This window comes from Streptomyces sp. A2-16, from assembly GCF_018128905.1.
In the GTDB taxonomy this organism is placed as follows: domain Bacteria; phylum Actinomycetota; class Actinomycetes; order Streptomycetales; family Streptomycetaceae; genus Streptomyces.
The window spans coordinates 6,832,545-6,890,215 of sequence record NZ_CP063808.1 but is presented as its reverse complement, the minus strand read 5'-3'; the positions used below and the strand labels follow the sequence as shown (position 1 = coordinate 6,890,215).

Below are 57,671 nucleotides of genomic sequence, written 5' to 3'. Positions count from 1 at the left end.
GGCTCCGTACGGAGGTGGCCGACCTCAGGCACCGGTTCATGACCGGCGCCCAGGCCCTCCTGCACGGCGACCTCCACACCGGCAGCATCATGGTCGGCGAGCGCGAAGGCGCCCACGTGGTGCGGGTGTTCGACCCCGAGTTCTCCTTCGTCGGGCCCATCGGCTTCGACCTGGGCCTCTACTGGGCCAACGCCCTGGTCTCGGAGGAACGGGCCCGCGCACTGGGCACGTCGAGCGACCACGGGGACCAACTCGGGCTGTCCTGGGAGTCGTTCGAGACGGAGTTCCGCCGCCTGTGGCCGACCCGCGTGGACACCTTCTTCGACGACGCCTACCTGGACCGCTTCCTGCGCGGGGTCTGGACCGAGTCCCTGGGCTACGCGGGCACGGAGATCATCCGCAGGATCATCGGCTTCGCCCACCTGACCGACCTGACGACCCTGCCGGACCCGGTCCCGGCGTCCCGGCGGGCCCTGCTGCTCGGCCGTGAACTCATCGTCCGGCGCGCGGAGCTGACCTCCCCGGACGCTGTACGGGACCTCGTGGACTCGGCTCTCTGAGCGGCGCACCTCGACACGGGAGCCGTAGGCCGGGACGGCGCGGGCGGTCCCGCCGTCCGTGCCGCGGCCCGCGAGACGGGCCTGGAGCCTGAGATGCGGGAACTCCAAGTACGCCCGGACCGGCGCAGCACCCCGCGCCGGTGGGCGTCCTCGACCAACTCCAGGCGCCGCCGGACCCGCATATGCCTGCTCCCCATGACCGAGCGTCGAAGCCTCCCGTCGGGAGCTCGGTGTGCGGTGCATGGCGAAGGGGACGCCCCCCAGCCCGGGAGGCGTCCCCTTCGCGTCGTCCGTCGTCCCGCGCGGACTACTTCTTGTCGAGCAGGTCCTGCACCTTCGCGCGGACCTCGTCCGTCGCCAGACCCCGGATGGTCAGGGTCGTGCGGCGGCGCAGCACGTCGTCCGGCGTCTCGGCCCACTCGTTGTCCCGGGCGTAGACGACCTGCGCCCAGATCTCCGGGGCGTCCGGGTGGACGCGCTCGCCCAGCTCCGGGTTCTCGTTCGCCAGCCGGGCGATGTCGAAGGCCAGCGAACCGTAGTGCGTGGCCAGGTGCCTGGCCGTGTCGGCGGCCATGCGCGGTCCCGGCGCCGGGTTGTCCACCAGCAGGCGGTGCGCGACCGCGCGCGGGTTGGCGACCCCGGGCAGCGGAAGCTTCTTCGGCAGGGCGGAGACGGGCTCGAAGTCGTCGCCCAGCGGAGCGCCCGGCAGCGCCTCCAGTTTCTGCATGACCGTCCGGCCGATGTGGCGGAAGGTCGTCCACTTGCCGCCGGCGACGGACAGCATGCCGCCCCGGCCCTCCGTCACCACGGTCTCGCGCTTGGCCTTCGCGGTGTCACCGGGACCGCCCGGCAGCACCCGGAGTCCCGCGAACGAGTAGGTGATCAGGTCACGGGAGAGCTGCTGGTCGCGGACGGAGAACGCGGCCTCGTCGAGTATCTGGGCCGTGTCCTTCTCCGTGACCGCGACGTCCGCCGGGTCGCCCTCGAACTCCTCGTCCGTGGTGCCGAGCAGCAGCATGTCCTCCCACGGCAGGGCGAAGGTGATGCGGTACTTGTCGATCGGGGTGGCCAGCGCGGCCTTCCACGGCGAGGTCCGCTTCAGGACCAGGTGCGCGCCCTTGGAGAGACGGATCGAGGGGGCCGCGTTCGGGTCCTCCATCCGGCGCAGGTGGTCCACCCACGGGCCGGTCGCGTTCAGCACGAGCCGGGCGTTGACGCCGAACTCGTCGCCGGACTGCCGGTCGCGCAGGTCCGCGCCGGTCACCCGGCCCTGGGTGAACCGCAGCCCGGTCACCTCGGCGTGGTTCAGCACGACCGCGCCCGCCTCGACGGCCGCACGGACCGTCATCAGCGCCATGCGCGCGTCGTTCATCTGGTCGTCGCCGTACACGGCCACGGCCTTGAGGTTCTCGGTGCGCAGCTCGGGCACGTCCTGCGCCGCCTTCGCGGGGGACAGGAGGTGACCGACGCCGTCACCGAACGCCGAGAGCGCGGAGTAGGCGAAGACGCCCGCCCCGAGCTTCGCGGCGCCGTGCGGCCCGCCCTTGTACACGGGGAGGTAGAAGGTGAGCGGGTTCGCCAGGTGGGGGGCCACCTGGCGGGAGACCGCACGGCGCTCGAAGTGGTTCTCCGCCACCAGCTTCACCGCGCCGGTCTGCAGATAGCGCAGACCGCCGTGGAGCAGCTTGGAGGAGGCGGAGGAGGTGGCGCCGGCGAAGTCGCCGGCGTCGACCAGGGCCACCCTGAGGCCGGACTGCGCGGCGTGCCAGGCGGTGGAGATGCCCAGGATGCCGCCGCCGATCACGAGAAGGTCGTACGACGCCTTGGAGAGCTGCTCCCGGGTCTCGGCGCGGCTCGGGTGGGAGCCGGAGGCCGGGCGCGTACCGAGGGCAGGCACGGACTGCAGGGTGGACTGACTGGTCATGTGGGGTTCTTACTCCTCATCAGAGCTGTTGAGGGGGTGTCTCAGCTCTCGTCCTCGAGCCAGCCCATGGTCCGCTCGACGGCCTTGAGCCAGCTCTTGTACTCACGGTCGCGGGTCTCCGCGTCCATGCGGGGGGTCCACTCGGCGGCCCGGCGCCAGTTGGCGCGCAGGTCGTCGGTGCTGGTCCAGAAGCCGACGGCGAGACCGGCGGCGTAGGCGGCACCGAGGCAGGTCGTCTCGGCGACCATCGGACGGACCACGGGGGCGTCCAGGAAGTCCGAGAGGGTCTGCATCAGCAGGTTGTTGGAGGTCATGCCGCCGTCGACCTTGAGGGCCGCGAGCTCGACGCCCGAGTCCTTGGTCATGGCGTCCGTGATCTCACGGGTCTGCCAGGCGGTGGCCTCCAGGACGGCACGCGCCAGGTGCGCCTTGGTGACGTACCGGGTCAGACCGGCGATCACACCGCGGGCGTCGGAGCGCCAGTACGGGGCGAACAGGCCGGAGAAGGCCGGCACGAAGTACGCGCCGCCGTTGTCCTCGACGGAGAGCGCGAGCGTCTCGATCTCGGCGGCGGTGGAGATCAGGCCCATCTGGTCGCGCATCCACTGCACCAGCGAACCGGTGACGGCGATGGAGCCCTCGAGGGCGTAGACCGGCTTCTGGTCACCGATGCGGTAGCCGACGGTGGTCAGCAGGCCGGAGTACGAGTTGATGATCTTCTCGCCGGTGTTCAGCAGCATGAAGGTGCCGGTGCCGTACGTCGACTTGGCCTCGCCCTCGGCGAAACACGTCTGGCCGAACAGGGCCGCCTGCTGGTCACCGAGCGCCGAGGCGACCGGGATGCCGCCGAGCAGGTCGCCCAGCTTGCCGCCGGCGACCTCGCCGTAGACCTCGGCCGAGGAGCGGATCTCGGGGAGCATCGCCAGCGGCACGCCGATGGATTCGGCGATCTTCTCGTCCCACTCCAGCGTGTGGAGGTTCATCAGCATGGTGCGGGAGGCGTTGGTGACGTCGGTGTAGTGCTTGCCGCCGTCGACACCACCGGTCAGGTTCCAGATGACCCAGGTGTCCATGGTGCCGAAGAGGATGTCGCCGCGCTCGGCGCGCTCACGCAGACCCTCGACGTTGTCGAGCAGCCAGCGGGCCTTCGGGCCGGCGAAGTAGGAGGCCAGCGGCAGGCCGGTCTCGCGGCGGAAGCGGTCCTGGCCGACGTTGCGGCCGAGCTCCCTGCAGAGGGCGTCGGTGCGGGTGTCCTGCCAGACGATGGCGTTGTGGACGGGCTCACCGGTGTTCTTGTCCCAGAGGAGAGTGGTCTCGCGCTGGTTGGTGATGCCGATGGCCTTGATGTCGTCGCGGGTGATGCCGGCCTTCTGGATGGCTCCGGCGACGACCTCCTGGACGTTGGTCCAGATCTCGTTGGCGTTGTGCTCGACCCAGCCCGGCTTCGGGAAGATCTGCTCGTGCTCCTTCTGGTCGACCGAGACGATACGGCCGTCCTTGTCGAAGACGATGCAGCGGCTGGAGGTGGTGCCCTGGTCGATGGCGGCGATGAAGGGGCCGGCGGTGTGGGCGTCGGTCACTGTGTGCTCCTGGGTTCCGTGAGTGAGGACGGTCTACGACTGCTGCGCTCTGCGCGTGCTGCGCTGTGACTGCTTCAGATGTTCTAAGCGAAAGCGATGTTGTAGATGCCCGCGGCGATCGCGCCGCCGATCAGGGGACCGGCGATCGGGACCCAGGCGTAGCTCCAGTCGGAGCCGCCCTTGTTGGGCAGGGGCAGGAGGGCGTGCACGATGCGCGGACCGAGGTCACGGGCCGGGTTGATCGCGTAGCCGGTCGGGCCACCGAGGGACAGACCGATGGAGACGACCACGAGGGCGGTGATCAGGGCGCCCAGGGTGCCCAGGCCCTTGCCGTCGCCGTTGAGACCCTGCGTGAGCACGGCCAGGACCAGCACGATGGTGCCGATGACCTCGGTGGCGACGTTCTGCCAGGCCACGCGGACCTCGGGGCCGGTGGAGAAGATGCCCAGCACCGGGCCGGCGCCCTTCTCCTGCGCCTCGACGGCCTTGGCGGTCGTGGCCTGCGCACCCGGCGCGCCGACGATCTCCTTGTCGGTGAGGTGCGCGTGGAACTGGCCGTAGTAGGCCACCCAGACCAGTGCCGCACCGATCATGGCGCCGAGCAGCTGACCGCCCCAGTAGACCGGGACGTCACTCCACGGGATGCCGTCCTTCTTGAGCGCGAGCGCGAGCGTGACGGCCGGGTTGAGGTGGGCGCCGGAGAGCGGCGCCGAGGTGTAGACGGCCGTCAGAACGGCGAAACCCCACCCGAAGGTGATGGCGAGCCAGCCGGCGTTGCGGGCCTTGGAGGCCTTCAGCGTGACGGCGGCGCACACGCCTCCGCCGAGCAGGATGAGTATGGCGGTACCGATGGTCTCGCCGATGAAGATGTCGGAGCTGGACACCCGCGACTCCTTTGTCCTTCGTCCAGGGGACCGAACCCCGGGTCCCTCCGGAGGTTCGAGCTGCTCTCGGGGTGAGAGCGATGCCGGCCCTTGGCGTTGTCACACTCTAGCGCGTATTGCCGGTAGGTGTTCGACAATGCCGACCGATGGACGGGAGTCTTGCTCCGGGGTTACGCGCACGTCAAGGGTTCTGTACTCGAAAACACGATCGTTATTGATGACTGTGAGTCAAGGATCTTGTTTTGGTGATTTGTACGGTTGTGTCAGAGTACGACCGAGGGCCGGTACGTCACCGACGTACCGGCCCTTTCTCACGCTTCTCAGAACCGCCCGGCGCCCAGGTCCCGCGAGACCGCGCGGGCGCAGTCCCGCACCGCCGCGATCAGCTCGGGGCGCAGCGCCCCGTCCTCGTCGGGCCGGCACAGCCGCTCCACCGCGCCCGTGATGCCGACCGCGCCGACCGGCATCCGCCGCCGGTCGTGGATGGGCGCGGCGATGGACGCCACGCCTTCCCAGGTCTCCTCGACGTCCGCCGCGTACCCGCGCGCGCGCGTGATGTCGAGGATTCCCTCGAAGTCCGCCAGATCGCACACGGTCCGCTCGGTGAAGGCCTTGCGGTCGGCCTCCAGGGCCTCGCTGTGCGCCACCGGGTCGTACGCCGACAGCACCTTGCCCAGGGCCGTGGAGTGCAGGGGCTGCATGGCCCCGATCTCCAGCACCTGTCGGCTGTCGTCGGGCCGGAAGACGTGGTGCACGATCAGCACGCCCTGCTGGTGCAGCACCCCCAGATGGACGCTCTCGCCGCTGGAGCGGGCCAGGTCGTCGGTCCACACGAGCGCACGCGCGCGCAGCTCGTGCACGTCCAGATAGGTGGTGCCCAGGCGCAGCAGCTCGGCGCCCAGCTGGTACCGCCCCGAGGCATCGTCCTGCTCCACGAACCCCTCCTGCTGGAGGGTGCGCAGAATGCCGTGCGCGGTGCCCTTGGCGAGGCCCAGGGACGAGGCGATGTCCGACAGGCCGAGTCTCCGCTCGCCGCCCGCGAGGAGCCGCAGCATCGCGGCCGCCCGTTCGAGCGACTGGATGTTCCGTGCCATCGCCGTCCTGCCTCCGTCCCCATCGACAGCCGAGTGTTACGGCGTCGCTGCCACTGTTCGGCAATGCCGAACACTACCGGTCGATGCCGACCTCCCGCTAATGGTCGGTCGGCATCTGTTGTGTCACTCGTATCCCGCGGGTGACCTGGCCGCCATCCTCGTCCGTCCCGTGGACGTGCCGACCATCCTCGCGGGGACCCGGCTACCCTGGCGTGGTGCGCCCGGCGTGGGACGACTCACGGGCGCCATGAAGCCGACAGCCGTCGCAACTGAGGGAGCCCTTTCATGGCCTCGTCGCCACTGACCCCTTCCGCCGACAGCCGGACCCGTGTGTCCGCGCTCCGCGAGGCGCTCGCCACCAGAGTGGTGGTCGCCGACGGAGCGATGGGCACCATGCTGCAGGCCCAGGACCCCACCCTGGAGGACTTCGAGAACCTCGAGGGTTGCAACGAGATCCTCAACGTGACCCGCCCGGACATCGTCCGCTCCGTCCACGACGCGTACTTCGAGGTGGGCGTCGACTGCGTCGAGACCAACACCTTCGGGTCCAATCACACGGCCGCGTCGGAGTACGACATCGCCGACCGCGTGCACGAACTGTCCGAGGCGGGTGCCCGGATCGCCCGTGAGGCGGCCGACGAGCACACCGCCCGCGACGGCCGCCAGCGCTGGGTCCTGGGCTCCGTCGGCCCCGGCACCAAGCTGCCCACCCTCGGCCACATCGACTACGCCACGATCCGCGACGGCTACCAGGCCAACGTCGAGGGCCTGCTCGCGGGCGGCGCCGACGCCCTGATCGTCGAGACCACCCAGGACCTGCTCCAGACGAAGGCCTCGGTGCTCGGGGCGCGTCGCGCGCTCGAGGCGACCGGCGCCGACGTGCCGCTGGTGGTCTCGATGGCGTTCGAGACCACCGGCACGATGCTGCTCGGCTCCGAGATCGGCGCAGCGCTGACCGCGCTGGAGCCGCTCGGCATCGACATGATCGGCCTGAACTGCTCGACCGGCCCGGCCGAGATGAGCGAGCACCTGCGCTATCTCGCCCGGCACTCCCGCATCCCGCTGCTGTGCATGCCGAACGCGGGCCTGCCGATCCTCACGAAGGACGGCGCGCACTTCCCGCTCGACCCGGAGGGCCTGGCCGACGCCCAGGAGAACTTCGTCCGCGACTACGGCCTCTCCCTGATCGGCGGCTGCTGCGGCACCACCCCCGAGCACCTGCGCCAGGTCGTCGAGCGCGTCCGCGAGCTCACGCCCTCCGAGCGCAACCCGCAGCCCGAGCCCGGCGCCGCGTCCCTCTACCAGACGGTCCCGTTCCGCCAGGACACCTCCTACCTGGCCATCGGCGAGCGCACCAACGCCAACGGCTCCAAGAAGTTCCGCGAGGCCATGCTGGAGGCCCGCTGGGACGACTGTGTGGAGATGGCCCGCGAGCAGATCCGCGAGGGCGCCCACATGCTGGACCTCTGCGTGGACTACGTCGGCCGCGACGGAGTGGCGGACATGAAGGAGCTGGCCGGCCGCTTCGCCACCGCCTCCACCCTGCCGATCGTCCTCGACTCCACCGAGGTCCCCGTCATCCAGGCCGGTCTGGAGAAGCTCGGCGGCCGCGCGGTCATCAACTCCGTCAACTACGAGGACGGCGACGGCCCCGAGTCCCGCTTCGCGAAGGTCACCAAGCTCGCCCAGGAGCACGGCGCCGCGCTGATCGCGCTGACCATCGACGAGGAGGGCCAGGCCCGCACCCCCGAGAAGAAGGTCGAGATCGCCGAGCGGCTCATCGACGACCTGACCGGCAACTGGGGCATCCACGAGTCGGACATCCTCATCGACACCCTGACCTTCACCATCTGCACCGGTCAGGAGGAGTCCCGCAAGGACGGCATCGCCACCATCGAGGCGATCCGCGAACTCAAGCGCCGCCACCCGGACGTCCAGACCACGCTGGGCCTGTCCAACATCTCCTTCGGCCTCAACCCGGCCGCCCGTGTCCTGCTCAACTCGGTCTTCCTCGACGAGTGCGTGAAGGCGGGCCTGGACTCGGCGATCGTGCACGCGTCGAAGATCCTGCCCATCGCCCGCTTCACCGAGGAGGAGGTCCAGACCGCCCTGGACCTCATCCACGACCGCCGCGCCGAGGGCTACGACCCGCTGCAGAAGCTGATGGCCCTCTTCGAGGGCGCCACCACCAAGTCCCTGAAGGCGGGCCGGGCCGAGGAACTGGCCGCCCTGCCGCTGGAGGAGCGCCTCAAGCGACGCATCATCGACGGCGAGAAGAACGGCCTGGAGGCCGACCTCGACGAGGCCCTCCAGACGCGCCCCGCCCTCGACATCGTCAACGACACCCTCCTGGACGGCATGAAGGTCGTCGGCGAGCTCTTCGGCTCCGGCCAGATGCAGCTGCCCTTCGTCCTCCAGTCCGCCGAGGTCATGAAGACCGCGGTGGCCTACCTCGAACCGCACATGGAGAAGGTCGAGGGCGACGAGGCCGGCAAGGGCACCATCGTGCTCGCCACCGTCCGTGGCGACGTCCACGACATCGGCAAGAACCTCGTCGACATCATCCTGTCCAACAACGGCTACAACGTGGTCAACCTCGGCATCAAGCAGCCGGTCTCCGCGATCCTGGACGCCGCCGCCGAACACCGCGCCGACGTCATCGGCATGTCGGGACTCCTGGTCAAGTCCACGGTGATCATGAAGGAGAACCTGGAGGAGCTCAACCAGCGCGGCCTGGCCGCCGACTTCCCGGTCATCCTCGGCGGAGCCGCGCTGACGAGGGCGTACGTCGAACAGGACCTGCACGAGATCTACGAGGGCGAAGTCCGCTACGCCCGCGACGCGTTCGAGGGGCTGCGCCTCATGGACGCCCTCATCGGCGTCAAGCGGGGCGTGCCCGGTGCCAAACTGCCCGAGCTCAAGCAGCGCCGGGTGCGCGCCGGTGCCGTGAGCGTCGAGGAGGAGCGGCCCGAAGAGGGGCATGTGCGCTCCGACGTGGCCGTCGACAACCCGGTGCCCACCCCGCCGTTCTGGGACACCCGGGTCATCAAGGGCATCCAGCTCAAGGAGTACGCCTCCTGGCTGGACGAGGGCGCCCTCTTCAAGGGCCAGTGGGGACTCAAGCAGGCCCGTACCGGCGAGGGGCCGACGTACGAGGAGCTCGTCGAGACCGAGGGCCGGCCCCGGCTGCGCGGCCTGCTGGACCGGCTCCAGACCGAGAACCTCCTCGAAGCGGCCGTCGTCTACGGCTACTTCCCCTGTGTGTCCAAGGACGACGACCTGATCATCCTGGACGAGCAGGGCAACGAGCGCACCCGCTTCACCTTCCCGCGCCAGCGCCGCGGCCGTCGGCTCTGCCTCGCCGACTTCTTCCGCCCCGAGGAGTCGGGGGAGACCGACGTGGTCGGCCTACAGGTCGTCACCGTCGGCTCGCGGATCGGTGAGCAGACCGCCAAGCTGTTCGAGGCCAACGCCTACCGCGACTACCTCGAACTGCACGGCCTGTCCGTCCAGTTGGCCGAGGCGCTCGCCGAGTACTGGCACGCGCGCGTGCGTTCCGAGCTCGGCTTCGCCGGTGAGGACCCCAGCGATGTCGAGGACATGTTCGCCCTGAAGTACCGGGGTGCCCGCTTCTCCCTCGGCTACGGCGCCTGCCCGAACCTGGAGGACCGCGCCAAGATCGCCGACCTGCTCCAGCCGGAGCGGATCGGTGTCCAGCTGAGCGAGGAGTTCCAGCTGCACCCCGAGCAGTCCACCGACGCGATCGTCATCCACCACCCGGAGGCGAAGTACTTCAACGCCCGCTGAGCCCTGCGCGGCGCCCGCCGAGCCCTGCGCCGCGACCCGCCGAGCCCGCCGGGTCGCGGCTCACCGAGCACACTGATCGGATAAGTCGTACACTGGTCGGTCCACCGCAGGCCGGTTCCCCTCGTGGGAACCGGCCTGCTCGTCCCTCAAGGAGGTACGTGGATGACCAGCACGGTCCCCGCACCCATCACCCGTACGGCAGACGGCTCAGCCCTCCAGGCCGTCCTCCTCGACATGGACGGCACCCTGGTGGACACCGAGGGCTTCTGGTGGGACGTCGAGGTCGAGATCTTCGCCCGCCTCGGCCACACCCTCGACGACTCCTGGCGCCATGTCGTGGTCGGCGGTCCCATGACCCGCAGCGCGGGCTTCCTGATCGAGGCCACCGGCGCCGACATCACCCTCCCCGAGCTCACCGTCCTGCTCAACCAGGGCTTCGAGGACCGCATCGGCCGCTCCCTGCCCCTGATGCCCGGCGCCACCCGGCTGCTCACCGAGCTGTCCGCGCACCGCATCCCCACGGCCCTGGTCTCCGCCTCCCACCGGCGCATCATCGACCGGGTCCTCGACTCCCTCGGCCACCGGCACTTCGCCCTCACGGTCGCCGGTGACGAGGTGCCGCGCACCAAGCCGCACCCGGACCCGTACCTGTTCGCCGCCACCGGACTCGGCGCCGAACCGGCCAGATGCGCGGTGGTCGAGGACACCGCCACCGGAGTCGCCGCGGCCGAGGCCGCAGGCTGCCAGGTCGTGGCCGTGCCCTCCGTCGCCCCCATCGCCCCGGCCCCCGGACGCACCGTCGTCGGCTCGCTCGAAGAGGTCGACCTGCCATTCCTGCGCGGCCTGATCAGCCTTCGATGACGGAAATGCCCCGGGTGTTCACCCAGCGTGCAACACGGATAGCGCGGTAATTCCCCAGGTCCCTGTCGCATTAATTCGAAAGCGCGCCGGATGGCCGAATTCCGGTCCGCTGCCGCCCCGTTACGGGTGTGAGGTTCCCCACTCGACGGGGTCTCGACAGGCGGCCGACGGTGTGCCGGACGCCCCGCTTCGAGGGGTTCGGGCGCGCCCATGTGTCCTGATTGATGGAAACCTGCACCAATCCTTCCCCTGTCGGCTTTTCGGTGCGTCCACGACCGGTTCCGCTGTGTGATGGAAGCCCAACTCCGGTGGCCGCCAACCCTCCTGCAGGTGCGGACTAATCTCCTTGAGAGAACATCGCCCTACCCCCGTGATCCGCAGCGCCACCCCTGCATGCCGGGTACACGGACTCGACAGCTCTGGAGAAACTCGAGCATGAACCGCAAGACTTTGGTGCTGCCGGCCGTCATCGGTCTGCTCGCGCCGGTGCTCGCCGCCTGCGGCGGAACCGACAGCGGCAGCAGCTCGAGCGACGCGATCGGCGTCGGCACCACGGACCGGTTCACCGCGACGAAGGAAGCTCCCGCGCCGCTCGACCCCGCCTACGCCTACGACGTCGGCACCTGGAACGTCCTGCGCCAGACCGTGCAGACCCTGATGATCCAGCCCAAGGGCGAGGGCGACCCCGTGCCCGAGGCCGCCCAGTCCTGCGGCTTCAGCGACAGCGGCAACGAGCGTTACGTCTGCACCCTGCGCGAGGGCCTGAAGTTCTCCAACGGCGAGGCCATCACCGCGGCCGACGTGAAGTACTCCATCGACCGCGCCCTCGCCCTCAAGGCCGACTCCGGCGTCTTCGCCCTGCTGTCCACCATCGACACCGTCGAGACCAAGGGCGACCGCGAGGTCATCTTCCACCTCAAGACCGCGGACGCCACCTTCCCGTACAAGCTGTCGACCCCGGTCGCCGGCATCGTCAACCCCGACGACTACGCGAAGAACAAGCTCCGCGACGGCTTCGACGTCGACGGCTCCGGCCCCTACACCATGAAGGCCGACGTCAAGAACGACGAGCTCGTGAACGCCGTGTTCACCAAGAACCCCAACTACAAGGGGTCGTTGACGGTGAACAACGACAAGGTCGAACTGCGCTCCTACCCGGACGCCGACGCCATGGGCACCGCCCTCGAGAAGGGCGACATCGACCTCATCACCCGCACCATGTCGCCCGCGCAGATCAACAAGCTCTCCAACGCGTCCGGCGGCGACGTGGACCTCGTCGAGATGGCCGGTCTGGAGATCCGCTACCTCGCCTTCAACACCAACGCCCCGACCGTGAAGTCCCGTGCCGTGCGCCAGGCGATGGCCCAGCTCATCAACCGCAGCGAGCTCGTCTCCAAGGTCTACGGCACCCAGGCCGAGCCGCTCTTCTCGCTGGTCCCGGCCAGCATCACCGGCCACTCCAACGCCTTCTTCAACAAGTACGGCGACCCGAGCGTCACCAAGGCCAAGTCCCTGCTGACGCAGGCCAATGTCTCCACGCCGGTGAAGCTGACCCTCCACTACACGACGGACCACTACGGCCCGGCCACCAAGGAGGAGTTCGAGGACCTGCAGAAGCAGCTCAACGGTAGCGGCCTCTTCCAGGTCCGCATCGAGGGCGCTCCCTGGTCGACCTTCCGGCCGGCCGAGCAGAAGGGCAAGTACGACGTCTACGGCATGGGCTGGTTCCCGGACTTCCCCGACGCCGACAACTACCTCGCCCCGTTCCTCGACAAGGACAACTTCCTCGGCTCGCCCTACGACAACAGCGAGATCCGCAACACCCTGATCCCGGACTCCCGCCGCGAGGCCGACCGCATCGCCGCGTCCGGAAGCCTGACCGAGATCCAGGACATCGTCGCCGACGACGTCCCCGTGCTGCCGCTGTGGCAGGGCAACCAGTACGTCGCCGCACGCGACGACGTCACGGGCACCGCCTACGCGCTCAACTCCTCCTCGACGCTGCAGCTGTGGGAACTCGGCAAGGGCGTGAGCGGCTGACCGGCCGACGCCTCCATCGCCCCGGGCCTCGGCGGACGGGTCCCGGGATTCCACAAGAATCGACGACAAGGCACTCGCACGTGAACAAGCGCATACAGTGGCAGGTCCTGCCGGTCGTGGCGGGGCTCGCCTCCGGTCTGCTGGCCGGCTGCGGCACGGAGTCGGGGGACTCCGGTTCCGGCGGCTCCTCCGTGGTCATGGGGATGTCCGACGACGTCCTCGCCACCGACCCCGCCTCCGGCTACGACCCCGGCTCCTGGCTGTTGTTCAACAACGTCTTCCAGTCGCTGCTCAGCTTCCCCAAGGGCGGCACGGAACCGGAGCCGGACGCGGCCCAGAGCTGCGAGTTCACGGACACCAGGACGCAGGTCTACGAGTGCACGCTCAAGGACGGCCTCAAGTTCAGCAACGGCGACGCGCTCACCTCCGAGGACGTCAAGTTCTCCTTCGACCGCACGCTGAAGATCAATGACGACGCCGGTCCGGCGATCATGTTCCCGATGCTCGACGAGGTCGAGACCCCGGACGAGAAGACGGTCGTCTTCAAACTGAACACCCCCGACGCCACTTTCCCGAGCAAGATCGCCTCCGGCGCCGGCTCGATCGTCGACCACCGGCAGTACGACGCCGGCGAACTCCGCGAGGACGGCAAGGCGGTCGGCTCCGGCCCCTACCAGCTCGACTCCTTCGACGACGACCAGGCCGTGTTCTCCGTCAACGAGAACTACAAGGGCACCGCCGAGCCCCAGAACTCCGGCGTCACGCTGAAGTTCTTCCACGGTGACCAGGCGGCCCTGAAGACCGCGCTGACCGACAAGAAGGTCGACCTCGCCTACCGCGGTCTGACCGCGGGCGACATCGCCGACATCGAGAAGGCCTCGCCCGACTCCGGTGTCGAGGTCGTCGAGGGCACCAGCGCCGAGGTCCAGCACCTCGTCTTCAACATGAACGACCCGGTCGCGGGCAAGATCGGCGTCCGCAAGGCGATCGCCTACCTGCTCGACCGCGAAGCCCTCATCCACGACGTCTACCAGGGCACCGCGACCCCGCTGTACTCGATCATCCCGGCCGGTATCGCGGGCCACAACACGGCCTTCTTCGACACCTACGGCGCCCAGCCGTCCAGGCCCAAGGCCGCCGCCGCGCTCGCCGACGACGGCATCACCGGCAAGGTGAAGCTGACCCTGTGGTCCACGCCGTCCCGCTACGGCCCGGCCACCGACCAGGAACTCAAGACGATCGCCCGGCAGCTCAACGCGAGCGGGCTGTTCGACGCCGACGTGAAGTCCGTGGCCTTCGACCAGTACGAGAAGGACATCGCCGCGGGCAAGTACGGCGTGTACGTCAAGGGCTGGGTGCCCGACTACCCGGACGCCGACAACTTCACGGCCCCCTTCTTCGGCAAGGGCAACGTGCTGTCCAACAACTACAGCAACAACAAGATCACCGGTTCGCTCATCCCGCGGACCGCCGCCCAGCCGGACCGCTCCGCCACGGACGACCCCTTCGGTACCCTCCAGGACCTCGTCGCGCAGGACGTCCCCGTCCTGCCGGTCTGGCAGGCCAAGCAGTACGCCGTCGTCCGCGACGACGTCTACGGCCTGGAGTACTGCCTCGACGCCTCGACGGTCTTCCGTTTCTGGGAGCTCAGCAAGGGCTGAGCGGGCCACCGCACACGAAGAGGGCGTCCCCTGTCAGGAAGGGGACGCCCTCTCCGCCTCGGCACTGCCGTCCGGCAGCACTGCCGGACCGCCGTTCTACTGTGCGCCTGGACGCACCAGACCGCTCTCGTACGCGTACACCGCGGCCTGCACCCGGTCCCGCAGACCCAGCTTGGTCAGCACATGGCCCACATGGGTCTTCACGGTGGTCTCGCTGACGAACAGATCCGCGGCGATCTCCGCGTTGGACAACCCCCGCGCCACCAGCTTCAGCACCTCGACCTCGCGGTCGGTGAGCGTGTGCAGCGTGTCCGGCACCGGCTCGTCACCGGACGGCAGATGCGTGGCGTACTTGTCGAGCAGGCGGCGGGTGATGCTCGGCGCGAGCATCGCCTCACCCGCGGCCACCACCCGGATCGCCTGTACGAGTTCATTGGCCGGCGCGTCCTTGAGCAGGAACCCGCTGGCTCCCGCCCGCAGCGCCTCCACCACGTACTCGTCGAGGTCGAAGGTGGTCAGCACCAGCACCTTGGCCGGGCCGTCCCGCCCGGGACCGGTGATCTGCCGGGTCGCCTCCACACCGTCCATCCGCGGCATACGGATGTCCATCAGGACCACGTCGGGCTGCAGCGCCCGCACCTGGTCGATGGCCTGAAGGCCGTCTCCGGCCTCGCCCACGACCGCGATGTCCTGCTCGGCCTCCAGAATCATCCGGAACCCGGTACGCAGCAGCGGCTGGTCGTCGACCAGTAGGACGCGGATGGCCATAAGTCTCCTTCGCTAGCCCGGCCCCATTCTGCCCTGCTCGCCGGTCGCCGACGTCACCGGCAGCGGGTAGGGCGGGGGAGTGCCGCCGAACTCCGGGCAGTGCTCCTGGTGATCGCACCAGCCGCACAGCTTCGTCGGGCGCGGTCGCCAGTCGCCCGACTCCGTGGCCTGCCGGATCGCCTCCCACAGCGCCAGCAGCTTGCGCTCGACCCGCTCCAGGTCGGCGAGGACGGGGTCGTACGTCAACACGTCACCGCTGCCCAGGTAGACGAGCTGGAGGCGGCGCGGGATCACGTTCTTCAGCCGCCACACCACCAGCGCGTAGAACTTCATCTGGAACAGCGCACCCTCGGCGTACTCGGGCCGGGGTGCCTTGCCGGTCTTGTAGTCGACGATCCGCACCTCGCCGGTCGGTGCCACGTCGACCCGGTCGATGATCCCGCGCAGCCGCAGCCCCGAGTCCAGCTCCGCCTCGACGAACAGCTCCCGCTCCGCGGGCTCCAGACGCGTCGGGTCCTCCAGCGTGAACCACCGCTCGACGAGCCGCTCCGCCTCGGCGAGCCATCCCGCCAGCCGCTCGCCGTCCGGATCGTCGGCGAACAGCTCCAGCACCTCCGGCCTGCTCTCCCGGAGCCGGTCCCACTGGCCGGGGATCAGCGACTTGGCGGCGGGCGCGGTCCGCTCACCGGCCGGGGCGTCGAAGAGCCGCTCCAGCACCGAGTGCACCAGCGTCCCCCGGGTCGCCGCCGCGCTCGGTTTCTCCGGCAGCCGGTCGATCACCCGGAACCGGTACAGCAAGGGGCACTGCATGAAGTCATTGGCACGGGACGGGGACAGTGAGGAAGGGGATGCAGGGGCGGCGGGCGCGGTGGGCGTTATGACGGCGGGCCCGGACTGCGTGCCGGTGTCCTCTTCCGCTCCTGCCGCGGGGGTCGCCGTCGGCTCGGCCGACGCGTCCCCACCGGGCTCACCGGCCGCGACCTGCGTCGGCGCGCTCCCGTGGCCGTCCGGCTCCCCGGCCCGTGCCGCGGCCGACTCCTCCGCCGCCTCCGGGGCCTCGACCGCGGTCTCGGCCCCGCCCTCCGTGCTCGTCTCCATGACCACAGACCATACGGCCCGCCACTGACAGTGACCCACTCGCGGCCGTGACCGCCGGGGCCCTGGGGAAACACGGGGGGTGCCGGGGCGGAACGCGCAGCGACCGCCGCATACCATCGACCCGAGACCCTTCCGCACGGCAGGCGCGGAAGACGCTTCGAACGAGGGGACATCGTGGACGAGAGCGGCGGGAGCGGGCAGCCGCGGTCCGGCACGGACCGGCCGGCCGAGCCCCACGCAGGGCCCAGGGCCCAGACCACCGACCCCACTTCCCCCGACCCGCACGACAACGGCAGCCGGCCCGCCGAGCCCCAGCCCGCGGACCCACGGCCGACCCCGGCCGACAACGCTGCCCAGGACACCACCGACCCAGCCGGCGCCGAGGCCCCGGGCCCCGCGACCGTTCCGGCGGACGCCGACCACTCGCCCACCGCCGGTGCCTCGAACCCCGACGGCGCACAGCGGCCGCCCGCGGCTGACGAGGCCGTCCCGGACGCCCCGGCGTCCCAGGGCGCCGAGGCCCCGGGCCCCGCCGACGCCGCGCAGCGGCCGCCCGCGGCTGACGAGGCCGTCCAGGACGCCCCGGCGTCCCAGGGCGCCGAGGCCCCGGGCCCCGCCGACGCCGCGCAGCGGCCGCCCGCGGCTGACAACGCCGTCCCGGACGCCCCGGCGTCCCACGCCGCCGGCACCACCGGGGACGACACCGTGGCCCAGGACGCCCCCGCGTCCCACCGCACCGGTACGCCCGAGCCCGGCGACGCCCAGGCCGCCCGCGGCGAGACCGACTCACAGGACCGTGCGCATCCCACCGCCCCCGGTGTACCGCACGCCGACGGCCCGGCCGACGGGGCCGCCCCCGGCGCCGATCTGCGCAAGCCCGAAGCGGCCCACGACCCCCACGGCACCGAGGACCACCGCACCCTCGCCCACTCCGGCACCCCCAGGAACCCCTCGCCGCCCCAGTCCCCCCAGCCGCGCGGTGGGCTCCTGATGGGCCGGCCCTTCGGCGTGCCCGTCTACGTCGCCCCCAGCTGGTTCCTCGTCGCCGCCCTCATCACCTGGGTCTTCGGCGGCCAACTGGAACGTGTGCTGCCGGAGCTCGGCGCCGCCCGCTACCTGGTCTCCCTCTTCTTCGCGGTCGCCTTCTACGCCTCCGTCCTCGTCCACGAACTGGCCCACACCGTCGCGGCACTGCGCTTCAAGCTCCCCGTCCGCCGCATCCAGCTCCAATTCTTCGGCGGCGTCTCCGAGATCGAGAAAGAGGCCGAGACCCCCGGCCGGGAGTTCGTGCTCGCCTTCGTCGGCCCACTGCTCTCCCTGGTCCTGGCCGGCCTCTTCTACCTCGCCATGCAGCCCGTCGAACCCGGCACCGTCCCCGGCGTCCTGCTCGCCGGCCTGATGGTCTCCAACCTCATCGTGGCCGCCTTCAACCTGCTGCCCGGCCTGCCCCTCGACGGCGGCCGCATGCTCCGCGCCGTCGTCTGGAAGATCACCGGCAAGCCCATGAGCGGCACCATCGCCGCCGCCTGGGTCGGCCGCGCCCTCGCCGTCTGCGTCCTCATCGGCCTCCCGCTGCTCACCCAGTCCGGCGCCCTCGGCTCCTCCGCCGAGGACAACGTCGGCATGGACACCGTGATGGACGCCCTGCTCGCCGCGATCCTCGCCGCGATCATCTGGACCGGCGCCGGCAACAGCCTGCGCATGGCCCGACTGCGCGAACACCTCCCCGAACTGCGCGCCCGCACCCTCACCCGCCGCGCGGTCCCGGTCGAGACCGACACCCCCCTGTCCGAGGCCCTGCGCCGCGCCAACGACGCCGGCGCCCGCGCCCTGGTCGTCGTCGACGCCGAGGGCGCCCCGCTCTCCCTCGTCCGCGAGGCCGCCATCGTCGGCGTACCGGAACACCGCCGCCCCTGGGTCGCCGTCAGCGGCCTCGCCCAGGACCTCACCGACGGCATGCGCGTCTCCGCCGAACTCGCGGGCGAGGACCTCCTGGACGCCCTGCGGGCCACTCCCGCCACCGAGTACCTCGTCGTCGAGGAGACCGGCGAGATCTACGGCGTCCTGTCCGCGGCCGACGTGGAGCGCGCCTTCGTGAAGGCCATGGCCAGACCGTCCTAGTGGTCGGCGGCCCCTCCGGGGACCGGTAGGCTGTTCACATGTCCGAACCGACCGGTGCCGCCCGCAGGCGCGGGCCCTTCAAGGTCGGGGACCAGGTTCAGCTGACCGACCCCAAGGGCCGCCACTACACGTTCACGCTCGAAGAGGGAAAGAACTTCCACACCCACAAGGGTTCCTTCCCGCACGACGAGCTGATCGGCGCACCCGAGGGCAGCGTTGTCCGCACCACCGGTAACGTCGCCTACCTCGCGCTGCGCCCCCTGCTCCCCGACTACGTCCTGTCCATGCCCCGCGGCGCCGCCGTGGTCTACCCCAAGGACGCGGGGCACATCCTCGCCTTCGCCGACATCTTCCCCGGCGCCCGTGTCGTCGAGGCCGGCGTCGGCTCCGGCTCGCTCAGCAGCTTCCTGCTGCGCGCCATCGGCGACCAGGGCATGCTGCACAGCTACGAGCGCCGCGAGGACTTCGCCGAGATCGCCCAGCAGAACGTGGAGCGCTACTTCGGCGGCCCGCACCCCGCCTGGCAGCTCACCGTCGGCGACCTCCAGGACAACCTGTCCGACACCGACGTCGACCGTGTCATCCTCGACATGCTCGCCCCGTGGGAGTGCCTGGAGGCCGTCTCCAAGGCGCTCGTGCCCGGCGGCATCCTGTGCTGCTACGTCGCCACCACCACCCAGCTCGCCCGGACCGTCGAGTCCATCCGCGAGATCGGTTCCTTCAACGAGCCGACCTCCTGGGAGACGATGATCCGCAACTGGCACGTGGAAGGCCTGGCCGTCCGCCCGGACCACCGCATGATCGGCCACACCGGCTTCCTGCTCACCGCCCGTCGCCTCGCCGACGGCGTCGAGCCCCCCATGCGCCGCCGCCGCCCCGCCAAGGGCGCCTACGGCGAGGACTACACCGGCCCCAACGCCGACGGGGGCTCCGGCCGCTAGGGCGGCCCCGTGCCGCAGTCAACGTACAGGCGTCGGGGTGGAGTTCCCGCAGACCGGGGGAACTCCACCCCGACGCCTTCGTGTTGGGGGAGCGGCGACCGGCACGAGGACAATCAGCGCGAGTACCCCACCCCGCCGTTCCCTCGACCTGTGACGTGTGGCACCATGCTGGCCACCCACCCCACCGGCACAGCCCCCACAGGAGACGCTCCTAGTGCAGCAATCCGCCGTCCCGGAACTGGCACACACGCACACCCGACCGATCCACTGGGTCGCCACCGCCACCGCCGTGGCGGGAGTCGTGGCCTTCTCCTCGGTCCTGCAGCCCAACCCCGCGACGGCGGCCCAGGCGGCCGGTCCGGAGGCCAGAACCGCCCCGGTGGTCGCGACGGCACCCGACCCCACGGGAGTCCGCTTCCCGATCGACTGCGGACCGGTCAAGGCGAAGGTGCAGAAGCGGGCCGAGGGGGACCTCGACGGCGACGGACGGCCGGAAACAGTCGTCGTGGTGCACTGCGACGCCCCCATGGGCACCCCGCCCGACGCCGTCTACGTCATCACACGCGCGAAGGGCACCGGTGAACCCCGGGTCGTCGCCACCCTGCTGAGCCCGAAGACCCGCAACACCGTCACCGACTTCACGGTGAGCGACGGCGCCGTCCTCGCGACCCTGCTCGGCTACTCCACGTCCGACGTACCCAGTTGCTGCCCGGACGTCACGGACAAGGCGAAATGGCAGTGGAAGGACGGCGCGTTCGTCCGCTCGACCCCCGCGGGCACGCACACCGTCTGACCGAAGCGATCACATCTGTGAGAAATCAGACAGTGGTCACGCAGGGTGCCTTTCCGGTCACTCTGCGTCCGGTCCGTAGATCTCGACCCTGTCCGAAACTCGACGTACATGAATGCACTCGCCCGGACACTCCTTCGCCGAGTCGACCACATCGGTGAGAAGCGGCAGCGGTACGGGCGTTGTGGCGCCCTTGTCCTGGAGGAGCTCGTCGTCCGAGCCCTTCACGTACGCCAGGCCGTCGATGTCCAGCTCGAACACCTCGGGCGCGTACTGGACGCAGATACCGTCACCCGTACACAGGTCCTGATCGATCCAGACCTCCAGGGTGTCGCCGTCGGGCCCGGCCTCCTGCTGCACTCTCATCTCTCCTGCCGTTTATGCGTCGAGCTGAACGGGAATCCGGCCAGCTCTGGCGGGTGTTGAACACTTCGACCCTACCTTCGGCAGCTTTCCAATCTTGTTCGGTGGGTATTCCCCTGGCGTGAGGGAGAGCGCAAGGGTGAAGATCGGACACACCTCGACAGTCTTTGTGATCTAGGGGTTTCAATCGACACCCACCCAGGTAGGGTCTGGAAGCGTCCAGCTCCCCTTGGAGGAGGTGAGGACCGTGGCAGCCCACGACGACGACATGAACCGCGGCATCCGCCCGGGACGAGGGTCCGACGACCCGTCCGGGCAGATTGCCTACCTTGAGCAGGAGATCGCCGTCCTGCGACGCAAGCTCGCCGACTCTCCGCGACACACGAGGATTCTCGAAGAGCGGATCGTCGAGCTGCAGACCAACCTGGCCGGCGTGTCCGCCCAGAACGAGCGACTCGCCAACACTCTCCGTGAGGCCCGCGACCAGATCGTGGCCCTCAAGGAGGAGGTCGACCGGCTCGCGCAGCCCCCGGCGGGCTTCGGCGTCTTTCTCGAAGCGAACGAGGACGGCACCGCCGACATCTTCACCGGCGGCCGCAAACTGCGGGTGAACGTCAGCCCCAGCGTCGAACTCGAAGAGCTCCGGCGCGGCCAGGAAGTGATGCTCAACGAAGCTCTCAACGTGGTCGAGGCCATGGAGTACGAGAGCGTCGGCGACATCGTCACCCTCAAGGAGATCCTCGAGGACGGCGAGCGCGCCCTGGTGCAGGGACACACCGACGAGGAACGGGTGGTGCGGCTCGCCGAGCCGCTGCTGGACGTCACCATCCGCCCCGGCGACGCCCTGCTCCTCGAACCGCGCTCCGGCTACGTCTACGAGGTCGTGCCCAAGAGCGAGGTCGAGGAACTCGTCCTCGAAGAGGTCCCCGACATCGGTTACGAGCAGATCGGCGGACTCGGCGGCCAGATCGAGGCCATCCGGGACGCCGTAGAGCTGCCGTACCTCTACCCGGACCTGTTCAAGGAGCACGAACTGCGCCCGCCCAAGGGCGTCCTGCTCTACGGGCCCCCCGGATGCGGCAAGACGCTCATCGCCAAGGCCGTCGCCAACTCGCTGGCCAAGAAGGTCGCCGAGGTCACCGGTCAGGCCACCGGCAAGAGCTTCTTCCTCAACATCAAGGGCCCCGAGCTCCTCAACAAGTACGTCGGCGAGACCGAGCGGCAGATCCGCCTCGTCTTCCAGCGTGCTCGTGAGAAGGCCAGCGAGGGCACACCCGTCATCGTCTTCTTCGACGAGATGGAGTCCCTCTTCCGCACCCGCGGCTCCGGTGTCAGCTCGGACGTGGAGAACACCATCGTCCCGCAGCTCCTCGCCGAGATCGACGGTGTCGAAGGCCTGCAGAACGTGGTCGTCATCGGTGCCTCCAACCGCGAGGACATGATCGACCCCGCCATCCTGCGCCCCGGCCGCCTCGACGTGAAGATCAAGATCGAGCGTCCCGACGCCGAGGCCGCCAAGGACATCTTCGGCAAGTACCTCACCGAGCGCCTCCCCCTGCACTCCGACGACCTCGGCGAGCACGGCGGCAGCAAGACCACCACCGTCCAGAGCATGATCCAGACGGCCGTGGAACACATGTACGCCGAATCCGAGGAAAACCGCTTCCTGGAAGTCACCTACGCCAATGGCGACAAGGAAGTCCTCTACTTCAAGGACTTCAACTCCGGCGCCATGATCGAGAACATCGTGGGCCGCGCCAAGAAGATGGCGATCAAGGACTTCCTCGACCACAACCAGAAGGGCCTTCGGGTCTCCCACCTCCTCCAGGCCTGCGTGGACGAGTTCAAGGAGAACGAGGACCTGCCCAACACCACCAACCCGGACGACTGGGCCCGTATCTCCGGAAAGAAGGGCGAACGGATCGTCTACATCCGTACCCTCATCACCGGAAAGCAGGGCGCCGACACCGGACGCTCCATCGACACGGTGGCGAACACCGGTCAGTACCTGTAAAGACAGGGCGGCTGCGGGTGCCCTCGCCGGGGTACCCGCAGCCGACTGTTTTTCAGGCAACTAACCGGAACAGAGGCGAGCAAGGCAATGACGCAAATGATCTCCCCACCAGCGCGGAGCCGTTCTAGGCTCTTCTGTACCGCCGAGTCGCGCAGTGCGGGGACGGGCACCGCACACGCACCGGAGCGCCAGCGGTACTTGAGCGCCGCCCCCGACCGAGGGCGCCGCCGGGCAAGGAGGGCCGCATGACCGTACGGCGAGTAATGGGCATCGAGACGGAGTACGGGATCTCCGTCCCCGGCCACCCCAACGCCAATGCCATGCTCACCTCATCCCAGATCGTCAACGCCTACGCGGCGGCGATGCACCGGGCCCGCCGGGCCCGATGGGACTTCGAGGAGGAGAATCCGCTGCGGGACGCGCGGGGCTTCGACCTCGCCCGCGAAGCCGCCGACTCCAGCCAGCTCACCGACGAGGACATCGGCCTCGCCAACGTCATCCTCACCAATGGCGCACGGCTCTACGTCGACCACGCACACCCCGAGTACAGCGCCCCCGAGGTCACCAACCCGCGCGACGCCGTCCTGTGGGACAAGGCCGGCGAGCGCATCATGGCCGAGGCCGCCGAACGCGCCGCGGCGCTCCCCGGCGCCCAGCCCATCCACCTCTACAAGAACAACACCGACAACAAGGGCGCCTCCTACGGCACGCACGAGAACTACCTGATGAAGCGGGAGACCCCCTTCTCGGACATCGTGCGCCACCTCACGCCCTTCTTCGTCTCCCGCCAGGTCTTCGCGGGAGCCGGCCGCGTCGGCATCGGCCAGGACGGCCACGAACACGGCTTCCAGCTGAGCCAGCGCGCCGACTACTTCGAGGTCGAGGTCGGCCTCGAGACCACCCTCAAGCGCCCGATCATCAACACCCGTGACGAGCCCCACGCCGACGCCGAGAAGTACCGCCGCCTCCACGTGATCATCGGCGACGCGAACCTCTCCGAGATCTCGACCTACCTGAAGCTCGGCACCACGGCGCTGGTGCTGTCGATGATCGAGGACGGCTTCATCGCCGTCGACCTGGCCGTCGACCAGCCCGTACGGACCTTGCACCAGGTCTCCCACGACCCGACGCTCCAGCGACTGGTCACGCTCCGCAGCGGCCGCACACTCACCGCCGTCCAGCTCCAGATGGAGTACTACGAGCTGGCCCGCAAGTACGTCGAGGAGCGGTTCGGCGCGGACGCCGACGACCAGACCAAGGACGTCCTGGCCCGCTGGGAGGACACCCTCAACCGTCTGGAGAACGACCCCATGAGCCTCGCCGGCGAGCTCGACTGGGTCGCCAAGCGGGAGCTCATGGAGGGCTACCGGCGCCGTGACGGCCTCGACTGGGACGCGGCCAAGCTGCACCTCCTGGACCTCCAGTACGCCGACGTACGGGCCGAGAAGGGCCTCTACAACCGTCTCGCGGCCCGCGGCCGCATCAAGCGCCTCCTCGACGAGCAGGACGTCGAGCGGGCCCGCACCAAGCCCCCGGAGGACACCCGCGCGTACTTCCGCGGCCGCTGCCTGGAGCAGTACGCCGACGACGTCGCCGCGGCCTCCTGGGACTCGGTGATCTTCGACCTCCCGGGCCGGGACTCGCTCCAGCGGGTCCCAACCCTCGAACCGCTTCGCGGAACGCGAAATCACGTCAAGGAGCTCCTGGACCGCTGTCGCACGGCAGAAGACCTGGTCAGGGTGTTGTCGGGCGGCTGAGCGGGCACTCGGGCCGGGCGCTCCGACAGGGTGGAAAACCCGGCCAGAGGGAATCATCGAGATGGCCCCCGTACGTTGTAGGAACTGCGGGGCCGATGTCAGACCCTGCTTGTAGGGTCTGATCAAGAACGTCGAACCGAGCGGGGTGAGGGGTTATGGCGACCAAGGACACCGGCGGCGGACAGCAGAAGGCCACGCGCAACACCGAGGAGGTCGAGGAGCAGAGCGCGGAAGCGCAAGGTTCCGAGGACCTCAAGGAGCGCCACGAGAAGCTGAGCGACGACGTGGACTCCGTCCTGGACGAGATCGACGACGTACTCGAGGAAAATGCCGAGGATTTCGTGCGCTCCTTCGTGCAAAAGGGTGGAGAGTAGAGGCTGTTAGGTCACTTGGCCTTCGAAGTGAAGGTTGCGGGGGAATCAAGTGGCTGAAGAGCTCGACGCCAAAGAATGCAGGAAGTGTGGGCGGGATCTAGCTCTTGCGGCCTTTGCGCGTGGCAAGAATCGGCGTGACGGCCTCCAGGTGCACTGCCGGGAGTGCGTGGCGGAGTACAGCGCCGCGCACTACCGGCGGCGCCGGGAGGCCATGGGTAAGCCGGTCCGGGAGCATGTTGACGTCCCGGAGGGGCACAAGCTCTGCCGCACGTGCGGAGAGATCAAGCCGTGGAGCGAATGGCATCGCAACGCGACGGCCTCGGACGGATTGTCGACGCGCTGCAAGGCGTGCCGCGCGGCTCAGGGTCGGCGAGACCATTTGAAGCGTCGGTACGGCCTCACCGAAGCCGAGCGTGACAAGTTGATCGCCTCTCAAGGGGGCGTCTGCTGCATATGTTTGGCGGTCGTGCCCGAGCATGTGGATCACTGCCACAAGACGGGTAGGGTCCGAGGCGTACTGTGCTTCAGCTGCAATGCCGCACTGGGGCAGTTCAAGGATCGGCCCGATGCCATAAGGCGGGCTGCTGCTTACCTGGAAGGAATCGCGTGGAAGCCAACACTCGTAGCACCGGGCGTCTACCAGCTGCCTTCCTGACGCCTGGGTCGTCGTCCTTCATGGACTTCCTGTCCGAGCACCAGCCGGAGATGCTGCCGGGGAACCGGCAACTGCCGCCCACGCAGGGTGTGATCGAGGCGCCGCACGGGACGACCATCGTCGCCGTCACGTTCCCCGGGGGCGTCGTGCTCGCCGGTGACCGGCGGGCGACCATGGGGAACGTCATCGCCCAGCGGGACATCGAGAAGGTGTTCCCGGCCGACGAGTACTCGGCCGTCGGGATCGCCGGCACCGCCGGTCTCGCCGTGGAGATGGTGAAGCTGTTCCAGCTGGAGCTGGAGCACTTCGAGAAGGTCGAGGGTGCGCAGCTGTCCCTGGAGGGCAAGGCGAACCGGCTGTCGACCATGATCCGTTCCAACCTCGGCATGGCGATGCAGGGGCTGGCCGTCGTACCGCTGTTCGCGGGGTACGACGTCGACCGGGACAAGGGTCGGATCTTCTCCTACGACGTCACCGGCGGCCGTTCCGAGGAGCACCACTTCGCCGCCACGGGTTCCGGCTCGATCTTCGCGCGCGGGGCCATGAAGAAGCTCTTCCGCAACGACCTCACCGAGGAAGAGGCCACCACCCTCGTGGTGCAGGCCCTGTACGACGCGGCCGACGACGACTCGGCGACCGGTGGTCCCGATGTCGCCCGCCGGATCTACCCGATCGTCACCGTGATCACCGAGGACGGCTTCCGTCGGCTCACCGACGAGGAGTCCTCCGAGGTCGCCCGTTCGATTCTCGAGCGGCGGCTGGAGCAGCCCGACGGCCCGCGGGCCGCGCTGCTGTAGGCGTCCCTCGTCTTGTCCAAGGTGATCGCAGTGACTTCCACAGAAAGGGACGGATAACCGGTGTCGACGCCGTTCTACGTTTCTCCCCAGCAGGCGATGGCCGACCGGGCGGAGTACGCCCGCAAGGGCATCGCCCGTGGTCGCAGCCTGGTCGTGCTGCAGTATGCCGACGGCATCGTGTTCGTCGGCGAGAATCCGTCCCGCGCGCTGCACAAGTTCAGCGAGATCTACGACCGGATCGGCTTCGCGGCCGCCGGCAAGTACAACGAGTACGAGAACCTGCGTATCGGCGGCGTGCGCTACGCCGACCTGCGTGGTTACACCTACGACCGTGACGACGTGACCGCCCGCGGTCTGGCCAACGTCTACGCCCAGACGCTGGGCACGATCTTCTCCTCGGCCGGTGAGAAGCCGTACGAGGTGGAGCTGGTCGTGGCCGAGGTCGGTGAGACGCCGGACGGCGACCAGATCTACCGGCTGCCGCACGACGGTTCCATCGTGGACGAGCACGGCTCGGTCGCGGTGGGCGGCAACGCCGAGACGATCAGCAGCTATCTGGACCAGCGTCACCAGGACGGGATGAGCCTGGCGGAGGCGCTGAAGCTGGCCGTGCAGGCGTTGTCCCGTGACACGAACGGCAGCGAGCGGGAGATCCCCGCGGAGCGGCTGGAGGTCGCGGTGCTGGACCGTACCCGTCCGCAGAAGCGCAAGTTCAAGCGCATCGTGGGGCGTCAGCTGGGTCGCTTGCTGGAGGCCGGCGGTGCGACCACCGAGGCGGAGAGCGCTGATGAGGCGGAGGGTTCCGAGGACGAGTAGTCCCGGGGTGTCCCGCCCCGACCGTCACCCTTTCTGTGCCCCGGCCGATCACCAGGCCGGGGCACAGGGCGTTCAGGGGGTCCTGGGCGGGGCCGTGGAGCCTCGTACGACCAGCTCGACCGGAATGTCCCCTGCCTGCGGTGCACGGCCCTCCAGGACGGCCAGGAGGGCTTGCATGCCGCGTTCGCCGAACAGTTCGGCGTCCAGTCGTACGGTCGTCAGCTCGGGGTCGAGGGCGGTGGCGAGGGCGAGGTCGTCCAGGCCGGTGACGGAGATGTCGTCGGGCACGCGCAGGCCGAGCCGTCGTACGGCCTTGTAGGCGCCGGCGGCGAGTTTGTCGTCGTCGCAGACCAGGGCGGTGGGTCGGGGGCCCGGCGTGGCGAGGGCGGCCGCGGCGGCGGTCAGGGCGCCGTCGATCGAGATGGGCGCGTGGACGGTGCGGAGGGTGGTGCCGGGCACGGTGTCGAGCCGTGCGGCCAGTTCACGCGCGCGTACCTCGAAGGTCCAGGACGGGATGTCGGCCGCGAGGTGCAGGAAACGGCGGTGGCCGAGGCCCAGGAGGTGGGCGGCGACCTGGCGGACGCCGTCGGCGATGTCGAGGTTGACGGTGGCGGCGCCGAGGCTGCCGGAGGGGTCGCTGTCGAGCATGACGAGGGGGAGCTGGTCGCCGCGGATGGCGGTGAGGGCGTCGGCGGCCATGGAGGAGGCGATGACGCCGTCCAGGGCGGCCTGGGCGGAGGCGAAGGGATCGCGGGCGGGGCCGATGCCTTCGGGGGAGGGGTAGAGGACGACGCCGAAGCCGTGGTCGGCGGCCACGCGCGCGGCGCCGGTGTAGACGCCGGCGAAGAACTCTGTCGTCAGCGCCGGGACGACGAGCAGGACCGTGCGGGTGTGGCCGAGGCGGAGGTTGCGGGCGGCCAGGTTGGGCCGGTAGCCGAGGTCGCGGGCGGCCTCCCGGACCCGTTCGGCGGTGGCCTCGGAGACCCGGCCGCGCCATTTGTCGCCCAGGACGAGGGAGACGGCCGCCTGGGAGACCCCGGCCGCCTGCGCGACGTCCCGGCTGGTCGGGCGCGTGCTGCTGCGTGCCACGGTGGGTCCGCTCCTTCGTCTGGACGTCCGAACAGCGCACATGGTACGTATGGGAGTCGGGGTTATACGTATGACTTGGAGGCGGGACATGGCCGCGGGATACCTGGAGATCCTCAGGGCGAGGCATGCGGCACGCCTGCTGACGGGGACGCTGGTGGGCCGGCTGCCCAATGCCACCGCGGCGATCGCGATCGTGCTGTTCGTCCGGGCGGAGGGGGGCACGTACAGCCTCGCCGGCGGGCTCGCGGCCGCCTACGGGGTCGCCAACGCGGTGGGACAGCCGCTGCTCGGACGGCTCGTGGACCTGCACGGCCAGCCGCGGGTGCAGCTTCCCTCCGCCGTGCTGTCGGCCCTCGCGATGGCTCTCTTCGCCTTCACCGGAACCGACCCGCTCCCGCTCGCCTACGCGGCCGTCGCGGCCGCGGGGCTCTTCACCCCGCCGCTGGAGGGCGGTCTGCGTGCGCTGTGGCCGAGCGTGCTGCGGCACGAGGGCCAGGTGCACACGGCGTACGCCATGGACGCGGTGGCACAGGAAGTCATGTTCGCCGTGGGACCGCTGCTGGTGACGCTGTGCGTGTCGCTGTGGTCGGCTCAGGCGGCGCTGCTGGTGCTGAACGTCGTCGGGGTCCTCGGGGCGCTCTCGGTCGTCCTGTCGCCGCCCTCGCGCGCGTGGCGCTCCGCCCCGCGTGAGGCGCACTGGCTCGGCGCGCTGCGCTCGCCCGGACTGCTGGCGATGCTGGGCGCGTTCCTGTTCGTGGGCATCGCGCTGGGGTCCATCACGGTCGCCTCCGTGCCGTACGCCGACGAGCACGGCGGGGACGCGGTGTACGGCTGGCTGATGGCCGGGATCGGCCTGGGCGCCCTCGTGGGCGGCCTGGCGTACGGCGCCCGGCAGTGGGCCGGTGAGCCCGCGCGGCGACTCCAGGTCCTGGTGGGCTTCCTGGCGGTGTGTTACCTGCCGCTGACGCTGATGCCGGGCGCGGTCGCCATGACGCTGCTGACGGTGCTCGCCGGGGTGTTCCTGGCGCCCGTCATCGCGTGCGCCTTCGTCCTGGTCGACCGGCACGCCCCGGCCGGGACGGTCACCGAGGCATTCTCCTGGCTCGTGACGACGTTCACCGTGGGAGCGTCGGTCGGAACGGGCCTCGCGGGCCCGGTGGTCGAGCGGGGCGGGGCCCTGTGGGGCTATGCCGTGCCGGGTGTCGCGGGGGGTGTGTCGCTGCTCGTTCTGCTGGTCACGGGAGGCGTCCTCACAGCTCCCGCGGGGCGCGCGGTGGTTGCGTCTTCATCGGAAAATGATCCAAACCGTGCGGCCGAACCCCGTTTCAGCTCGGGGGATCGGGCGTAATGTTCAGTCATGGACCGCCGCATTTTCGGGCTGGAGAACGAGTACGGCGTCACGTGTACGTTCAGGGGACAGCGCCGCCTGTCTCCCGACGAGGTGGCGCGGTACCTCTTCCGCCGTGTCGTGTCATGGGGCCGCAGCAGCAATGTCTTTCTTCGAAACGGCGCCCGCCTCTATCTCGACGTCGGGTCACATCCGGAATACGCGACACCCGAATGTGACAACGTGACCGAACTGGTCACGCACGACAAAGCAGGCGAGCGCATTCTCGAAGGACTCCTGGTGGACGCCGAACGACGCCTGCACGAGGAAGGAATCGCGGGCGACGTCTACCTCTTCAAGAACAACACGGACTCGGCCGGAAACTCCTACGGCTGCCACGAGAACTATCTCGTCGCACGCCACGGGGAGTTCTCCCGGCTCGCGGACATCCTCATTCCCTTCCTTGTCACCCGTCAGCTGCTGTGCGGCGCGGGCAAGGTTCTGCAGACCCCGCGGGGCGCCGTGTACTGCGTCAGCCAGCGGGCCGAGCACATCTGGGAGGGCGTCTCCTCGGCGACGACCCGTTCCCGGCCGATCATCAACACCCGCGACGAACCGCACGCCGACGCCGAGCGCTACCGCCGCCTGCACGTGATCGTGGGCGACTCGAACATGTCCGAGACGACCATGCTGCTCAAGGTCGGCGCGACCGACCTGGTGCTGCGCATGATCGAGGCGGGCACCGTGATGCGCGACCTGACCCTGGAGAACCCGATCCGGGCGATCCGCGAGGTCAGCCACGACATCACCGGCCGGCGCAAGGTGCGTCTGGCCAGCGGCCGGGAGGCCTCCGCGCTGGAGGTGCAGCGCGAGTACTACGAGAAGGCCGTGGACTTCGTCGAGCGGCGCGGGATCCGCACCGGCACCGTCGACCAGGTCCTGGAGCTGTGGGGCCGCACGCTGGACGCGATCGAGGCGGAGGACCTCGACCGGATCGGCACCGAGATCGACTGGGTCATGAAGTACAAGCTCATCGAGCGGTACCGCGCCAAGCACAACATGACCATGTCCCACCCGAGGGTCGCGCAGATAGACCTCGCGTATCACGACATCCACCGCCGTCGTGGGCTCTACTACCTTCTGGAGAGGAAGGGCCAAGCCGCCCGTATCTGCAACGACTTGAAGATCTTCGAGGGCAAGTCCGTTCCGCCGCAGACCACTCGGGCCCGGCTGCGCGGCGACTTCATCCGCAGGGCCCAGGAACAGCGCCGGGACTTCACGGTCGACTGGGTCCACCTCAAGCTCAACGACCAGGCCCAGCGCACGGTGTTGTGCAAGGACCCGTTCCGATCGGTGGACGACCGGGTCGAGAAACTGATCGCCGGAATGTGAGCCAAGCGTTCCGAATCACCGTCGGAACGCAACACGGGCGCCGTACGTTTCCCGTACGGCGCCCTTCGCACGCCGTAGAGTTGCGCGCACGCCATCAACAAGATCGACCGATTACGAGGCCCCCACCGTGCGCCGACGCTCCCTTCTCATCGCCGTTCCCGCAGGACTGGCCACACTCGCCGCTTGCGGTGACGACAAGTCCGACTCGAGCAAGGCGAGCGACAGCGCGTCGCCCTCGGCGTCGGCGTCCGGCTCCCAGGCGCCACCGCCGAAGATCGTCGACGGTCCGCTGCCGGCGATCACGGCGGGCACCAAGTTCGGTGAGAAGCCCACGGTCGCCAAGGGCACCGGCGACCCGTCGAAGGACCTCGCGGTCAAGACGGTCATCGCGGGCGGCGGCACCACCATCGCCGAGGGCGACTACGTCCAGGCCCACTACCTCGGCCAGATCTGGAACACGGCCAAGGTCTTCGACAACTCCTACGACCGCAAGACGGCGCTGGTCATCCAGCTCGCGCAGAACAGCATCATCGACGGCTGGCGGTACGCCCTGACGGGCAAGAAGGCCGGCAGCCGCGTCCAGTTCTCCGTCCCGCCCACCTGGGGCTACGGCAAGGAGGGCAACGCGCAGGCGGGCATCAAGGGCACTGACACCCTGGTGTTCGTCGTCGACGTGCAGAACACGTTCAACGCCAAGAGCTCCGCCAAGGGCAAGAACGTCCCGCAGAGCGACGCCGCGCTGCCCAAGGTCGGCACCAACACCGACGGCAAGGCCCCCTCCATCGAGATCCCCAAGGCGGACGCGCCGACCAAGCTGGTGGCGGAGTACGTCATCGAGGGCGACGGCGACAAGGTCGCGGCCGACAGCACCCTGCTCGTGCAGTACAAGGGCGTGGTGTGGGATTCCGGCAAGGAGTTCGACTCGACGTACGGCAGGAAGCAGCTGGCGTCGTTCTCGCTCCAGCAGGTCGTCAAGGGCTGGGCGCAGGGCCTGACCGGCAAGAAGGTCGGCAGCCGGGTGCTCATCTCCATTCCGCCGAAGCTGGGATACGGCGACAACCCGCCGGCCGGCAGCGGGATCGAGAAGGACTCCACGCTGGTCTTCACCGTGGACATCCTCGCCAAGATGTGACGCACGGGGGACACGCGCGCAGGTCCCGGCCGCAGGGATGCAAGACTGGTCCCTGTTGCCTTTCCGTGAACAAGCAGGAGCGAGTGACGTGAGCATCGACAAGCCCGAGATCGACTTCCCGGGCGGCGAGCCCCCGGCGGACCTGGAGATCAAGGACATCTGGGAGGGCGACGGCGAGGTTGCGCAGGCCGGCCAGACCGTCACCGTCCACTACGTGGGTGTGGCCTTCAGCACCGGCGAGGAGTTCGACGCCAGCTGGAACCGCGGTCAGCCGTTCCGCTTCCCGCTGGGCGGCGGCCGGGTCATCAAGGGCTGGGACCAGGGCGTGCAGGGCATGAAGGTCGGCGGCCGTCGCCAGCTGACCATTCCGGCCCACCTCGCCTACGGCAACCAGAGCCCGACGCCGGCGATCAAGCCCGGTGAGACGCTGATCTTCGTGGTCGACCTCCTCGGCGTCTGATCGTCGTACCGGAGTCGCCTGAGGGGTCACAAAAGATCGAGTCGTGGTCGGATCGTCGTACGGCATCCGACCGGAGCTGATCGACCAGGGTCCATGCCTGTCCGGGCATGGGCCCTCGGCTTTTGCCTGGCTCCTCCGGGGCGGTACGGTCATCGTCCGTAAGCACCATAGGGAGGCGAAGGGCGTCGATGGCCATTGCCAAGGCCGAGCGGCTGATGAATCTGGCGCTGTGTCTGCTCGGGACGCGACGGCCGCTGAGCAAGCGCGAGCTCAGGGAGTCCATCGAGGCCTACCTGGAAGCCAATTCCGACGACTCCTTCAACCGGATGTTCGAGCGCGACAAGGACGATCTGCGCGAACTCGGGCTCGTGATCGAGACCGTTGAGAATCTCGACGGTGAAGTCGGCTATCTCGCCCGCCGCGACAGCAACCGGTTGCCCCCCATCACGCTCGACGCCGAGGAGGCCGCCGCCCTGGGCCTGGCCGCCAAGGTGTGGCAGCAGGCCCGGCTCGCGGGCGCGGCCAGCGGCGCGCTGCAGAAGCTGCGCGCGGCCGGGCTGCCCGAGGACGTCGACCCGTACGAGTCGCACGGCGCCCTCGAGCCGCGCATCCCGGTGCACGAGGCCTCCTTCGAGCCGCTGATGCTCGCCTGCCGTGACCGCCGTCCGGTTCTGTTCGACTACCGCAAGGCCACCGCCGCCCGCCCCGAGCCCCGCCATGTCGAGCCGTGGGCGCTGGAGTGCTGGCGCGGACACTGGTACCTGGCCGGATTCGACCGGGACCGCGGTGCCGAGCGGGTGTTCCGGCTCTCCCGGATCACCGGCAAGGTGCGCTCGCGCGGCACCCGGTTCACGGCCCCGGTTCCCGACGTCGTCACCGTCCGCGAGACCGTGGCGAGCTGGGCAGGGGAGACCGCCGACCGCAGCGCCCTGATCCGGCTGCGCACGGACGCCGGGTACCCCTTGCGGGCGAAGGCCACCGCCGTGCGGGAACTCGGCGACGGCTGGGACGAGTTGGAGATTCCGTACGGCCACGGCCTGGACGCCTGGCTGGTGGAGTTCGGTCCCGACGTGGTGGTCCTGGAGCCCGCCGAGTTGCGGGCCGACGTGGTGGACCGGCTGCGTGCCGTGGCCAAGGGCTGAGGGGGAGCGGAAGAGATCATGGCAGGCAAACCGGTCAGGCCGGCGAACGCCATCGACCAGACCCGGCGGATGCTCTCCCTGGTGACCTATCTGAAGGAGCGCCCCGGCGCCCGGGTCGAGGACGTGGCCCGCGCCTTCGGGATCACCGAGGACGAGCTGGTCTCCGACCTGGACGTGCTGCCCATGTGCGGCACCAGCTTCCGCGGCGGCGACCTCCTCGACATCGACACCGACGGCGAGCGGATCTGGTGGCACAACCCCGCTGCCCTCGGCGAGGAGACGGCCGAGCCGCTCAGGCTCGCCGCGGACGAGGCGACCGCGCTGCTGGTGGCCGCCCGCGCGGTGTCCACGCTGCCGGGCCTCAGGGAGAGCGACCGGCAGGCACTGCTGCGGGCCACCGCCAAGGTGGAGACCGCCGCCGGTGAGACCGCAGGGGCCAGCGCGCGGCTGTCGGTCACCTTCGAGTCCGAGGGCGGTGTCTTCGCGGACGTCGACCGGGCCATCTCCGAGCGCCGGCGGCTGTGGATCCGCTACTACTCGCCCGCCCGGGACGAGCTCACCGAACGCGAGATCGACCCGATCCGTCTGGTCAGCGTCGGTCACACCTATGTGGAGGCCTGGTGCCGCCGCTCCGAGGCGCGGCGCACCTTCCGGCTCGACCGCGTCGCCGAGATCAAGATCCTCGACGAGCCGTCCGCGCCGCCCGAGGTCGAGCTCAGGGACCTGTCCGAGGGGCTCGTGCAGCCCGCGGCCGAGGACCCCGAGGTGGTCGTCGAGGTCGGCCCCGGCGGCCGCTGGGTCGCCGAGTACTACCCGCACGACAGTGCGGATGAGCTTTCCGACGGCGGACTGCGTATTACCCTCCGCACTCCCGACCCGGCATCGCTCAGGCGGTTGGCGCTCCGGCTCGGCCGTGACGGCCGTATCGTCTCGCCGCGCGACCTCGCCGACAGCGCCCGCGAGGCGGCCCGCGAGGCCCTGGCGGCCTACGACGGGGTCGATGCCCAGGGCGCGCGCGGGGCGGATGCGGGGGGCGACGGGCAGGACGACGGTCAGTACGACAGGCAGGAGCAGGGGCTTTGAGCGAGTCGGCGACGTCTGGGCCGGGCATCACGGTGGCTGCCGCCTTCGCGGGGATGAGAAGCGTGGCCCCGGTGACGTTCAAGGCGGGCTGCCCGGACTGCCGGGAGCGGTTCGAGCTGGCCGCGAGCGCCTTTCGCCTCGCCATCGGCGCGAGCAGCCGCACCACCTTCTACTCGTTCACCTGCCCCGAGTGCGGCGCGGCCGTCCGCAAGCCCGCGGGGGAGCGGATCGTGGAGCTGCTGACCGGCGGCGGGGTCCGGACGCTGCGACTCCACTCCACCGTCTAGCCCCTCCGGACCCTTCACTCCCTCTGGACCCTCTAGGCTCGGTGTCATGTTCTGGCCGATGTTCGCGGTAGCTGTGGGTTTCGTTGGTCTTGCCGTGCTGGGCGTGCTCGCCGTCCGGGTCTTCGTGGAGGCGCAGCGCCTCGGCCGTCAGGTCACGGACTCCGCGCGGCGCATCAACCGGGCCGCGGAGGATCTGGAGCGCGCGGCGGTGAGCACCGCTCGTTCCGTCGACTCACTGTGAGTACTGCTGAGAGTTGGGTGTGAGTCGAGGGCAGGATGCGTTTTGGGCCACTTCGCCCTGTCACCGTGGCAGGGTCGGCAGGTACGCTGCTGGTCGCGGTCCGGATAACGAGGCTCGGCCGCGAACCGGGAGTACGCACAGGGATTGCCAGGCGTTCACCCCTGAGCGTTACGATCGCTGTCAGCACGACTGATCGGACACATGTCCGACCGGTCGGACAGCACCCCACAAGCCGCCTCGGTGAGAAGGTAAAGACTTATGTTCGGAAGGCTCGGCGCCCCCGAGATCATTCTCATCCTCGTCGTCATCATCCTGCTGTTCGGCGCGAAGAAGCTTCCCGACATGGCGCGCTCGCTCGGCAAGTCCGCTCGCATCCTCAAGAGCGAGGCCAAGGCGATGAAGGACGAGGGCAGCAGCACGGCCACCCCGGCCGGTCCGCCCAACACCGACGAGCAGACCCCGGCTCAGCGCACCATCCAGGCCAGCCCCGGCGACGTGACGAGCTCGCGCCCGGTCACCGAGCCGACGGACACGACCAAGCGCTGACGCGGGGCCGGTGACCTCCGGCCCGCCCGCACGAGATGGGAACGTGGGTTGCTGAAGTCTGCCCGCAAAGAGGAGCGGGATCCCGAGGGGCGGATGCCTCTCGCGGATCACCTTCGTGAGCTCCGCAACCGGCTCGCGAAGGCGATGCTGGCCATCGTCGCCATCACGGTGGTCGCCGCCTTCTTCTACAACGACATCATCAACTTGATCACCAAGCCGATCCTCGACTCGGTCGGCTGTGACAAGTCCTTCGCGGAACTGGCCAAGTCGACGCACTCGACCAAGCCGTGCGCCGAGATCACGATCAACGGCCTTCTCGCGCCCTTCACGCTGGCACTGAAGGTGTCGCTGATGGCCGGCGTCGTCGCGGCCTCCCCGGTCTGGCTCTACCAGCTGTGGGCCTTCGTCGCCCCCGGCCTGCACCGGCACGAGAAGAAGTACGCGTACGCGTTCGTCGGCACCGGCGCCCCGCTCTTCCTCATCGGCGCCTACTTCGCCTACACGGTCCTGCCGACCACGGCGCAGGTACTGATCGGCTTCACCCCGGGCGGCACCTCCAACCTGCTGCCCCTGGACGACCTGCTCGACCTCGTCCTGCGCATGGTGCTGGTCTTCGGCCTCTCCTTCGAGCTGCCCCTGCTGCTGGTCTTCCTCAACCTCACCGGGTTGATCACCGGCAAGCGGATGCTCGGCTGGTGGCGCGGCATGATCATGGCCATCACCGTGTTCGCGGCCGTCGCCACACCGAGCACCGACCCGCTCACGATGCTGGCGCTCGCCGCGCCGATCTGGGTGCTGTACTTCGCGGCGACCGCCTTCTCCCTGCTCAACGACCGGCGCAGGCGCCGTCGCGATGCCGAGGGACCCGACGACGACGAGGCCTCCGACCTGGATCTCACCCCCGAGGACATCGGCGAGGTCGAGACCGTCTCCGCGAGCCGGGCACTGCCCGAGCAGTCGGCCACGGACCGGGTCAACGGTTATGACGACGTGACCTGACGAGCGGGAAGCGGCTCGTAAGGTCACTTCCGTGACCAGCGAGATCACCCTCTTCGTCAACCCCACCGCGGGCCGCGGCCGGGGCGCCCACGCGGCGCAGCCGGCCGCTTCCGCGTTGCGGGCGGCAGGCTTCGCGGTGCGGACCGTACTCGGCGCGGACGCCTCCGACGCCCTCGCACGCGCGCGTGCCGCCGTCGCGGACGGCACCGGCGCTCTGATCGCGGTCGGCGGCGACGGCATGGCGAACCTCGCCCTCCAGGCCGTGGCCGGTACCGGTACCCCGTTCGGCCTGGTCGCCGCGGGCACCGGCAACGACTTGGCCCGCGCCCTGGGACTGCCGGTGCGCGACCCCGCCGCCGCGGGCCGGCTGATCGCCGCTGCCCTCAAGGAGGGCCGCGTTCACGACACCGACCTCGGACAGACCGGTGACCGCTGGTTCGGCACCGTCCTCGCCTCCGGCTTCGACTCCCGCGTCAACGACCGCGGCAACCGCATGCGATGGCCCACCGGCCGCCTCAAGTACGACCTCGCGATGCTCGCCGAACTGGCCGCCTTCCGGCCCCTCCCGTACCGGATCACGCTCGACGACGGCGAGGTCCGCGAGGTCGAGGCGACCCTGGTGGCCGTCGGCAACGGGTCCTCGTACGGCGGCGGCATGCGGATCTGCCCGGGCGCGGACCTCACCGACGGGCTGTTCGACCTCACAGTGGTCGGCGACTGCAGCCGTACGACCCTGCTGCGGGTGTTCCCGAGCGTGTACCGGGGCACCCACGTCGACCACCCCAAGGTCACCGTGGTGCGGGCGGCGAAGGTCGAGATCAGCGCGGCCGGCGTCACGGGATACGCGGACGGCGAGCCGCTCGGGCCCCTGCCGCTGACGGCCCGCTGTGTCCGCGGGGCGGTGTCCGTGGTGGGCCCGTGAACTGCGTGAAGGCCAGGTTTCGCGAACCTGGATCCGGATAATGATCGTCCTGTTGTCAGTGGCGCCCGGTACGCTCGAAAGCACGATGACAGAGGACCTCTCCCCGGCCGAGCGGTACGCGGCAGCCCGCCTGCGGGCAGCCGAGCAGGCCACCGCGCTCGCGGGCTTCCGCGAGATGTACGACTTCGGTCTCGACCCCTTCCAGATCGAGGCCTGCCGGGCTCTCGAAGCCGGCAAGGGCGTGCTGGTGGCCGCCCCCACCGGCTCCGGCAAGACGATCGTCGGCGAGTTCGCCGTCCACCTCGCCCTCCAGCAGGGCAAGAAGTGTTTCTACACGACACCCATCAAGGCGCTGTCGAACCAGAAGTACGCGGACCTGAGCCGCCGTTACGGCGCCGACAAGGTCGGTCTGCTCACCGGCGACAACAGCGTCAACTCCGACGCCCCCGTGGTCGTGATGACCACCGAGGTCCTGCGGAACATGCTGTACGCGGGCTCGCAGACCCTCCTCGGCCTCGGATACGTGGTCATGGACGAGGTGCACTACCTCTCCGACCGCTTCCGGGGCGCCGTGTGGGAAGAGGTGATCATCCACCTGCCCGAGTCGGTGACCCTGGTGTCGCTGTCGGCGACCGTGTCCAACGCCGAGGAGTTCGGCGACTGGCTCGACACCGTGCGCGGCGACACCCAGGTGATCGTCTCCGAGCACCGGCCCGTGCCGCTGTTCCAGCACGTCCTCGCCGGGCGGCGGATGTACGACCTGTTCGAGGAGGGCGAGGGCAACAAGAAGGCCGTCAACCCCGATCTCGCGCGGCTGGCCCGGATGGAGGCGCAGCGGCCCTCGTACCAGGACCGCAGACGCGGCCGGGCGATGCGCGAGGCGGACCGGGAGCGCGAGCGCCGTCAGCGGTCCCGGGTGTGGACGCCGAGCCGGCCCGAGGTCATCGAGCGCCTCGACGCCGAGGGCCTGCTGCCCGCCATCACCTTCATCTTCAGCCGCGCCGCGTGCGAGGCGGCCGTACAGCAGTGCCTGTACGCGGGACTGCGGCTGAACGACGACGAGGCGCGCGGCAAGGTGCGCGCCCTCGTCGAGGAGCGCACCGCGTCGATCCCGACCGAGGACCTCCACGTCCTCGGGTACTACGAATGGCTGGAGGGCCTGGAGCGCGGCATCGCGGCCCACCACGCGGGCATGCTGCCGACTTTCAAGGAGGTCGTCGAGGAGCTCTTCGTGCGCGGCCTGGTCAAGGCCGTGTTCGCGACCGAGACGCTCGCCCTGGGCATCAACATGCCGGCGCGTTCGGTGGTGCTGGAGAAGCTCGTCAAGTGGAACGGCGAGCAGCACGCCGACATCACGCCCGGCGAGTACACCCAGCTGACCGGGCGCGCGGGGCGGCGCGGCATCGATGTCGAGGGCCACGCGGTGGTGCTGTGGCAGCGTGGGAGCAGCCCGGAGCATCTGGCGGGACTGGCGGGCACGCGTACGTATCCGCTGCGCTCCAGCTTCAAGCCGTCGTACAACATGGCGGTCAATCTCGTGGAGCAGTTCGGCCGGCACCGCTCGCGTGAGCTCCTGGAGACGTCCTTCGCGCAGTTCCAGGCCGACAAGTCGGTCGTGGGCATCTCGCGTCAGGTGCAGCGCAACGAGGAGGGCCTGGACGGCTACAAGGCCTCCATGACCTGCCACCTCGGCGACTTCGAGGAGTACGCGCGGCTGCGCCGCGAGCTCAAGGACCGGGAGACGGAGCTGGCCCGGCAGGGGGTCGCCCAGCGGCGGGCCGAGGCGGCCGTCGCGCTGGAGAAGCTCAAGCCGGGTGACGTCATCCACGTGCCGACGGGCAAGTACGCCGGTCTCGCCCTGGTCCTGGACCCGGGCCTGCCCGCCGGCCGGTCCAACGGCCACCGGGGCTTCGATCACCATGACGGTCCGCGCCCGCTGGTGCTGACCGCCGAGCGGCAGGTCAAGCGGCTCGCGTCGATCGACTTCCCCGTGCCGGTCGAAGCACTGGAGCGGATGCGGATCCCGAAGTCGTTCAACCCGCGCTCGCCGCAGTCCCGTCGGGACCTGGCCTCCGCGCTGCGCACCAAGGCAGGGCACATTCCGCCGGAGCGGGCGCGGAAGCAGCGGTCGCAGGCCGCCGACGACCGCGAGATCGCGCGGCTGCGGACGGCGATCCGGGCGCATCCCTGCCATGGGTGCAACGACCGGGAGGACCACGCCCGTTGGGCCGAGCGCTACCACCGGCTGCTGCGCGACACCTCACAGCTGGAGCGGCGCATCGAGGGGCGTACGAACACGATCGCGCGGACCTTCGACCGGATCGTGGCCCTGCTGACCGAGCTGGACTATCTGCGCGGCGACGAGGTCACCGAGCACGGCAAGCGGCTGGCCCGTCTGTACGGCGAGCTCGATCTGCTGGCCAGCGAGTGCCTGCGGGAAGGCGTCTGGGAGGGGCTCGGCCCCGCCGAACTGGCCGCGTGCGTGTCGGCGTTGGTGTACGAGGCCCGCGTGGGCGACGACGCCATGGCGCCCAAGCTGCCGTCCGGCAAGGCCAAGGCCGCGCTCGGGGAGATGGTGCGGATCTGGGGGCGGCTGGACGCGCTCGAGGAGGACTTCCGGATCAGCCAGACGGAAGGGGTGGGCCAGCGCGAGCCCGACCTCGGGTTCGCCTGGGCCGCCTACATGTGGGCTTCCGGCAAGGGGCTCGACGAGGTGCTGCGGGAGGCGGAGATGCCGGCCGGGGACTTCGTGCGGTGGTGCAAGCAGGTGATCGACGTGCTGGGGCAGATCTCCGCGGCGGCTCCTGTGTCGGGTGGTGACGGGTCCTCCTCCGTCGCGAAGAACGCGCGCAAGGCCGTTGATCTGTTGCTGCGGGGGGTCGTGGCCTACTCGTCGGTGGGGTGACGGTTGGTCAGATAGGAACGCCAGCCTCCGTACTGCGTGATGTCCTCGGCGTCCGTCAGGGCGCCGGGTTCGCAGAGGAAGCCGGGGACTCGGCCTCCGTCCGACAGTTCGACGCTGCCCAGGGTCATCGGGCGGGGGAGTGACGCCAGGAGCCGGCCGAGACCTTCCGCCGGGAGGCGCCACACCTCGGCCTCGATCGGTGCGCCGCCCTCGCCCACGTGGACCAGGCCCGGCTTCGGGGGGTCTGTGCGCAGGGCGTGCAGGCGGTAGACCGGGGCCGTGGTCGTCGTACGGTCCAGGCGGGCGCCCAGCGCCAGGAGTTGGGCGTTCAGGGGCTGGCCCGTCAGATGGGCGCCGACCACCGCCAGCCGTGTCTCCGGCCGGAGCAGGCCCGCGATCCTCGCCAGGCGTTCGTCGGTGTGGGCCGGGCCGATCAGCATCACGCCGAACGGGAGGCCGCCGACCTCGCCGGACGGGACCGCGACTGCGGCCAGGTCGAAGAGGTTCGTGGAGTTGGTGAAGCGGCCCAGGCGGGCGTTTGCGCCCAGGGGGTCGGCGGCGACCTCGGCGAGGGTGGGGTGGCCGGGGGTGGTGGGCAGGAGAAGGGCGTCCGCGTCGGCCAGCTCCTCCAGAGCCCGGGCCCGCAGGGTGCTCAGGCGGTCCATGTCGGCGTAGAGCTGGTGGGCCGGGAGGTCCCGGGCCCGAGTGATGATCGCGGCGACCGTGGGGTCCAGGGACGCGTCGTTCGCTGCCATCGCCTTGTCGACAAAGGCACCCACGGCTGTGTAGCGCTCGGCCACGAAGGCGCCCTCGTAGAGCATCGCCGCCGCCTCCGTGAAGGGCGTGAGGTCGAGCTCGCGCACCGCCGCGCCGGCCCTGACCAGCTGGTCCACGGCCTCCTCGTACGCCTGCGCCCAGCCCTTGTCCAGTTCGCCCAGCTGCTCGCGCGCGGGGACCGCGATCCGCCAGGGTCCGGGCCGGCGGCCGGGAAGCGAGGGGGCCGTCCCGGTCGTCATGTGGGACAGCGCCTGCTCGGCCTCCGGGAGGGTGCGGGCGAACACCGTCACGCAGTCGATCGAGGCGCAGGCCGGGACGACCCCGGCGGTGGGGACCAGGCCGCGGGTGGGCTTGAGGCCGACGATGCCGTTGAAGGCGGCCGGGACCCGGCCCGAGCCCGCCGTGTCGGTGCCGAGGGCGAAGTCGACGATGCCGAGGGCCACGGCGACCGCGGAGCCGGAGCTGGAGCCGCCGCTGACGCGGGACGGGTCGTGGGCGTTGCGGACCGCGCCGTGCGGGGAGCGGGTGCCGACCAGGCCCGTCGCGAACTGGTCCAGGTTCGTCGTGCCGAGCACGATCGCGCCCGCCGCGCGGAGACCGGCGATCACCGGGGCATCGGCCTCGGGGTGGTAGGCGTACGACGGACAGCCCGCGGTCGTGGGCAGGCCGGCCACGTCGATGTTTCCCTTGGCGGCGAACAGGCGGCCCGCGAGGGGCAGTCGCTCGCCCCGCGCGAGCCGTTGTTCGATCGTGCGGGCCTCCCGCTCGACCTCGTCCCGCGGGCGCAGATCGATCCAGATCTCGGGGCGGTCCACGGCCTCGACGCGGTCGTAGGCGGCACGGACCCGGTTGACGGTGCTGGACATGGCTCGCTCCTCTTTCACTGTGCCGGCGGGGCCAGGACGTTTCACTGTGCCGGCGGGGCCAGGACGAGCAGCGCCGTCCCCGCCTCCACCTGGTCGCCCGGCCTGGCCAGGATCTCCACGACCACGCCGGCCGCCGGGGCGTGCACTCTGGACTCCATCTTCATCGCCTCCAGAGCGAGGAGCGGCTGGCCGGCCGTCACCTCGTCGCCAGGCTCGACGTTCAACTGCCATACGGAGGCCGCGAATTCGGCCTCGATCAGGCGACCGCCCGCGGGGACCGCGATGTCGGCGGGGGCGGGCGCCGGCGTGGACGCCGACTCGGCCCGTGCGAACTCGCCCGCCGCCTCCCACGCGTCCCGCTCCGCGCCGAAGGCGGCCTGCTGGAGCGCCCTGAACTCCGCTATGGACTCGGCGTTCTCGGCGAGGAAGGTCTGGTACTCGGCGAGCGAGAAGGTGCCTTCCTCGATGCGGGGCACGAAGCGGCCGGACGTGATGTCGGCGCGCAGCTGCAGGAGTTCGTCCGCGTCCACCGGATACCACTTGATGCGGTCGAAGAAGCGCAGCAGCCACGGCGAGCCCGCCTCGAACGCGCCGCGCTGCTGCCAGGGCGACCACACCTGGGTCGTACGGCCCACGAACTGGTAGCCGCCGGGGCCCTCCATGCCGTAGATGCACAGATACGCGCCGCCGATGCCGACCGAGTTCTCGGCCGTCCAGGTGCGCGCCGGGTTGTACTTGGTGGTCACCAGGCGGTGGCGCGGGTCGAGCGGGGTGGCCACCGGGGCGCCGAGGTAGACGTCGCCCAGGCCCAGCACGAGGTACTCGGCGTCGAAGACCGTGCGGTAGACGTCGTTCACCGAGCCGAGGCCGTTGACGCGGCGGATGAACTCGATGTTCCACGGGCACCAGGGCGCGTCGTCGCGGACGCCCGCCATGTAGCGGGCGATCGCCTCGCGGGTGGCCGGGTCGTCCCAGGAGAGCGGGAGGTGGACCGTGCGGGAGGGGACGACCAGCTCGTCGGACGGCGGGAGGGCCGTGGTGATCTCCCTTACGGCGGCGAGGAGTTCGTGCTGGGACAGGCGGCTCGGATCCGTCTGGATCTGGAGGGAGCGGATGCCGGGTGTGAGGTCGGTGATGCCGTCCGGGCCCTGTTCGGCCACGGCCTCCATCAGTGCGTGGACGCGCATGCGCAGCGCCAGGTCCAGCTGCATGGGTCCGAACTCGACGAGCAGGTTGTCGTCGCCGCTGCGGCGGTACGTCACATCGCCGTCGCGCGCGAGGACGCCGCCGTCCATGATGGCCGGGCGCGCGGAGCCGTCCGTGTCGACCGGGACGAAGCGGACCGTGTCACCGGGGCGCAGCTGGCCCAGCTTCCAGCGTTCGGTGCTGATGACGGTCGCCGGGCACACGAAACCGCCCAGCGAGGGCCCGTCCGGGCCGAGCAGCACCGGCATGTCGCCCGTGTAGTCGACCGCGCCGACCGAGTACGGGGTGTCGTGGATGTTGGACGGGTGCAGGCCCGCTTCGCCGCCGTCGGCGCGGGCCCAGCGGGGCTTGGGACCGACCAGACGGACTCCGGTGCGGGCCGAGTTGAAGTGGACCTTCCAGTCGGCGGCGTAGAAGTCGCGGATGTCGTCCTCGGTGAAGAACTCCGGGGCGGCGTGCGGGCCTTCGACGGCGGCGATGTGCCAGGTGGAGGTGTAGGAGGGGCGGTCGAGGACCGCGGTGCCCACTGCCTCGGTGCTTCCGGGAAGCGCGTCCCCGGTGCCCGCTGCCTCGGTGCCTCCGTGCAGCACGTCCCCGGTGCGCAGCGCCCGGCCCCCGTGTCCGCCGAAGCGGCCCAGCGTGAAGGTGCTCGCGCTGCCGAGGAAGGCGGGGACGTCCAGGCCGCCCGCGAAGAGGACGTAGGTGCGCAGGCCGTGCTCCGCGGGGGCGCCCACCTCCAGGGTTCCGCCCGCGGGCACCTGGAGGGGCTCCCACTGCGGGACCGGGGTGCCGTCCACGGTGACGGCGGCCGGGGCACCCGTCACGCAGACGGTCGTGCGGTGGGTGAACCTCAACGACGGTCCCTGCAGGGTGCATTCGAGGCCGGGGGCGCCCTCCGGGTTGCCCAGCGCCCGGTTGCCGAGCCGGAAGGAACGGTCGTCCATCGGCCCGCACGGCGGAACGCCCACCTGCCAGTAGCCGGTGCGGCCGGGCCAGTCCTGGACCGTGGTGAGCGTGCCGGCGGCCACGACCTCGACGCGCGGGGTCGGATCCTGGACCGTGGCGAGGGTCGCCGTGGAATGCGCGCCCGCCTTGAAGTCGGTGTGCGCCAGCGCCGCCCGGACCAGGCCCAGGTTGGTCTCGATGCCGTCGACGCGGGTGCGTGCCAGGGCTTCGTCCAGCCGCTGGAGCGCGTGGGCGCGGTCCGGGCCGTACGCGATGACCTTCGCGAGCATCGGGTCGTACGACGTCGTCACCTCGGTGCCGGTCTCCACCCAGCCGTCGACACGCACCCCGGTGGGGAACTCGACCCGCGTCAACAGGCCCGCGCTGGGCCGGTGTTCGCGTGAGGGGTCCTCGGCGTAGACGCGGGCCTCGACGGCGTGGCCGCGCGGCGGGCCCGGCTCGCGCACGACGTCCCGCTCGCCCCGGGCCAGGCGGAGCATCCAGGCGACCAGGTCGACGCCGTAGATCTCCTCGGTGACCGGATGCTCCACCTGCAGACGGGTGTTGACCTCCAGGAAGTAGACCTCCTCACGGGCGGCGTCGTAGACGAACTCGACGGTTCCCGCGGAGCGGTAGCCGACGGCGGTGCACAAGTCGCGTGCGCTGTCCGTGAGTTGTGTGCGAACGTGCGGGGGCAGGCCCGGGGCCGGGGCCTCCTCCAGGACCTTCTGGTTGCGGCGCTGGAGAGAGCAGTCGCGGTCGCCGAAGGTGACGATCCCGCCCTCGCCGTCACCGAAGACCTGCACCTCGACATGGCGGGCGTGCTCGACGAGCCGTTCCAGGAAGACGCCGGCCGAGGAGAAGGAGGCGGCCGCGACGCGCTGCACCCGGTCCCAGGCGTCGGTCAGTTCGGCGGCGGAGTGGCAGGCGGACATGCCGATGCCGCCACCACCGCCGGTGGCCTTGAGCATGACGGGATAGCCGATGGCTCCCGCGGCCTCGAGGGCTGCGTCGACGGAGGGCAGCAGTCCCGTCCCCGGTGCCAGGGGCACCCCGGCCGCCTCCGCGGCCGCCCGTGCCGTGTGCTTCGCGCCGAACAGCTCCAACTGCTCCGGCGTCGGACCCACGAACACGATCCCCGCGTCCTCGCAGCGGCGGGCGAACGCGGCGTCCTCGGACAGGAAGCCGTAGCCGGGGTGGATGGCGCCCGCGCCGGAGTCCTTGGCCGCCTTCAGCACCAGGTCGGCGTCGAGGTACGACTCCTTCGCGGGCGCCGGGCCCAGGCGCACGGCCCGGTCGGCGAGCCGGACGTGGGGTGCGGCGCGGTCGGCGTCGGAGTACACCGCGACCGTGCGCAGGCCGAGTTCGCGGGCCGTGCGGATGATCCGGACCGCTATCTCGCCCCGGTTGGCGATGAGGAGGGTGTCGAAGGTCATCGGGCGGCACCGATCGTCATCTGCACGGGTGTGGGGTCGAAGCCGTTGCAGGGGTTGTTGATCTGGGGGCAGTTGGAGACGAGGACGAGGACGTCGCGCTCGGCGCGCAGGGTCAGGGTCAGGCCCGGGGCGGAGATGCCGTCGACGATGCCGAGGGTGCCGTCCTGCTCGACGGGGACGTTCATGTACCAGTTGATGTTGGAGACGAGGTCGCGCTTGCCGAGGCCGTGCTTCGCGCCCTCGGCGAGGAAGTTGTCCACGCACGCGTGCTGCGACCAGGTGTGGTGGCCGTAGCGCAGGGTGTTCGACTCCTTGGAGCAGGCGCCGCCGACGGTGTCGTGGCGGCCCACGTCGTCGGCGGTGACCGTCATCAGCGGGGTGTGCTCGCCGGACATCAGCACGCTGCCCGTGGTGAGGAAGATGCCGCCCTGTGCCTGGATGGTGTCGGGGGCGCTGTAGCGGACCGCCGTGTCGTGGGCGTCGTAGACGAGGAAGTCCACGGCTTGGTTGCCGTGCAGGTCGGTGATGGTGAGCGTCTCGCCCTCGCGGATGACGGACGACCAGGCGGCACGGGCCGGGACGACTGTCCTCCTGAGCGTTGCTTCGGCCTTCGGGAGTGTCTCCTCGGGCTTCATGCGCGTCCCTTCGAGGCGAGGAATTCGGCGGTGTTGAGGAAGGCGCGGCGGCCTTCGGGGGTGGCGTCCCACAGGGCGTCGCCGGCGCGGGTGGGCGCGGCGCGCCAGGCGAGGACCTCCAGGGAGGTGCTGACGTAGTCGGGGCGGAGGTCGGCCGGATGGGGGACGTTCGCGATCAGTACGGTCACGTCCTGCTCGGCGCGGAGAGTGACGCTGCTGCCGGGGCCGGCCGAGCCGGTGAAGTCGAGGGTGCCGTCCTCGCGGATCCGGACGCCTTGGAAGAAGGAGAGCGAGGGCGGCAGGTCGCGGGGTTCGAGGCCGTTCTTCGCGGCCGCCAGCTTGAAGAGCTCGCGGCCCGCGGGGGAGGGGCTCTGGGGGGTGCCGTCGCCGTAGCGCTCGGTGTTGCGGACGAGGGTGGACGTGCCGCACAGGGCGTCATGGCGACCGGAGGAGTCGGCGACGACGCTCGCGAGGACACGGCCCTGGTCGGACAGGAGCAGCTGTCCCTCACCGAGGTACGCGTTCCACTGGACCTTGACCGTGTCGGCGACGTTCAGACGCTCCCAGGGGCGCCCTTCCGCGTACAGGAGGACATGGGCGCAGGCGTCTCCGTGCAGGTCCGTGAGGCGCAGTTCGGTGCCGCGGGCGAGGACGCGGTGGGTGTAGTTGCCGCCCGCGACCGTCTCCGCCCACACCAGGGGGCCTGCCATGGCCGGGGGGTCCGGCCAGTCGCCGGCCGGGACGACGGGCATGGCCTCGGCGCGGGTGCCCTCCTGGGCGCGAGCATGGTCTCGGGCTCCGTACGTGGTCTCTGTGGCCATGGCGGGACCTCCGGCTCCGGGGGGTGTTTCTGTCGCTCGACAGAAATTAGGGCGGGGGTAGGTCGGGGGGATTGCCCGGGTGTTGCGGGGTGGTTACCGGGGGCTCACGGGGGTGTGGGGCGGTGTGGTGCGGTGCCGTTCGGTGTGTTGGGGTGTGGCTGGGTGGGGTGTGTTGGGGTGTCGTTCGGTTCGGTGGTCGTGCTGTTCGCCGTGGGCCCGGGGTGGTGTCGCTGGTGCGCGTGCCGACGAGTGGTGGCCGGCGGTGGACGGGTGCCGTGCCGGCTGGTGGCGCGGCGAGCGGCCGACACCCCCGTACGCTCCGTGTGCGAGGATCGAACGCATGGGTACGACAGGTGGTGCGGCGGAGTCCGGGCGTCGGGTCGGCAGGCCGCGGGCCGCGCGGCGGCCGGACAGCGGGCTGGCGCCACGTGAGGAACTCCTCGTCGCCGCAGCCGAGTTGTTCACCTCCCTCGGCTATGCCGCGACCAGCACCCGGGCCGTTGCCGAGCGCGCGGGCATGCGCCAGGCGTCCATGTACCACTACGTCTCCGGCAAGGAGGAGCTCCTCGCCGAGCTCCTGGAGTCCACCGTCACGCCCTCGCTGGTGTACGCCCGTGAGCTGCTCGCCGACGACACGGCCCCGCCGGAGAACCGGCTGTGGGAGCTGTGCCGTGCGGACGTCGAGGTGCTGTGCGGGGGGCCGTACAACCTCGGCGGGCTCTACCTGCTGCCCGAGGTGCGCGCCGAGCGCTTCGCCGGCTTCCATGCGGTCCGCGCCGAACTCAAGGACGCCTACCGGCAGTTGCTGGCCGCGACGGCCGCGGGTGGCGCCCTCGCCAAGAACGAGCTCGATCTGCGCACGGACCTGCTGTTCGGCCTGATCGAGGGTGTGATCCTCGTCCACCGCTCCGACCCCGAGCGACCGGTCTCGGTCTTCGCGGAGGCCACCGCGGACGCGGCCCTGCGCATCGCGGGCGTCTGAGCTCGGTGCGCTGAGCTCGGTGCGCTGAGCTCGGTGCGCTGAGCCCGGCGCGCTGAGCCCGCCACCCGGTCGGAAGCCGATCTTCACCCGTCACGGTGGGTGATTTCCGTACGCGCGTGCCCCATGACTCGCCGTGTTCGGTTGATGTCAGAGCGTGTAAATGGGCCGAGGGTACTCCAGTCGCAATGCCCGTTTCAGGCGCTTGCTGAATATGACACGGCGATGATCCGGTCGGACTAAGCTCGCCCGCAGCGCACCGAGTTGATGTGTATTCGTGCGCTTGTTCCCTATATGTGCGACTCCCCGTCGATACGTCTCAGAGGGCCCCATGGTGAGTGTTCAATCCCCCCCAGGACGCCGTGAACTGCCGTATGCGCGCGTACTGTTGCTCCCCGCCATAGTCATGGCCGCGGCGACCGGGACCGGTGTCGCGCTGGTGCAGCAGCCGGCCAGGGTCGCCGTGGGCTGGTGCGGTGCCGTCGCCACGCTGCTGGTGATCGCCGTGGCGGCCGAGGCGGTGCGGCGCGGTCGCGAGCTGCGCGACCAGCGACTCGAGCACCTGCGTCACACGGCTCACCTGCAGCAGCGCATCGCCGACCACGACCAGGACCTCGTCCGGTTCGCCAAGGAGATCGCGCCCACCGCGCTGGACTGGCTGCGCCGCGGAAGTTCCCCCGGAGAGGTGATTCGCCAACTCGGCGAGTACGACCCCGCGTGGGCGAACCTGCCCGAGCCGCAGATCCGGCTGCTGAAGACGGTGCTCACCATCGTCGACACCGAGGAGATCATGCGCGACGCCGCGCAGCGCTCCTTCGTGAACATCGCCCGCCGTGTCCAGGCCATCGTCCACCAGCAGGCCAACGAACTGCGGGAGATGGAGGAAGACCATGGCCGCAACCCCGAGGTCTTCGACGACCTCCTGCGCATCGACCACGGCACCGCGCTGATCGGCCGGCTCGCCGACTCCATCTCCGTCCTCGGCGGCGGCCGCCCCGGCCGCCAGTGGCCCGAGCCCGTCGCGCTCTACAGCGTGCTGCGCGGCGCCATGTCCCGGATCCTGGAGTACCGGCGCATCGACCTGTCCTCGATCGCCAAGGTCAACGTCAAGGGCACCGCCGTCGAGCCGGTCATCCACGCGGCGGCCGAACTCCTCGACAACGCCACGCGCTACTCCCCGCCGCAGAGCAAGGTGCACGTCACCGCCACCGAGGTGCAGACCGGCGTCTGCATCGAGATCGAGGACGCCGGCGTCAGCCTCAGCGAGGAGGCCCGCCTGCGCGCCGAGGGCATGCTGGAGCGCGCCAAGGCCGGCGTGGACCTCCAGGACCTGGGCGAGTCGCCGCGCCTCGGCCTCGCCGTCGTGGGCCGGCTCTGCCAGGCGTACGACATGCAGGTCTCCCTGCGTGCCTCCGCGTACGGCGGCGTCCGCGCGATCCTCGTCGTGCCCAGCGACATGCTCACCGACGAGCCCGGTGTCGGACTCGCCCACGGCATCGGCGCCACCGCCGTGCCCAAGGCCGAACTCGGCGCGCTGCCCGGGCCCAAGCGCACCATCAAGAAGCGCCGCCCCACCAGCCCCAAGTTCACGACCCCGGTTTCCATGGAGGACGACGTCCCCGAGGTCACCGAGTGGACCGCCAACGGGCTGCCGCAGCGCCGCAGCCGGGTCAAGACCTCGCTCACCCAGCGCTACGCCGAACAGGCCGAGATCGAACGCGCCGAGCGCGAGGGCAAGCCGACCATCTGGTCGACGGCCGGGCGCGAACCGGAGCCCGAGCCGAAGCCGGACGACACCCCGCCGGGCCTGTGGGTCCAGGCGTTCATGGATGGGCTCAAGCGCCCCACCGCTTCCGCAGTCACCCAGCCGACCGACGAACCGGCCCGTACCGAGGCCGAAGACGAGGGGAACCTCAAGTGATCCAGCAGCGAGGCAACTTCGACTGGATGCTCCAGGACCTCGCCAAAGGCGTACCGGGCATCCAGATGATCGTGGTGCTCTCCGCCGACGGCCTGCGCATCGCCCGCCACGGCGGTGACCCCGACACCGCCGACCGCGTCGCCGCCGCATGCGCGGGTCTGCAGAGCCTGGCGGGCGCCGTCGCCGGGGAGATCCCGGGCAGCGACGGCAAGATGAAGATGGTCCTCATCGAGATCCACGGGGGCTACTTCTACCTGATGGCCGCCGGCCCCAACGCCTATCTGGCGGTGCTCTCCGACATCATCACCGAGCCCGGCCACATGAGCGCTCGCATGAGCGACCTGGTCGTCCGAATCGGCGCGCACCTGACCAGTCCGCCCCGACGCAACGGGCAGACCGTATGACTCCTCCGCAACGCCGACGGCGATTCCCCAAGGCCAGTCCGGAACCGGCACCGCAACCCCCGCAGGAGGCCCAGGACCCGCCCGAGGGACCGAAGAAGAACCCCGAGCGGCTGTACGTCATCACCGGCCCCGACGGAGCCGAGCGCTCGGAGCTCGACCTGGTCACCTTAATCGTGGCGCACGCCGACCCACCGCCTTCCGCCACGCCCGAGCAGGCGGCGCTGCTCAGGCTCTGCACGGCCCCCCTGTCCGTGGCCGAGCTGTCCGCCTATCTCAGCCTGCCGTTCAGCGTGGTGACCGTCCTGCTCACCGAGCTGCTGACGGCCGAACTGGTGACGGCGCGCGCCCCTGTGATCCGCCAGGCGCTTGCCGACCGTTCCCTCCTCGAAGCGGTGATGCATGGACTTCAACGGCTCTGACACCATCCCCGGTCCGCGTACCGAGGACCACCTCCCCCAGACCGCCCAGGCCGCGGTGAAGATCGTCATCGTCGGCGGCTTCGGCGTCGGCAAGACGACCATGGTCGGCTCGGTCAGCGAGATCAAACCGCTGACCACCGAGGAGACCATGACCCAGGCCGGCATCGGGGTCGACGACAACTACGGCTCGGAGACCAAGACGGCCACCACCGTGGCCATGGACTTCGGCCGCATCAGCATCACCGAGCAACTGGTGCTGTACCTCTTCGGCACCCCCGGCCAGGAACGCTTCTGGTTCCTGTGGAACGGGCTGTTCGAAGGCGCGCTCGGCGCGGTCGTCCTGGTCGACACCCGCCGCCTGGAAGTCAGTTTCGACGTCATGGGCCGCCTGGAGGAGCGCGGTGTGCCCTTCGTCGTCGCTGTCAACACCTTCCCTGACGGCCCCCGTTACGACATCGAGGAGCTGCGCACCGCGCTCGACCTCAGCGAGGAGATCCCGATCCTCGAATGCGACGCGCGACGGCGGGCGTCCAGCCGGGACGTGCTGATGACGCTGCTGCGGTTCCTGCACTCACTGACGACGGAGAAGACACCGGCATGATCCGGAGACCAGCGCGCCTGACCCACCTTCCTGTACAGCAGATCTACTTCAGTTCCGGAGCGACCATCGTGACGTCTGAATCCCTTTACCCGGCCGGCACGGACCACGCCACATCCGTCCCGCCCCCCGGTTGCCCCGCGCACGGCATCGGACCCGGCGGGCTGCGTCGGTTGTACGGCCCTGATGCGGAGGATCTCGGAGCTGTGTACGAAGAGCTCCGCGACCGGTACGGCACGGTGGCCCCCGCACTGCTTCACGACGACGTGCCGATCTGGGTCGTGCTCGGGCATGGCGAAAACATGCACATGGTGCGCACGCCGTCGCAGTTCTGCCGTGACACCCGGCAATGGAGCGCTCTGCGGGACGGCAGCGTCAAGCCCGACCATCCACTCATGCCGCACATCGCATGGCAGCCCATCTGCTGCCACGCTGAGGGCGACGAGCATCGGCGGCTGCGCGGCGCGGTCACCGGTGCCATGTCGACCATTGACCACCGGGGTATTCGCCGCTACGCGAACCGTGCGACCCAGCTCCTCGTCAACAAGTTCTGCGAGGAGGGCAGAGCAGACCTGGTCAGCCAGTTCGCCGAGCACCTGCCGATGGCGGTGATGTGCGAGATCCTGGGCATGCCCGAGGAGTACGGCGAACGCATCGTGCAGGCCGCCCGCGACATGCTCAAGGGCACCGAGACCGCCATCGCCAGCAACGAGTACATCATGGACGCCCTGACCCGGCTCACCGTCCGTCGCCGAGCCGAACCCAAGGAAGACTTCACCAGCCACCTGATCAAACATCCGGCGCGGCTCACCGATGAGGAGATCAGCCAGCATCTGCGGGTCGTCCTGATCGCCGCGTACGAGACCACCGCCAACCTCATCGCCAACGTACTGCGCATGGTGCTCACCGACCCGCGGTTCCGTGCTCAGCTCAACGGCGGCCAGATGACGGTGCCGGAGGCGGTCGAGCAGTCACTGTGGGACGAGCCTCCGTTCAGCACGATCCTGCCGTACATCGCCAAGCAGGACACGGAGCTGGGTGGTCAGCGGATCCGTACCGGCGACGCCCTTCTCTTCGGTATCGCGCCGGGCAATGTCGACCCACGCGTCCGTCCCGACCTCAAGGCCAACATGCAGGGCAATCGCGCCCACCTGGCTTTCGGCGGCGGCCCCCACGAATGTCCGGGACAGGACATTGGTCGTGCCATCGCCGACGTAGGCGTCGACGCCCTGCTGACTCGTCTCCCTGACGTTCAACTCGCCTGCGAAGAGGAGGAGTTGCGCTGGCGGTCCTTCATCCTGAATCGGCATCTGGTGGAGCTGCCGGTGAAGTTCGAGCCGAAGCCTCAACAGGACACACAGCAACCCTCTCTCAACCCAATGCCGCTGCGGCGTTCCGCCAACTGGCAGGTCGGCACGGTACGGACAGAGTCTGCTGAACCACGGCCTACGACTCCGGAGCCCGTCCCCGTTACGTCGGCGGCGGCGTCCCAGTCGGTCAACCACCCGAGCCTGCTCCGACGCTTCCTGCGCTGGTGGCGAGGGGAGTGAACGGATCGGACGTCGAGCTCACGCGGCCCACGCGTCGTACGAGGACCAGGATTGCAGCACACGTGGGCTGACGAACCGGTGCTCGCACCCCGTGACCGGATCAGTGAACTCCAGTACCCTCGCCAGCAGTTGAAGTGGCCGTCGGAAGTCACCGGCGGCCACCGGGTCGGTCACTACCGGGTAGAGGGGGTCTCCGAGGATCGGCACCCCCAAAGTGCTCATGTGTACTCTCAGTTGATGCGTTTGCCCGGTATGCGGTGTCAGCCGATACCGGGCAAGCGCACCTCGGTTCTCCAGCAACTCGACCGTGCTGACGGCGTTGGTCTCGCCCTCGACCTCGCGGGCCGCCATCACTCCACGTTCCTTGAGGATGCGGCTGCGCACCGTGCGCGGCAGTTCCAGTGCCGGGTCGTACGGGGCCACAGCCTCGTACACCTTTCTGACCTGCTTGTCTCGGAACAGCGACTGGTACGCGCCACGCTCCTCGGGCCGTACGACGAACAGCACGAGCCCGGCCGTCAGCCGGTCCAGCCGGTGTGCCGCGCCCAGAGCCGGCACCCCCAGGTCGCGGCGCAGACGTGCCAGAGCGGTCTCGGCGACATGGCTGCCGCGCGGAGTGGTGGCAAGGAAATGCGGTTTGTCGGCCACCACCACGTGTTGGTCGCGGTACATGACGTCGATCTGGAAGGGCACTTCCTCCTCGTCGGGTAGTTCCCGGTGGAACCACACGAACATCCCCGGTACGTACGACGCGTCCTTGGACACAGGACGGCCGGTGGCGTCCACGATCAGGCCCGCGGCGAACATGTCGTCGATCATGTCGGCTCCGGCCGTCAGCCGCGCCACGAGATGATCCCGTACGGTCGCACAGACTTCTCCGGCCGGTAGTCGCAAACGCACCGGGTCCACTCCGTCACGCTGCGGCAGAGGAGAAGGTGGGTATGGTGTACGGCGTCTCATTACAAGCAAGGGTAAGAGGTCCGCACCGGGAGGCAGCGCCGCGTAGGCATGGGTCTCCGTGTTCGACACCACGGTGCTCCGGCTCAGCGCCGTAGGCGCCGGCGCGGGGGCGCGTACAGCAGTGCAAGAGTTCGACTGGCCGGGCGGCGCGATTGCGTGATCACGTACGCGCTCCCATGCGCCCCCATGCGATCGCTTGTACCCGTGTGGCGGGCTTGCGTCTACTGGGAGTCGTCCGCAACTCCATGGCCTTGCAACATTCGTAGTCCTGACGACGTGGACCTCGTGGGAGTCTCCATGGTCACCGCTCGACCGTCAGTCCTCGCCCGTGATCTCGAATTGCTTCGCCCGACGCCGTATGTCCTGTGTCGGCATGAGCTCGACAACTACGCCGGCAGAGCCCTCGGGCCGCAATCGGTCCAAGGCTGCGCAGTCTGTTCGCTCAGTGATCCAACACGCGCCCGAGGTGGCCGACCCCACGAGTAGCGCCTCTTCTTGCAATGGTCGGGGCGGGCGCATATGCCGTCGTGACGGATCGGGTGGCGCACACTTCCGGTCAGAACCGAACTGCGATGTGATGAAAGGGCGTACGACAGGAGCAAGCGCGTTGAGATCGCGCGATCACGGAAGGGGGAGGCCTGTGCCGTCGCGCGCCGTGACTGCTGCCGTACGCACCCTCTCGAGGGTCGCTCGCGGCGAGCACGCAGACGGAAGCACACTCGTAAGAGCCCCGTGAGGACCGCTTGCCCATCTACTCCGGTGCTACAGACATGGAGGATTCAGTGCTCGCCACGATTCCGACGTATGCGGACCCCACCCCCCCTGCCGTAAGCCCGTACGCCCTAAGGGTCGAGGAATACGTCCGTACACTTGGATGGAGCCTTGGACTGACAGAGACGGAGGATGGTCGGGCGCGGTTGGAGGCAGGTTATGGGAACTTCGTCGCCTGGACTTATCCGGAAGCTTCGTTCCGCGACCTTTGCCTCTGCGCGGAATGGCTTTTCTTCACGTTCATACTGGACGACCTGCACACACTGAAGGTCTATGACGCACCGGAAGCGTGGGTACCCGTCCATCGTCGCCTGATGGACATCATCAACGACGGAATGGACCCCGCGCCTCCACGGGATCAGACACCCTTCACCAAGGCACTCACGAATCTGTCCATCCGCACACGCGAAAGACTCTCGCCTGGTCTTCGCACACGACTGAACCGGCATCTGGATCTGTTCTTCCAGGGGTTTGCCGAGGAGTCCGAGAACCGGTTCCGTGGAACACCCCCGGGTATCGACAGTTTCACCCATACCAGGCGGTTGTCCGTTGGTATGGAGTTCGGGTTCGACCTGGTCGAACTGAGTCAGGGCATGGAAGTGCCGCAAGACGTATACGAGACGAGCCTGTTCCGGGAGATCGTCGAAGCCGCAAGCGATGTGGTCGCGTGGCAGAACGACTTGCACTCACTTCACCTGGACCAGCAACGCGGTGATTTCCACAACGTTGTCATCGTCATGCAGCACGCCGATGGAATCTCGCTCCAGGATGCCATCGACTCGACGGTCGCCAAGGTGCAGGGTCGTGTGGCCGACTTCCTGGCCGCCGAGGAGAGGCTCGCGCCTTTCCTGGAGGCCCGGGGTCTGGCACGTGCCGCCTGCGAGGACATCTTGAAGGTCACCGCAGGAATGCGGCAGTGGACCAACGGGTGCCTCCACTGGTACCGGAACACCACTCGCTATGCGATCCCGACCGCTCCGGGCGAACTGGGTCAGCAGCACGACTATCTTCAGGTGTTGCTCCCGAGGCTGGATCGTGTTCCCCGGCAGGGTTGCCGTTGAGTGATCGGTTCGCCGGCCCGGCCACATCTGGATCGACAAGAAGGGGAACCAAGCGCTATGGCAACGAACCATGGAGGCATCATTCGCGCGCCCGGGGGACTGCCTATCATCGGGCATCTGTTTCCCCTGCTCCGCGATCCGCTGCGTTTCCTGAACACCCTGCCGGCCCACGGTGATCTGGTGCAGATAAAGTTAGGTCCGCAAACGGCCGTCGTGGTCTGCCGACCTGAACTCGTTCAGGAGGTTCTGCTGAACGACCGAATATACGACAAGGGCGGGCCGATCATAGAGCGGGTCGGAAACGCACTCGGGGACGGCATCGCCTCCTGCCCGCACAATGCTCACCGAAGGCAGCGGCGCAGCCTGCAGCCGGCCTTTTCGCGCACCTGCCTGCGCGAATACGCCGCCATCATGACCGACCGGATCGACGTGCTGGCGACCGGTTGGAGCGATGGTGAGACCATCGAGGTGGGCACGCAGATGTATGCCCTCGCGAGCGACACCATCGCCCGGACGTTGTTCAAAGCTGAAGCCGCGGCACCCGCGGTGGACGCCGTGACCATCAGCCTTCCGGACATCTTCCGGGGCATCTATCAACAGGCCGTTCTCCCACCTCTGTTGCGGCGTCTGCCGCTTGCACCGAACAGGCGCTACGAACGGGCCCGCAACCGGGCATGGGCCGCGGTCAGCAAAACCATCAGCCTGTATCGCCAGGGCGGTGAGGTCCACAGCGATGTGCTGTCAATGCTTCTCAAGACGCGCGACGACGAGGGGGCGCCCCTCAGCGACAGCGAGATCCATGCGCAGATCATGACGCTGCTTGTCGCGGGCATCGACACCACGGCAGTGGCCCTCACCTGGGCAGTCCACCTGTTGTGCCAACACCCGGATCTGCAAGAGCGATTGCGCGTCGAGACGGCCGAGGTGCTCGGTACCCGAACGGCGACCTGGGAGGACCTGCCCCGGCTGGACCTTGCACGGAGGGTCATCACCGAGACGCTGCGCCTGTACCCTCCGGGGTGGATCTTCACGCGGACGACCACCACCGAAGCCCGGCTGTCGGACGCTGTGGTTCCGTCCGGTACCACCCTTGTCTACAGCCCGTATCTTCTGCACCACGACGCACGGTTCAACCCGCAGCCTGACAGTTTCGATCCTGACCGCTGGCTCCCGGAGCGGGAACAGGTCCGTGGCGCGCTCATCCCGTTCGGGGGAGGGGCGCGCAAGTGCCTCGGCGACAACTATGCGATGACCTTGGCGACACTGGCCCTGGCCACGATCGTGACCCGCTGGCGACTCTCGCACGGTGACGGCCGGGAGCCCTGCGTCGAACCTCGTATGACCTTGTCGCCTCGCAGGGTTGAGGTCCGGGTGGAGAGCCTGGAGAGCGAGCCCGTGACGCAGGGCGTCCGGCCGTAGGCCATCGACACATGAGCGTGGGCGCGACAGGAGTCGGTTCTGTCGCGCCCACGTCCGTCGTAGCTTTACGGAACAGGTGTTGGCGGAGATACAGCAAGTGTCGAGTCCGGAGCGGTGTGCCCGCGGCGTGCGCTCCGCACGCGGTACACAGCCCCCAGACCCACCGTGACCACCAGGAACAGCACCGTGAACCACTGGAAGTACCAGTGCCCGCCCGCCGGGTCGTAGACCTCGGCGCGGGGCCAGGCCAGGTTGATGGTCATGAGGAGGCCGTAGAGGAGGGCCAGGGCGTTGACCGGGATGCCCCAGCGGCCGAGGGAGAAGAGGCGGGCGCCCGACTCGTCGGTGCCCGAGGAACTGAACTCGCCCCGGATGCGGCGGATCAGCAAGGGGCCCGTGACCATCGCGTACGCCAGGTACAGCATCACGATGCAGGTCGTCCCGATCGCCAGGAACGCCTCGGGGGAGGCGAA

48 protein-coding genes (2 of these 48 cut by a window edge) are annotated in these 57,671 nt (G+C 69.6%); 34 read left to right on the top strand and 14 right to left on the bottom strand.

Features of this window, described 5'->3' with window-relative positions; genetic code table 11:
* On the top strand, positions 1–560 hold the end of the coding sequence (gene mtnK, locus IOD14_RS30940; protein WP_123988098.1) for an S-methyl-5-thioribose kinase. Its footprint begins 613 nt before the window's first position; the window shows 560 of its 1,173 coding nt (coding positions 614–1,173); the start codon falls outside the window, past its left edge; it ends in the stop codon at positions 558–560.
* A 307-nt stretch (positions 561–867) separates the two neighbouring features.
* On the opposite strand, the gene IOD14_RS30935 is transcribed toward mtnK, so the two are convergent.
* The 4 genes from IOD14_RS30935 to IOD14_RS30920 all read right to left on the bottom strand — a co-directional run bounded on the left by IOD14_RS30935 (position 868) and on the right by IOD14_RS30920 (position 6,042).
* Positions 868–2,484 carry a glycerol-3-phosphate dehydrogenase/oxidase gene (locus tag IOD14_RS30935; RefSeq protein WP_123988097.1) on the bottom strand — a complete coding sequence of 539 codons (1,617 nt, stop codon included), beginning with the start codon at positions 2,482–2,484 and terminating at the stop codon, positions 868–870.
* Between the two features lie 41 nt (positions 2,485–2,525).
* Positions 2,526–4,064 carry a glycerol kinase GlpK gene (gene glpK / locus IOD14_RS30930; protein WP_123988096.1) on the bottom strand — a complete coding sequence of 513 codons (1,539 nt, stop codon included), beginning with the start codon at positions 4,062–4,064 and terminating at the stop codon, positions 2,526–2,528.
* An 83-nt stretch (positions 4,065–4,147) separates the two neighbouring features.
* Entirely contained in the window at positions 4,148–4,948 is an 801-nt protein-coding gene (locus IOD14_RS30925; RefSeq protein WP_123988095.1) for an MIP/aquaporin family protein, read from the bottom strand.
* Positions 4,949–5,268: 320 nt separating this feature from the next.
* Positions 5,269–6,042 carry an IclR family transcriptional regulator gene (locus IOD14_RS30920; RefSeq protein ID WP_212672100.1) on the bottom strand — a complete coding sequence of 258 codons (774 nt, stop codon included), beginning with the start codon at positions 6,040–6,042 and terminating at the stop codon, positions 5,269–5,271.
* A gap of 285 nt (positions 6,043–6,327) precedes the next feature.
* Here IOD14_RS30920 and metH point away from each other — a divergent pair, with 285 nt between their 5' ends.
* The 4 genes from metH (at position 6,328) to IOD14_RS30900 (ending at position 14,411) form a co-directional block, all read left to right on the top strand.
* Complete coding sequence (metH, locus tag IOD14_RS30915) at positions 6,328–9,849, top strand: methionine synthase (RefSeq protein ID WP_212672099.1); 3,522 nt, start codon at positions 6,328–6,330, stop codon at positions 9,847–9,849.
* 162 nt (positions 9,850–10,011) lie between these two features.
* On the top strand, positions 10,012–10,710 hold the full coding sequence (locus tag IOD14_RS30910; RefSeq protein ID WP_123988092.1) for an HAD family phosphatase: 699 nt from the start codon (positions 10,012–10,014) through the stop codon (positions 10,708–10,710).
* Positions 10,711–11,145: 435 nt separating this feature from the next.
* A complete protein-coding gene (locus tag IOD14_RS30905) occupies positions 11,146–12,750 on the top strand; it encodes an ABC transporter substrate-binding protein (protein ID WP_123988091.1) in 1,605 nt (534 codons plus the stop codon).
* Between the two features lie 80 nt (positions 12,751–12,830).
* Positions 12,831–14,411 carry an ABC transporter substrate-binding protein gene (locus IOD14_RS30900; RefSeq protein ID WP_212672098.1) on the top strand — a complete coding sequence of 527 codons (1,581 nt, stop codon included), beginning with the start codon at positions 12,831–12,833 and terminating at the stop codon, positions 14,409–14,411.
* Between the two features lie 96 nt (positions 14,412–14,507).
* Here the strand turns inward: IOD14_RS30900 and IOD14_RS30895 are convergent, their stop codons facing one another.
* Together IOD14_RS30895 and IOD14_RS30890 are read right to left on the bottom strand one after the other, a co-directional pair.
* Positions 14,508–15,179 carry a response regulator transcription factor gene (locus tag IOD14_RS30895; RefSeq protein WP_093774523.1) on the bottom strand — a complete coding sequence of 224 codons (672 nt, stop codon included), beginning with the start codon at positions 15,177–15,179 and terminating at the stop codon, positions 14,508–14,510.
* Between the two features lie 12 nt (positions 15,180–15,191).
* Positions 15,192–16,277 carry a RecB family exonuclease gene (locus tag IOD14_RS30890; protein WP_249126107.1) on the bottom strand — a complete coding sequence of 362 codons (1,086 nt, stop codon included), beginning with the start codon at positions 16,275–16,277 and terminating at the stop codon, positions 15,192–15,194.
* Between the two features lie 174 nt (positions 16,278–16,451).
* On the opposite strand from IOD14_RS30890, the gene IOD14_RS30885 reads away from it, so the two are divergent.
* The 3 genes from IOD14_RS30885 (at position 16,452) to IOD14_RS30875 (ending at position 20,132) form a co-directional block, all read left to right on the top strand.
* The gene (locus IOD14_RS30885; RefSeq protein ID WP_212672097.1) at positions 16,452–18,398 is read left to right on the top strand and encodes a site-2 protease family protein; all 1,947 of its coding nucleotides are present in this window, start codon (positions 16,452–16,454) and stop codon (positions 18,396–18,398) included.
* 38 nt (positions 18,399–18,436) lie between these two features.
* Entirely contained in the window at positions 18,437–19,339 is a 903-nt protein-coding gene (locus tag IOD14_RS30880; RefSeq protein WP_123988088.1) for a tRNA (adenine-N1)-methyltransferase, read from the top strand.
* Positions 19,340–19,553: 214 nt separating this feature from the next.
* Positions 19,554–20,132, top strand: a complete 579-nt coding sequence (locus tag IOD14_RS30875) for a hypothetical protein (protein ID WP_123988087.1) — start codon at positions 19,554–19,556, stop codon at positions 20,130–20,132.
* Positions 20,133–20,189: 57 nt separating this feature from the next.
* Here the strand turns inward: IOD14_RS30875 and IOD14_RS30870 are convergent, their stop codons facing one another.
* Positions 20,190–20,495: a ferredoxin gene (locus tag IOD14_RS30870; protein ID WP_123988086.1), complete on the bottom strand. Its 306-nt coding sequence runs from the start codon at positions 20,493–20,495 to the stop codon at positions 20,190–20,192.
* Positions 20,496–20,739: 244 nt separating this feature from the next.
* Between IOD14_RS30870 and arc the strand changes: the two genes are divergently transcribed.
* From arc to prcA, 6 genes are all read left to right on the top strand, one after another.
* Entirely contained in the window at positions 20,740–22,506 is a 1,767-nt protein-coding gene (arc, locus tag IOD14_RS30865) for a proteasome ATPase (RefSeq protein WP_123988085.1), read from the top strand.
* A 245-nt stretch (positions 22,507–22,751) separates the two neighbouring features.
* On the top strand, positions 22,752–24,263 hold the full coding sequence (dop, locus tag IOD14_RS30860) for a depupylase/deamidase Dop (RefSeq protein ID WP_174269074.1): 1,512 nt from the start codon (positions 22,752–22,754) through the stop codon (positions 24,261–24,263).
* A gap of 155 nt (positions 24,264–24,418) precedes the next feature.
* A complete protein-coding gene (locus IOD14_RS30855; protein ID WP_123988084.1) occupies positions 24,419–24,637 on the top strand; it encodes a ubiquitin-like protein Pup in 219 nt (72 codons plus the stop codon).
* A gap of 49 nt (positions 24,638–24,686) precedes the next feature.
* The gene (locus IOD14_RS30850; protein ID WP_212672096.1) at positions 24,687–25,292 is read left to right on the top strand and encodes an endonuclease VII domain-containing protein; all 606 of its coding nucleotides are present in this window, start codon (positions 24,687–24,689) and stop codon (positions 25,290–25,292) included.
* Positions 25,244–26,089 (top strand): proteasome subunit beta, encoded by an 846-nt coding sequence (gene prcB / locus IOD14_RS30845; protein ID WP_123988082.1) that lies wholly within the window; start codon positions 25,244–25,246, stop codon positions 26,087–26,089. Before IOD14_RS30850 ends, prcB begins: the two co-directional genes overlap by 49 nt.
* Positions 26,090–26,149: 60 nt before the next feature.
* Positions 26,150–26,905 carry a proteasome subunit alpha gene (gene prcA / locus IOD14_RS30840; RefSeq protein WP_123988081.1) on the top strand — a complete coding sequence of 252 codons (756 nt, stop codon included), beginning with the start codon at positions 26,150–26,152 and terminating at the stop codon, positions 26,903–26,905.
* A 72-nt stretch (positions 26,906–26,977) separates the two neighbouring features.
* Here the strand turns inward: prcA and IOD14_RS30835 are convergent, their stop codons facing one another.
* Positions 26,978–27,994, bottom strand: coding sequence for a LacI family DNA-binding transcriptional regulator (locus tag IOD14_RS30835; RefSeq protein ID WP_212672095.1), 1,017 nt, complete (start codon positions 27,992–27,994; stop codon positions 26,978–26,980).
* Positions 27,995–28,082: 88 nt separating this feature from the next.
* Here IOD14_RS30835 and IOD14_RS30830 point away from each other — a divergent pair, with 88 nt between their 5' ends.
* From IOD14_RS30830 to IOD14_RS30775, 12 genes are all read left to right on the top strand, one after another.
* Complete coding sequence (locus IOD14_RS30830; RefSeq protein WP_123988079.1) at positions 28,083–29,342, top strand: MFS transporter; 1,260 nt, start codon at positions 28,083–28,085, stop codon at positions 29,340–29,342.
* Positions 29,343–29,351: 9 nt separating this feature from the next.
* On the top strand, positions 29,352–30,713 hold the full coding sequence (pafA, locus tag IOD14_RS30825; protein WP_020117715.1) for a Pup--protein ligase: 1,362 nt from the start codon (positions 29,352–29,354) through the stop codon (positions 30,711–30,713).
* 127 nt (positions 30,714–30,840) lie between these two features.
* The gene (locus IOD14_RS30820; protein ID WP_123988078.1) at positions 30,841–31,845 is read left to right on the top strand and encodes an FKBP-type peptidyl-prolyl cis-trans isomerase; all 1,005 of its coding nucleotides are present in this window, start codon (positions 30,841–30,843) and stop codon (positions 31,843–31,845) included.
* An 88-nt stretch (positions 31,846–31,933) separates the two neighbouring features.
* Positions 31,934–32,305 carry an FKBP-type peptidyl-prolyl cis-trans isomerase gene (locus IOD14_RS30815; protein WP_020117713.1) on the top strand — a complete coding sequence of 124 codons (372 nt, stop codon included), beginning with the start codon at positions 31,934–31,936 and terminating at the stop codon, positions 32,303–32,305.
* A gap of 188 nt (positions 32,306–32,493) precedes the next feature.
* Positions 32,494–33,447, top strand: a complete 954-nt coding sequence (locus IOD14_RS30810; protein WP_123988077.1) for a WYL domain-containing protein — start codon at positions 32,494–32,496, stop codon at positions 33,445–33,447.
* Between the two features lie 18 nt (positions 33,448–33,465).
* Positions 33,466–34,530 (top strand): WYL domain-containing protein, encoded by a 1,065-nt coding sequence (locus IOD14_RS30805; protein ID WP_123988076.1) that lies wholly within the window; start codon positions 33,466–33,468, stop codon positions 34,528–34,530.
* On the top strand, positions 34,527–34,817 hold the full coding sequence (locus IOD14_RS30800; protein ID WP_123988075.1) for a hypothetical protein: 291 nt from the start codon (positions 34,527–34,529) through the stop codon (positions 34,815–34,817). The genes IOD14_RS30805 and IOD14_RS30800 overlap by 4 nt, the downstream gene beginning before the upstream one ends.
* Positions 34,818–34,863: 46 nt before the next feature.
* On the top strand, positions 34,864–35,058 hold the full coding sequence (locus IOD14_RS30795; RefSeq protein WP_123988074.1) for a hypothetical protein: 195 nt from the start codon (positions 34,864–34,866) through the stop codon (positions 35,056–35,058).
* A gap of 258 nt (positions 35,059–35,316) precedes the next feature.
* Positions 35,317–35,604, top strand: a complete 288-nt coding sequence (tatA, locus tag IOD14_RS30790) for a Sec-independent protein translocase subunit TatA (RefSeq protein WP_123988073.1) — start codon at positions 35,317–35,319, stop codon at positions 35,602–35,604.
* 48 nt (positions 35,605–35,652) lie between these two features.
* Entirely contained in the window at positions 35,653–36,603 is a 951-nt protein-coding gene (gene tatC / locus IOD14_RS30785; RefSeq protein WP_174269073.1) for a twin-arginine translocase subunit TatC, read from the top strand.
* 31 nt (positions 36,604–36,634) lie between these two features.
* A complete protein-coding gene (locus IOD14_RS30780) occupies positions 36,635–37,525 on the top strand; it encodes a diacylglycerol kinase (protein WP_123988071.1) in 891 nt (296 codons plus the stop codon).
* Between the two features lie 40 nt (positions 37,526–37,565).
* Positions 37,566–40,430 carry a DEAD/DEAH box helicase gene (locus tag IOD14_RS30775; protein WP_123988070.1) on the top strand — a complete coding sequence of 955 codons (2,865 nt, stop codon included), beginning with the start codon at positions 37,566–37,568 and terminating at the stop codon, positions 40,428–40,430.
* On the opposite strand, the gene atzF is transcribed toward IOD14_RS30775, so the two are convergent.
* Genes atzF through IOD14_RS30755 form a run of 4 tightly spaced genes read right to left on the bottom strand, consistent with a single transcriptional unit; the run spans position 40,412 to position 47,116 of the window.
* Positions 40,412–42,073 carry an allophanate hydrolase gene (gene atzF, locus IOD14_RS30770; RefSeq protein WP_212672094.1) on the bottom strand — a complete coding sequence of 554 codons (1,662 nt, stop codon included), beginning with the start codon at positions 42,071–42,073 and terminating at the stop codon, positions 40,412–40,414. The genes IOD14_RS30775 and atzF overlap by 19 nt on opposite strands.
* Before the next feature lie 41 nt (positions 42,074–42,114).
* A complete protein-coding gene (locus tag IOD14_RS30765; RefSeq protein WP_212672093.1) occupies positions 42,115–45,660 on the bottom strand; it encodes a 5-oxoprolinase/urea amidolyase family protein in 3,546 nt (1,181 codons plus the stop codon).
* Positions 45,657–46,295: an urea amidolyase associated protein UAAP2 gene (locus tag IOD14_RS30760; RefSeq protein ID WP_123988067.1), complete on the bottom strand. Its 639-nt coding sequence runs from the start codon at positions 46,293–46,295 to the stop codon at positions 45,657–45,659. The genes IOD14_RS30765 and IOD14_RS30760 overlap by 4 nt, the downstream gene beginning before the upstream one ends.
* The gene (locus IOD14_RS30755) at positions 46,292–47,116 is read right to left on the bottom strand and encodes an urea amidolyase associated protein UAAP1 (protein WP_212672092.1); all 825 of its coding nucleotides are present in this window, start codon (positions 47,114–47,116) and stop codon (positions 46,292–46,294) included. The genes IOD14_RS30760 and IOD14_RS30755 overlap by 4 nt, the downstream gene beginning before the upstream one ends.
* A 340-nt stretch (positions 47,117–47,456) precedes the next feature.
* Between IOD14_RS30755 and IOD14_RS30750 the strand changes: the two genes are divergently transcribed.
* The 6 genes from IOD14_RS30750 (at position 47,457) to IOD14_RS30725 (ending at position 52,987) form a co-directional block, all read left to right on the top strand.
* A complete protein-coding gene (locus IOD14_RS30750) occupies positions 47,457–48,098 on the top strand; it encodes a TetR/AcrR family transcriptional regulator (protein WP_123988065.1) in 642 nt (213 codons plus the stop codon).
* Between the two features lie 328 nt (positions 48,099–48,426).
* Positions 48,427–50,016, top strand: coding sequence for an ATP-binding protein (locus tag IOD14_RS30745; protein ID WP_212672091.1), 1,590 nt, complete (start codon positions 48,427–48,429; stop codon positions 50,014–50,016).
* The gene (locus IOD14_RS30740) at positions 50,013–50,420 is read left to right on the top strand and encodes a roadblock/LC7 domain-containing protein (protein ID WP_007380839.1); all 408 of its coding nucleotides are present in this window, start codon (positions 50,013–50,015) and stop codon (positions 50,418–50,420) included. The genes IOD14_RS30745 and IOD14_RS30740 overlap by 4 nt, the downstream gene beginning before the upstream one ends.
* Complete coding sequence (locus tag IOD14_RS30735) at positions 50,417–50,839, top strand: DUF742 domain-containing protein (RefSeq protein ID WP_212672090.1); 423 nt, start codon at positions 50,417–50,419, stop codon at positions 50,837–50,839. Before IOD14_RS30740 ends, IOD14_RS30735 begins: the two co-directional genes overlap by 4 nt.
* Positions 50,820–51,440: an ATP/GTP-binding protein gene (locus tag IOD14_RS30730; protein ID WP_212672089.1), complete on the top strand. Its 621-nt coding sequence runs from the start codon at positions 50,820–50,822 to the stop codon at positions 51,438–51,440. Before IOD14_RS30735 ends, IOD14_RS30730 begins: the two co-directional genes overlap by 20 nt.
* The gene (locus IOD14_RS30725) at positions 51,437–52,987 is read left to right on the top strand and encodes a cytochrome P450 (RefSeq protein WP_249126106.1); all 1,551 of its coding nucleotides are present in this window, start codon (positions 51,437–51,439) and stop codon (positions 52,985–52,987) included. The genes IOD14_RS30730 and IOD14_RS30725 overlap by 4 nt, the downstream gene beginning before the upstream one ends.
* A gap of 18 nt (positions 52,988–53,005) precedes the next feature.
* On the opposite strand, the gene IOD14_RS30720 is transcribed toward IOD14_RS30725, so the two are convergent.
* Positions 53,006–53,947 (bottom strand): RluA family pseudouridine synthase, encoded by a 942-nt coding sequence (locus tag IOD14_RS30720; protein ID WP_212672088.1) that lies wholly within the window; start codon positions 53,945–53,947, stop codon positions 53,006–53,008.
* 782 nt (positions 53,948–54,729) lie between these two features.
* On the opposite strand from IOD14_RS30720, the gene IOD14_RS30715 reads away from it, so the two are divergent.
* Positions 54,730–55,779: a hypothetical protein gene (locus tag IOD14_RS30715; RefSeq protein WP_212672087.1), complete on the top strand. Its 1,050-nt coding sequence runs from the start codon at positions 54,730–54,732 to the stop codon at positions 55,777–55,779.
* Between the two features lie 57 nt (positions 55,780–55,836).
* Positions 55,837–57,198 (top strand): cytochrome P450, encoded by a 1,362-nt coding sequence (locus IOD14_RS30710; protein ID WP_212672086.1) that lies wholly within the window; start codon positions 55,837–55,839, stop codon positions 57,196–57,198.
* 65 nt (positions 57,199–57,263) lie between these two features.
* Here IOD14_RS30710 and IOD14_RS30705 read toward each other — a convergent pair whose 3' ends face one another.
* Positions 57,264–57,671, bottom strand: partial view of an amino acid permease gene (locus tag IOD14_RS30705; RefSeq protein ID WP_212672085.1) — the 3' portion only. 1,164 nt of this gene lie beyond the right edge of the window; only the last 408 of its 1,572 coding nucleotides appear in the window; the start codon falls outside the window, past its right edge; its stop codon occupies positions 57,264–57,266.

Bases quoted from the DNA above. Each gene is read 5' to 3' on its own strand.
- IOD14_RS30805 (WP_123988076.1), top strand. From the start codon at position 33,466: ATGGCAGGCAAACCGGTCAGGCCGGCGAACGCCATCGACCAGACCCGG.
- IOD14_RS30810 (WP_123988077.1), top strand. From the start codon at position 32,494: ATGGCCATTGCCAAGGCCGAGCGGCTGATGAATCTGGCGCTGTGTCTG.
- IOD14_RS30735 (WP_212672090.1), top strand. From the start codon at position 50,417: ATGACTCCTCCGCAACGCCGACGGCGATTCCCCAAGGCCAGTCCGGAA.
- IOD14_RS30905 (WP_123988091.1), top strand. From the start codon at position 11,146: ATGAACCGCAAGACTTTGGTGCTGCCGGCCGTCATCGGTCTGCTCGCG.
- IOD14_RS30755 (WP_212672092.1), bottom strand. From the start codon at position 47,116: ATGGCCACAGAGACCACGTACGGAGCCCGAGACCATGCTCGCGCCCAG.
- IOD14_RS30935 (WP_123988097.1), bottom strand. From the start codon at position 2,484: ATGACCAGTCAGTCCACCCTGCAGTCCGTGCCTGCCCTCGGTACGCGC.
- IOD14_RS30895 (WP_093774523.1), bottom strand. From the start codon at position 15,179: ATGGCCATCCGCGTCCTACTGGTCGACGACCAGCCGCTGCTGCGTACC.
- IOD14_RS30830 (WP_123988079.1), top strand. From the start codon at position 28,083: ATGGCCGCGGGATACCTGGAGATCCTCAGGGCGAGGCATGCGGCACGC.
- atzF (WP_212672094.1), bottom strand. From the start codon at position 42,073: ATGTCCAGCACCGTCAACCGGGTCCGTGCCGCCTACGACCGCGTCGAG.
- IOD14_RS30870 (WP_123988086.1), bottom strand. From the start codon at position 20,495: ATGAGAGTGCAGCAGGAGGCCGGGCCCGACGGCGACACCCTGGAGGTC.
- IOD14_RS30890 (WP_249126107.1), bottom strand. From the start codon at position 16,277: ATGGAGACGAGCACGGAGGGCGGGGCCGAGACCGCGGTCGAGGCCCCG.
- IOD14_RS30765 (WP_212672093.1), bottom strand. From the start codon at position 45,660: ATGACCTTCGACACCCTCCTCATCGCCAACCGGGGCGAGATAGCGGTC.
- IOD14_RS30730 (WP_212672089.1), top strand. From the start codon at position 50,820: ATGGACTTCAACGGCTCTGACACCATCCCCGGTCCGCGTACCGAGGAC.
- pafA (WP_020117715.1), top strand. From the start codon at position 29,352: ATGGACCGCCGCATTTTCGGGCTGGAGAACGAGTACGGCGTCACGTGT.
- IOD14_RS30710 (WP_212672086.1), top strand. From the start codon at position 55,837: ATGGCAACGAACCATGGAGGCATCATTCGCGCGCCCGGGGGACTGCCT.
- dop (WP_174269074.1), top strand. From the start codon at position 22,752: ATGACCGTACGGCGAGTAATGGGCATCGAGACGGAGTACGGGATCTCC.
- IOD14_RS30775 (WP_123988070.1), top strand. From the start codon at position 37,566: ATGATCGTCCTGTTGTCAGTGGCGCCCGGTACGCTCGAAAGCACGATG.
- tatA (WP_123988073.1), top strand. From the start codon at position 35,317: ATGTTCGGAAGGCTCGGCGCCCCCGAGATCATTCTCATCCTCGTCGTC.
- IOD14_RS30855 (WP_123988084.1), top strand. From the start codon at position 24,419: ATGGCGACCAAGGACACCGGCGGCGGACAGCAGAAGGCCACGCGCAAC.
- metH (WP_212672099.1), top strand. From the start codon at position 6,328: ATGGCCTCGTCGCCACTGACCCCTTCCGCCGACAGCCGGACCCGTGTG.
- IOD14_RS30720 (WP_212672088.1), bottom strand. From the start codon at position 53,947: ATGAGACGCCGTACACCATACCCACCTTCTCCTCTGCCGCAGCGTGAC.
- IOD14_RS30750 (WP_123988065.1), top strand. From the start codon at position 47,457: ATGGGTACGACAGGTGGTGCGGCGGAGTCCGGGCGTCGGGTCGGCAGG.
- IOD14_RS30910 (WP_123988092.1), top strand. From the start codon at position 10,012: ATGACCAGCACGGTCCCCGCACCCATCACCCGTACGGCAGACGGCTCA.
- IOD14_RS30920 (WP_212672100.1), bottom strand. From the start codon at position 6,042: ATGGCACGGAACATCCAGTCGCTCGAACGGGCGGCCGCGATGCTGCGG.
- IOD14_RS30745 (WP_212672091.1), top strand. From the start codon at position 48,427: ATGGTGAGTGTTCAATCCCCCCCAGGACGCCGTGAACTGCCGTATGCG.
- IOD14_RS30725 (WP_249126106.1), top strand. From the start codon at position 51,437: ATGATCCGGAGACCAGCGCGCCTGACCCACCTTCCTGTACAGCAGATC.
- IOD14_RS30760 (WP_123988067.1), bottom strand. From the start codon at position 46,295: ATGAAGCCCGAGGAGACACTCCCGAAGGCCGAAGCAACGCTCAGGAGG.
- IOD14_RS30795 (WP_123988074.1), top strand. From the start codon at position 34,864: ATGTTCTGGCCGATGTTCGCGGTAGCTGTGGGTTTCGTTGGTCTTGCC.
- IOD14_RS30880 (WP_123988088.1), top strand. From the start codon at position 18,437: ATGTCCGAACCGACCGGTGCCGCCCGCAGGCGCGGGCCCTTCAAGGTC.